Raw genomic sequence first — 42,589 nt, forward strand, 5'->3', positions numbered from 1 at the left:
GGGTAGGGGCAAACAGATCATATTGCCTGACCCGGTCGGGGGCATAGATATCGGCGCCATATTTGCTGTCGGCCAATTGCACCAGATAGTGGTAAAACACCCGTTGTTCTTTTTCTCTATGGCGAGCCTGTGTCAATAACAGGCAAAAAAAAGCCCCGAATCAACAGGGCCTTCTGGGAATGCGTTGCCGATCAGAACGGAAGGGCAGGAACATTTCAGTGTAACTGCCACTGTGTGTGTGAGTTGGTTGAGTGCAAGCCAAGTAATCACAGCTTCTATCCACCTTGCTATCTCACCCACATGTCCTTAAATCGCATTAAACCTATCATTAATGCAGTTCGTGTCAACATCTCATGCATTTACGATAAAAAAGTTTACACAATTTTTCGAACGTCTTTCTCTGCGTATAGAGGACATACTACACCAGTTCTGATGTCTCGGGGCTGTGATGTTGAAAATCGAAGGTGGTTTTTAGCTTCATTGTTCACTCATTTCCCTTCTCTCTATGTGGAGTTTCCTGAGCAAGGGTAATGGCTCTGATGTTGCCATCCTTAACGGCAACGACCCCGCCTTCAACTGCATGTCACTCGATCTCTTTGTCTGCTACCAGGCGCTGGTCGAAGACACCGAGCTGAACCGAATAGCAAGTGAACGCATGAGATAACGTCAGCGGATCGCGGAATGACCTATGATTGTGTGGGTTGGAAAGTAACAGACTGCTGCTTGGCTTAACCCTACCGCGCAACAACCGCTGTAATCACCCTACTACACGTCTTCACCATCAGGCTTACCTCAGAATGAAGTCATGGGCTACTGGATTGGTACATGCTATCAGAGCGTTGTCGCCCATGCGGTAAAACAGTGATAGTTAAAACAATAGTCAAGGGAAAAGATGAGTCCAACCATTGGTTCTAATTGAATCTTGATGAAGATCAAAACCTGCAAACAGAAATATATATTTTTTTACGAAAATATTGTAGTAGATCTTATTCTATTCAGCCTTGCGAGAGATTTGCTAATGCTAGAAGGAAATCAAGAGTCCATCGAATTGATAAGGGCCTTATACCCAAATTTCGAAATAACGGGTGTACCTAAGGCATCAGGTCAAAGGGCTGTATACTTTGGCATTTTTACTGGACGTTCAGATATTGAACCTGAAAATTGTGATAAGTGGGGAGAGGTTGTTCTTAAAATGTCGAGTGTGACATCAAGAACAACTATCTCATACATGGAAAAAGAAGTTGAGATTCTTAATCAAATCCGAAGTCAATCATTTCCTCGATTATTTTTTCATGAAGCAATCACTCTCCACCCAGAAACTGAGGAGCCACTGAATCCGATTAAGTTCGTGAGTATAGAGCAAAGAATGAATGCTCAGCCATTAACGAATTTAATGAGTGGCTATAATAATGAGTCGGCAGTTATCTCATTTTTAGAAAAGATACTTATTGCAATGGATTGCTTATGGGGCCATCCACAAAAATTAGTACATAGGGACTTAAAACCAGACAACATTTTAGTTAAAGATGATGGTTCTCTTGTCATTATAGATCTTGGTCTATTGCGGCAAGAAGGCTCTGCTGGCGTAACGTATAGCTTCTGTGATTTTGGGCCCTGTACGCCTGCCTATGCGAGCCCCGAGCAAGCTAAAAATGCAAAGAGAGAGATCTCATTCAAGAGTGATCTATTTTCTATCGGCATTATTTGTTACCAGATGCTAACCGGACAGCACCCATTTATGGTTTCTGATGGCACAAACTATAATGATGAAATATTAGAGCGAGTATGCAGCCACACACCTGATGCTTTACATACAAAGGGGGTTGATAGAGATTTATCGAATATAATTGAAAAAATGATGAGCAAGGAACCATATCTTAGATATCGTGTTCCAAGTAAAATCATTAATGAATTGAATGCAATTAAGGAGCGGGTATGAGTTTACGACTGTTTCATCAATCTGGGCACTGTGCTAACTGGAATAGAGATTCTTTCGAAAAGGATAAGATTGGTGATGGAATCATTTTTAGTCCGGTTCATGAGACATGTAAAAATGTGTCTGATTACAGTAAAAAATTAAAATCAGCATCATTGTTTGATCCACAATTTTACTTACCTAGCTCTCAAAAACAGAAGTTACAATCATATAGTTTCTTTCCCAATTCGATTATGGGAGAAAAAGGTTTTTCAACAATTGATTTTATGGCTGTATCTTATGAAGCAGCAAAAAGATGTATTGAGTTTCAGTTGGAAAATGATTTTTTGGAACTCATCATACCTGCAAGATTTTATGAATACTTTGATGACAAGTATATCGATGGTCAATCTCAACAATTTGTACATCCATTTCTTGAGCAGATCAAGAAGCAAGACCCACTTGGTAGTAAAAAGGTATTGCTGACTGTTCCCATGACTTCATCAATGGTGAACAGCAATGAGTATCGAAGTAAGGTTCTAAACTGGATTACAAGCTACCCTGAAATTGATGGCGTATATATGTTTTGCCAACATGATAGGGGTACAAAACAAATAAATGACCTGACATTTCTGACTCAGTACATGGATGTTATTAAGGCATCTTATGATGCAGACTTAGAGGTTCTTGTTGGGTATTCAAATACCGAGTCATTGCTATATACACTTGCTGGTGAAATTAGTTTAACTATAGGTGCATTCGAGAATACTAGAATGTTTTCTCTAGATAAATTCATCGTCACAGATGGGGATAGAAGAGGGCCAAAAGCTAGGATTTATCTTCCTAAACTGTTGAACTGGATCAACTTTGATGAGGCTAAAATTCTGAAGGATAGATACCCTCATATTTGGAATAAGATTTATACCGCATCAGATGAATCTGATGAGGCATTTGAGCTGACAAAAGACCCTGCATTTAATTCAGCAATATTGTATAAGCACTATTTTAAAGCGTTTAGTGATCAAATTGATGAGCTTTCATCCTTGAGCATTCAAGGGCGGTATAAAAAGCTGAATGAGTGGATTGATGAAGCTATAGACCTACATGATGAAATCAGTAAACATGCCTTGAGGCTTGATAAACACGGTAATGGCGATCATTTGAACACTTGGAGCAATGCAATTCGCATATTTGCACAATCCAATGGCTTAGTTTAATAAGGATTGCGCAATCATCGCATTGGCTTTCCAGTAGGCGATTTCAGAAAAGTGCGTTTCTTCAACAGGGGAGAAATGCACTAAGTAATCACCTTCTATAGATATGGTTGCCAATCCAACATTATAACGTTTAAATTCATCAATATTTTTTATTGCGGGATTTGCATGCTTTTTGTCGAGAACAACCCAACTTTCATTAGCAAAAGTTTTATAACGACTCGCTTGCCAAAGAGCTCGCTTCCAATCTTTCAGCTTTGCTTCTACGGCCTTTATTGTATCTACAATATTCTCAGGCTCTTTTACTTTTACATAAATACCATTTTCTTTTTGCTTGCAGTAACCTGCATCAACAAATTCCTTGATCGCTTTTTTTGATAATGAGAGAGATGCACCTGAAATTTTAGAAATGTGCCCGGCATCAAAGTTGGTTTTTAATGGCAACTGTTTGAGTGTGTATGCCCAAGAAGGTGTGATCTGCCCCAAATTTAAGGCTGCTTTCCTTCTCTTATACTCGAAGATGATTGCATCAGCTATGCCAAAACCACAGTCGAACTCTCTTTCAAAACCAATATTTTTCTTAAATTGCTTTCTCACAAGAGACTGCAAGCTGTTTACAAGAGCAAACTCTGAGTCGAAAGCATCTTGCGAACTATCAGTGTTCGCCAATGAAGCTGATTTCATTGTAATTAGTGGACTCATATTCAACTCTTTCTCATTATCATATACAATAAAACATTATAGGGTATTATGTTTAAGTATTCCATATTTTTTTGGTGGCTGCAATGAGCGGAATGAATATTACAACTCACAAGATACTCAAGAAAAATATGTTGGGAACAGATTACTTTATTGGCGACCTACATGGGCAAATTACTTCTTTGAAACGAATTTTGTCTGTGGTGAAATTTAACCCTGATATTGATAGGGTAATTTGCACGGGCGACTTAGTTGACCGTGGAGCATGTTCACTAGAGTGTTTGAGGTTAACTGAGCAAAGTTGGTTTTATTCTGTTGTCGGTAACCATGAGGAGTTCATTCTTGATGAAGATAATTCATCGCCATATAAACGCTCTATTTGGGAAAGGAATGGTGGTAAATGGTGGTTTTCCCTTACGCATGAGGAGCGCCAGGAGTGTAGAGACCTTATAGTTAAAAATTTGAGCTTTACTGTATCAGTAGAGCTTGAAGATTATCATATTGGGGTTATTCACTCTGAGGTTCCAATGAAAACATGGCCGATCTGTGACTCAGTTTTAAATGAATGTCGGCGTGAGATCCTGTGGGGGCGAAGTGTCATTTCATCTGAGGAAGAAAACACCATCTCAGGAGTTGATTATATCATTGCTGGACATACCCCTGTGGATTACCCCCGATTTGTCGGAAATCAACTATTTCTAGATACCGGTTCTGGTTACTCTCCAAGTGAACGCATTAATAACCCACATCTCACAGCTTGTAAAATTAAAAGAGGAGTATTTGATTTCATACATGCCACAGCGTTCACATGTACCACTTCACAAATGATTTTAACCGAAACATAATATCTTTTTTACGTGATAGGTCTCTTAATTCATAGTTTAATTGGTGGGTAGGTAGAGATGGCAAGAATCCTGATGACTCGCGCCCTTGATGACAATGGCCATATCGTTGATGTCAAAGACGTTGTTAGTGGCAAAGGATGCAATTGCACATGCATCGGTTGTCAGGGCGCTGTCTGGGCAATGAAAGGGCCAATTAAAGCCCATTATTTTGCTCATGAGCCTAATTCAATCGAACAGAACTCCTGTACCTGGAAGCCGGAAACGGAAATACATATCCTAGCTAAAGAGGTTTTAGCAACTGACAGGCAGTTGATACTGCCTATTGGAACTATAAACCCAATCCATAAAAACATAGTCTTTGATGAGATGGTATGTGAGGTTTATGAAGGTCGAGTTATACCTGATGTAATCGGATTCATCGATGGAGAGAAGGTTCTCATCGAAGTTGCAGTTACGCACTTTTGTGATAGAGGAAAAATTAAAGAACTAAAGAGGGTGAATGCAACCTGCATTGAACTTGACCTAAGTGGATTTCGTGTGAAAGGAGAGATAATCTCAAAAGAAGAGATAAGAGATTATCTAAAAAAATGCCCCAAAAAATGGGTATCTGTGGCCCCTGTTGGCAACTTCTCCGAAATGATGTATACGCACAATAGACAGCAGTTACTATCTTTACAGAATCAGTATTCATCTTTGAGTGCAAAGCATGATGCAGAGGTTAAAAGGCTTAATGCAGAATACAATGCGATAAAAAATACGAGTCAATCTGAGCTGAGTGATATGCAACGAGTCATTCAACAGTCTCGGCATGCAGAAGGCAAGGCTAACGCAATTCTGAGAAGATGGGAGAGAGTATTAAAAGAAAAAGAGTCGTCCATTTTAGAGGCACAGGAAAGATTAATCCTATTGGAAGATCAATACAGAAGCTTTGAAATGGAATTGAAAGACCGTCTCTATCATATACAAGATGAAGTTGATCAAAAACAAGACTTACTACGTGACCTTCTCAATTTAGATGAACTTAAGGCAGAGTTTTATTCACAGGTTGATGATATAAACAGAACAATTAAAGCCAAAGAGGCTCAGCTTGATGCTGGAGAAGTTGAGATACGCAGGCGTTCAGCTTCCTTAGATCTAATACAGAAAACTTTAAATGATAGCCTCATCTCACTACAAGAACGAGAAGATGCTCTAACAGAAAAATCCAAAGACTTGGTAAGTATCATTGATATTAAAGCAAGAGATCAGGCTCAAGTCATGCTTTCACAGTGGCTAAAAGAAAAATCTAATGAGATAAAAGCATTGGAGGAAAAAGAAAGAAAAGCAAATAAAGCCATTGATGATTTAAGGAGGAAATATAGTTCATTTATCAAAATCCCATGATTTTCACATATAAATTGTGAAGATATATTTCTCACCTGAAAACCACTTTCTATTCAAGTAGCTGCTGTTCAAACCAGTGTCTTGTTTACGCTACTTTCGTGCGCCCTTCCTTTGGTATCAAGTTGAAGCTGTTTGCAACATCGGAAATTACCATAATAATTTAAAGTGATTCCTCATCACACCTTGCTAATTTGTTACTTGTCCAAAATTTGGCAATGAATTAATATGCCTTTAGTTTTTAGGAAGTTTATTTTTTTTGCAATTTACAGCATGTATTCAAGGTATTGACTATGGAATTACAGACAAGGCTAGCTTTTATAGATACAAGTGCTTTTGAAAAGAAAAACTATCAATTTGGACAATATGCACTTGGTCGTCTTCAAGAACTAATTGAAGATGAGAAAATTCACTTGCTCATTACTGATGTGACAAGGAAAGAGATAGACTCTCATCTTAAAAGAAAATCTGAAGAAGCAGCTTCTATGATAACGAAGATGCAAAAAGATGGGATGTTCCTAAGAAACACTCCCAACCTTGACTGTCATGGAATCTTCACCAAGGTTAAAGTTGAGGATATTTATACTATTGCCAGTAAGAAATTTAATGATTTTGTCGAAAATGGCTACGTTGAAACAATAAATGTAAGCATTGTTAACCCTCAACTTGTATTTGATGCTTACTTCAACAACCGCCCACCTTTTGGCAAAGAGTCAAAAAAACATGAGTTTCCTGATGCATTTGCGCTAGAGGCTATTAAACAGGTGAGCTTGGCTAGAGGGTATGCAGTCTATATCGTTAGTGACGACGGCGATATGAAATCCTTCTGTGAGAAAGAAGATAACTTCATTCATCTTGAAAAAGTAGATGACCTAATTGACTTAATTGTTCGAAGCGACAAAGCGTACAAAGAGCCAGCCGAATTTGCTGATGAAGTTTTCGAACAACTCCTAGAAAAAATCAAAGCGGATGCCCTGCAAACTATAAAAGATGGAGAGTTTAACTATGAAAATGCAGACCCTTTCGATGATATTATCAATTCTATAGAAATCAACTCACTGAATGTTGAAAAGAAAAACTTGCAGAATGTCGATGCCGAGCGTGCTGAATACGAAGTAGAGTTTGAGGTGGTTGTTACGGCAGATTACCAATTTTCAGATTATGACCGTTCACCTTGGGATCCTGAAGACAAGCAATATGTATTCATCTTGAGTAATGAGTCAATCGTAAAACACAAAGAAACATATACTGCTCACCTAACACTTGCCTATCCAGATGGATTGAAAGCCAACGCGCACATTGAAGAACTTTACTTCCAAGACACATATTTTGAGCTGACTGATGGTGACTCAGAAGTCATTAGCTTCAAAGAACTAGATATTAATGGCGAATAACATGAAGTTGTATGTAATAGGTAATGGATTTGATGTTCATCATGGCCTTGACACTAGGTATACATCTTTTGGACTTTATCTCAAAAAAAACTACAGGGAAACTTATGAACTACTTCTCGACTATTACGGGTTTGCTGACTTAGACCCAGATTGTCCAACAATAATGTCAGACCCGTTATGGTCTGAGTTTGAAACAAGTATGTCACTACTTGATAAAGATTCTGTTTTGGAAGCAAACACGGATGCAATGCCAAACTATTCTTCAGATGACTTTAGAGACCGAGACAGATACACGTTTTTAATTGAAATGGAGAGAATACTTGGCCTTCTAACCACTGAACTGTATAAAGCATTCGAAGAGTTCATTTTGGCAGTGCAGTTTCCTATGTTTGATCATGGCCGTTCAGTAAATATTGATAGGGACGCTGTTTACCTCACATTCAACTACACAGATACACTTTCTCAATACTATGCAGTCCCCGATGAGAATATATTATTTATTCACGGGAAAGCCAATGCACATGTTGGTGAGTTAATTCTCGGTCATGGTGTTGACCCTGAAAATTTCAAAGAAAAACCTGCTGAACCACCATCAGGATTGAGTGATGAAGACTTAGAGCGTTGGATGGATTATCAATCTGAACAATATGACTACTCATTCGAGCTTGGTAAAAATGCTATTAATCAGTATTTCTCAGCCACTTTCAAGGGCACAGATCAGGTCATAAAAAACAATGAAACTTTCTTTGCAAAGCTCGGCAATATTGATGAAGTATATGTTCTCGGTCACTCATTAGCTGACGTAGATTTACCCTACTTCAAAAAATTGGTTCAATCAGTCAGACCTGATGCTAAATGGGTTGTGACTTTTTATGACCCTGATGATGAGAAAAAACACGATGACACTCTTAAAGAATTTGGAATAGCTAACGTTGCAGTTGTCAGAATGGAACAGATCTAAGAAAAAACCTGTAAATTATTAACAACTGCGCTGGATTTTAATATTTTCTGTACAGGTCTAGTCTAGTTATCACCTGACACCGGCCTCAAACCGGTGTCTTGTTTAGGCTACTTTCGTGTGCCCTTCCTTTAGTAGAAAAGGTATTAGTGCAAAAGAGCATTATAAATGCAGCAGACATTCAGGTTTGCAAAAATAAACACGATGGTAAGAATAGAATTTACGAGTACATGTCAATAACCACTATTGATTATGCCATATAATGTGAATCCCGTATGATTGATGTATGCACGAATGAAAGTATTTCAATTTTTCTATTCCGTGCCTTCGGCCATAATTCAACCAGATACTGTATAGGGATGTTTTTGTTATAGTTTACCATAGATTTTTTTTGATTTTGCAATAAACGGACTTATTGATGAGATAATGGCAGTGGATGTATAAATCTGGTTTATCTTCGCTGCGTAGCAGCGGAATAATAATGAGCAGCTTAAATTTGATTCAAGCTCTCATAATTAGTAAATGGACAGTTTTCCGAATTTTTCAAGTGGGTGGATGTGGAAAAATTCTGAAAATCATTCTGTTAGGTGGAAGTTTAACCAACTGAGCTGGTTTTATTCTCACAGTCCCCGACTTATTGTTTATATGCACACCCCATGCCGAATCCGTCCCACCAGATCGACAACAGCCTGAACCCCCATTGGTGTAGCCAACAACTTAGCTGGGGCTACGCCACCTAGGCCCCAGGCTGTGCGGTTTAACCACGAAAGTGTCTTGACGGTATCGTTCCTGTGAAAGGCGAGAACCGCATCGAGGGCCTGTGCAACTCCGTATACCCTGGCACCCTGAGATATTGATAGGGGGGCTGTAATCCGCAGCTTGCGGGCCAGTGTACTCCGGCTAATACCAGCCCACTGGCAAACCATCCCCACATCAGTCTTCATCAATTCAGCGAGCCGATAGAGTATGTCCGGTGCTACGCCAGCCACGATCCATTGATGTGCTCCTAGTGGGTCACGAGGAATACCAAGACCTTCTAGGAGACGGTTCGGAGTAACTGCGTCACTACTAGGATGATAGGTTGCATAGGGCATCATGTAGCACTCCTCATTGTACAAACACGACCTCTCATGAGCTATCCTACCCCAAACTGTCGTTTTGAGTGGAAAATTAACAACCAAATGCCCCTACATTGAGGAGGGCTGATGACCGAGTTGGTCTGTACTGAACCAGGTTTAGGCATTGAGCTGGGGACTACTTTTCAGGTTCTATCGGAGAACGGCTCTGAATGGGAAATCCTGTTGGGTAATGAATACCGCAGGATCAACAAACGCAGCGGGCGCGTTACAGGTTGGAAAACACCTCCAAAATTTGAGTGCAAAGACATCCAAAAATAACATATCAAATGAGTGCTCAATGCTGGTTATACCAGTAATAATGTTGACTAGCGGCTTCACCTTCTCATAAAATCAAGACATAGGGAGAGTCGCTACCCTAAGTGCGAAGTTGAAACAAGGGAGAGTCGCTACCCTGAGTGCGAAGTTGAAACAAGGGAGAGTCGCTACCCTGAGTGCGAAGTTGAAAAAATGCTAAAACCCTGCCTCGTTGCGGGGTTTTTTGCTTTCTGGAGACATGGATGTGTAGTGGCCTAGTCATCCAAGACTACCTCTTAAGTTAAGAGGGGCGAAGTGTCTGGATCCTCAAGGGCAAATCTAAAATTTCTTATCATCGACTCATTCTGTGAGCCAATGATATTGTCCTATCGGCTCATTTTGTGAGCCGATCAAGATCGTTCATCGGCTCATCTGGTGAGGTGGTCTCAACGCTCACTACCACCTAGATTTAATTTTCGGCTACATAGTTTCATAGCAGATTGGAGCTAGACCACTAAGCAGCCCCAAACGCAATTTAGCTCACGATTTTTAAATTATGCTATTTTTTCGAATCATCTTGGTGCCAAAAACAGTGGTGCTAATACTGGGGTTGAGAGATAATTTCACTGATATAAAAATGTGATACATGAGGATAAAAATGAACGATTTTTTGAAAACTCTGTTGAATATCCGTAGTCTGCGTGCTGCATTGCGCGAGCTTTCTTTTGAGCAGCTGGTCGAAATCAGAGAGAAATTCGAAGAGATTTTTGCTGAGCGTGAGCAGCAAGAGAGCAAATTGAGAGAAGAGTCCGCTGAACGCCTGCAAAAACTGGCTGAGTTTACCGAGCTGCTGAAAGAAGCTGGCATAGATCCGAGTGAGCTGGTTGGTACTGCAACCACTGCAAAAGCAGAGGGTACAGTAAAGAGCAAGCGCGCTCCTCGTCCTGCAAAGTATCGCTACACCGAGGATGGTCAGGAGAAGACCTGGACTGGCCAGGGGCGCATGCCCAAGGCCATCGCAGAAGCAGTGGCTAATGGTCGTGCATTGGAAGAGTTTTTGATCTAGTGCTGAGAGCCCATGCCAGCTCGGCGTGGGCCTTTAATTCTATCTGTAGTAGGAGCACCGTATGGGGAGGACATTAGAGGATATCATCGCGTCTGAATCACCCGAGGTTGTCCAGAGAGCCCAAGAGATCGCAGACGAGCAATTGGTTCATCTGAGTGTGACTAAATTGCTTTCAAATCTCGGGGCGGGTGATGTTCCTGAAATAGATCCCGATATTCTCGATAGTTTGTTGTCGCTCAAAAAATCAGTTGAGAGCCATGACTGTCGGTTGAGTTTATTCGTTCATATGCCTGACGGCACTCATCATGGCGTCAAAATTTAATTAAAGAGCTTCATTGGTACGTCAATCGCAGCTCTCATCTACCAAATGAAATCAACGCCCCATGGCGATGCTTTTTCAAACACCCTCGGTGTGCAAGCGGATCTGATAGCGTGTATTGCGTCCGCCACCAGGTAATTTCTCAATGCACCCCCTACCCACCAACTCAGCCAGATGCCGTGTAGCCGTGGGCTTACTGACTCCGGCGACTTTTTGATATTGACTGGCATTGATGCCATTTTCAAAACCCTGTTCGCCGCCATCCAGAAGGCGGTTAATTACTTTGGTTTGCTCTGGACTCAGACCGTCATGACAGTGCCGCTGCCAGAAGCATACCTTGGCAAGACTACGGGCGATACTTTGTAATGCCAGCTCTATGGAGAAATCCAGTGTGTCGAGAAACCAACAGATCCAGGAGGTAATATCCAGCGAGCCTTTCTGTGCGGATTCCAGTGCCCGATAGTAGTCTGCCCGCCGTCCAAGAATAGCAACTGACATGGCATACAGCCGGATGCTGTGGCTGTCAGCCTGTGACAACGCGAGATCGGTCAGTGCCCGTGTGAGCCGCCCATTGCCATCATCAACAGGATGAAGAGTTACAAACCAGAGATGACAGATCGCCGCACGAAGGAGGGGATCTATCGTGGGATCATGCTGAGTCTGGTTAAACCAGAGGATGAACGCAGCCAGTTGATCGTCAAGAGCGGCCCTTGGCGGTGCCTCAAAATGCACGGTGGGGCGCTCAACACGCCCAGAGACAACCTGCATCGGCTCATCTCCTCGCAACTGTCCTACGTTCACTGGTTGCACCGACCATTCGCTGACGGGGAACAACCAACGATGCCATTGGTAAAGCCGCTCAATCGTCAACGGCTGTCCATGATTGTCGATGGCATCCAGCATCATGGCCACGAGCCCCTCTGAGCGCTCTGATACTGGATAGGACTGAGTTTGTGACCCACCTAACCGCCGAGCAAGGGAGGAACGCACAGATTGGGCATTGAGACGCTCACCCTCAATAGCGGATGAGGAGATGATGTTAGCCAGTAACATATCCAACGTTTGGTCGAAATCCCCCAACCTGGAATGACTACCTAGTAAAATTCCCAACCTGCGTTGAACAAGCCGTAATCTGGGCAATATCTCGCTATTCTGCCAACGAAAATGGGGCCAGTCAGCTTGTTGCCAAATCCAAAATGGTTCCATTATTTCCTCATTCAACGTGCCAGGGTTTCAATAATGAGCCGAACCAGCCCATCATTCGGCTCAATATTTGAGCCGAATATAGCACATACTACTCACCACTAGAGCCGGTAATGAGGGACCGCTCCAGGCTGAAAATCTCAGACCGGAGCTAATGAAAAACTCGATTTATTGCTGCTGGAATACGCTACAGCAATTAGTAGATAGACTAGGCGGGAATTCATTTCCGTTTTGGATGGAGCTTGCAGCTTGCGCTGCATGAAGCCACGCCCAAGCAGATGCCGTCTGGTCTGCTCATTCATATGCCTGACGATACTCACTAATATTGGGATGCCAGTCTAAGCCACCAGAAGAGAAGGATCGAACCACCGAGTAGATTGCCTGCTAGGTATTTCCAAGAGCGATCTGACAAGAACAAAATCGCCCCCAGTATCGTTATCAAGCCCCAGAGATAAGGCATGAGCAGTACATATAGACCAGTCAGTGAGTATTCATCGTTAAACCAATCATAGACAGGCTGAATGAACAGAATCGATGCATTCAAGAGGTGATAGAGCATGAACAACACGAATACCCATGTTCTCTCTGTCTTCACTGCTGCGCTCACTTTAGTTCCCCTTGGAATGGATAGCTGAGTTCAATGACGGTCAAGAATGGTTTGTAGGCAAAGCGCTTGTAGTGTTGAAGAACAAACCAGCTTCTGAAACCGGACGCCAGGCCGTAGAACTTGACTCTTCCGGTCGTGGGGTCAGGGCCGATGTCAGGATAATCGAGACCGAAGTGGTCATATAGCGTTACTTTGATCGTGCCCTTGTAGAAGTCGCCAAACTTTTCATATGTCGTGATTTCCGCCTTACCTGCCCAGACATCGTTAACCGCAATTGTGAGGCCCTGCACCTTATCCGCCGCAGAGTTGAAGATGGGTAACCGAAAGCCGGAAGTCTTGCTGTATTGCTGCATCAAGTCACCCAGAACAAGCTTGTTCACATCCCCATCAAGTACGGCCAGCTTTGCCTTCATTTCCTTGATAAGGGTATCTGAGAACTTGATCGTGGTCGGGTGAGCTCGCGCTGCTCTCGTCAATGCTTGGTTCCGGTATTCACCACCCTCAGATTTCTCGAATTTGGCGATCATGGCCAGAATGTTCATCTTCAAGTCGCCAGTTGCAAACAATGTGGCCATGTTGCGGAAGCTACTAAAGAACACCTTGGGGTCAGTCTTTTCGAGATCACCAATAAAGCCGTCATCTCCCATCTTCCCCACGAACATAGGGATAGCCTTGATCTGCTGAGCCGTCATCGTGCCATAGGTCATATCTTCGGCAGGGCTACCATCAACGTTCTTACCTGGCTCACGCTTCGACTTGTAAATGAGCACAGGCACACGATAGGTTGTGGCTGACGTTGTATCGGTTTTTGGTTTGAGAGCAGGAGGAATGGTTTCTGTCTTCGGGCGCTCTTTCTCTGCCGAACCAAACCACATTGTCGGCTTGGCCTGGGCATATGCTGACTTGATGGCCTGCTCAAACCTGGGCGTCCCCCTCACCGAGATTTGATCTCCCTGGATAGTGCAGCAAGCAAACACATCAGATTGCATCCCCAATACGACCTCTGACCCGTCATCAAGGCTTCCAGCCACAGGGCCTAGAATGCGCTTGAACTCGTCCTTGGTAAGTTGGTGGATGTCTCTGAGGTCTGGTTTCTGCATGTATAGAGGGCTCGATGAAGAGTAGTGAAAGGGTCACTTTATCATCAATGCGCCAATAGAGACCATATAGGCATTTTCTGAAAACGGCAGCTTGTGACGCTTTCTATCGATGGACACGAGAGAAGGAAACAGCAATGACTGCGATGAAGCCCAAGGCGGAACCTAGTGATCGAGAGGTTCTATCTGGAGAGTTCAGGAGGTGGTGGTAGGTAAACAAGAGTGAGAAATCATCATCCTGATCCAAGCCTGTCGTCTCAGCATCTATGTATATCGTCTCGCTCTTCACCCAGCTGGCGGCAACCGCAGCACATTCACTAATTCTTTGTGTGTCAGAACATCGAGCACATAGATCGCATTCATCAGGTTGATACTTTGGCGCTTGCGTTAAGTTATTTTAAGTGACGTTGACATCTTAAAATATCCTGTTAGTTATCTAGCAGCATTTATATACCGACAATAATCGAATCTTATTCGATGTCATCGATGACTCACATGGCTGATTGATAATATTATCCTTCAATACTAACGCCACTATTTCATCTTGCGTTTAAAACTAAATAAATCCAAATGATATAATCCAACTTATAAAGTTGGAAATCTGTTGAGAGTTAATGGCGAGCAATATTTGAATGATTGTCAGGATAGCAACAAACCAAGTCATTCGCTTTTGATATGATAGATTGGCAGATTGAACCTTTTCATTAGACGCCTGCTTTTTTAATTCCAAGCTTTTTTTGACTTTACGGACGTTACCCAAGTAAACGCTAGCTTTTTCAAAAAAAATGTCATAGTTCAGACTGTCATCAGTTCTGAAGTGTATAAAATCATGTTTTGACTCGATAAAGGCTGTAAGTAATTCTTCTATTTTTAATATTTCCACGAATGAACTATAGATGTGGTTATAGCTTTTATCAGGAGATTCATTATAGCTGTCTATGATTGACAGACTGTAGTTTTTATCTAAACGCTCAAATCTTGCATCACAAACATGGAGAAATTGATAGATATGATGCGAGTTTATTGGTGAAAATAAACGAGTTGAAAAATCATTAAGTCGATGTTCATCTACCTCATCAGATGTTTGGGATGTAATATATATATGAGATATTTTAGGAGGGGTTGTTCTCGGCCTCAAATAGCGAAGGGGAAATAAGCACCTTTTAAAATCATCACTTTTAAAGGGTAAATTATATCCATGGAAATGTTGAATAAAATGTGCATTACAGTTATCATCATTTATCTCTTTTGGAGGGGCTGCTTTTTCAATAAAATATGGACTTATATCATCTATATGTATATCCATTGTATATACAGGTGCTTCGGTTTGACTTATACCAAAGAAATTGTATAGCTGGCTTTCTGCCAATTGTATTTCTCTATGTAAAAATTCAAGTCTTGATAACAAACGTTCTTCAGAAAAGTTTAACCGGCCTAATGTGCTTGAGGCTACAAATCGTGTGCTAAATGGGTTACAGCTTAAATATTGTATCTGCTCGGGTTCAATATCTGTCACATCAATATCTTTTAATAATTCTGTAGCTTTGTCAGATAATATCCAGTACAGAGCCAAAAAAGCTAAGCCTCCATCTATATGTATTATTTGTACCGAGCAACGTTCGATGTAATCACTTTTATAATGAATGTATCCATTAACATGGTACCCTTTTGATGAACTACCTATTTTAAAAAAGCCTACATTTAAAAAACCATTATTAAACATGGAGTTCTTGGCGTAGGAATCATCCAGATAACTATTTTTAATTTTCCAATTTTTTAATTTTATTGCGTTGTCTTGACTTATGGAACAAAAGCTACTGATGGCCTTTGCTTTCCATTTTAGTTGTGGGTTGAGCAGACTGTAATGAGTGATTGTATTATTGGTTTTCCGCCCTGAACTCTGTTCGTGCCATTCTTTAGTTTCGTAGTAGAACTTGCTGGCAAGATTCATTTTTTTGCTAAAAAATACAGGGGCAATTTTGACCATTCTGCATATCGTAGCTGTTGTGAAATTGGTATAACTCCCCACAAACCACCTCCTATTTTTACTGTAGAATATCACTGAGATAGGCTTTTGGCTATAATCCTAGCTTCCTAAAGATCATCTTCAATGCCGTGTAGGATAGTTGCTCTAAAAACCTTTTCAATAAGGTTCGCCTTTAGTTATTTGAGCATGTGAACTTTATAGATTTTTATAAGTATAAATATGTTATGCCGTTTTTTAGGCGACATATGTCTATCTGTAGGGTGAGATCCTATTTCTACTCTATATTAATAGCTAGCAGAAGTTCAGATTATGAATGGAAGTCTGATATGGAAAATATTTAAAAATTAACAGATAAATAGAATTTTATATTAAGGAGTTTTTTTGGGAAATTTATTTATGGCAATAAATCTCTAATATCACACCCAAGCACTCTAGCAAGGCGATAAGCCTTCTCTAGGGTGACATTGACCTCACCACGTTCAATCCGTCCTACATAGCTTCTATCAATCTCGGCCACATGTGCGAGTGCATCTTGTGATACTCCCAATTGAAGCCGTCTATCACGTACAGCATCACCAAATTTTTTTGCTAGATCTTGCATGTCTCGCCTCTCTCTGGCGAGCACTATCTCTGGTTGTCTGGCTAACAGCCACGGACTATAATCCGCAATCGAGTTTAGATTTCTACTAATTGTTTTCGTTTGAGACCTAGGATTGCTTATGAGCTCCCAGACTGTGTGGATACCAACCGCACTCTATACAGCACTTGTTCGATTGCAGCTTGATGATTTCACTGCGATAGGGTGTGTAAATGCCATTTTTGGTGACAAAGCAGAATCGCAGATACATAAGCGGCGTTATACCTTCATTTATCGGCATCTGATCAGGCTCGTAAATCTGGGACTTCTAAAAAGGAAGCATGTTGATGATGGGAAGCGCTTTTCTCATTTCATCAGGACTCCCAAGTTCGATGAAGTGCATTTCAAAGAGGAATTTATTGGGCCTTGTGCGCTTGTAACGGAATCGGGTAAGGAGCGTGAGCCAGAAACGTATGAATCTGTTCTGGTAGGGCTGAGCGCGAGAGCACAGCACTACCGTAAGGGGTTGCAGGAATGTGATTCAATGCTCGCTGAGTACCAGGAGTTAAGAGCGGACTTCTCCATATTGGATCCAGCGATTGAAAGGGCCATCAACAATACCGTTGCAGAGAGTCGCGATTTGCGGGGCAGGCTGGAAGCCGTGGAGAGGCTTTTGAGGGGGTTGATTGCGTTTAGAAGCGCCTCTTGATGAACGGCCAGAATCGATAGATGTGTCTCAGAATCAAAGGGCTAGTAATTTCAAGCCGTTATCTATCAGCAGCTAAAGAAGAATCAGCCATTGCTTGTATTAGCAACGCTTTAACCTTATGTCCAAGATCAACATTTCGTTTACTCGCTGACTCATGTGTTAGTGCTTGGCTCAGAATATTCAAGGGGCCGACCAAGTAGACCTTTTCTACGGCACGTGTAATCGCGGTATAACACATAGTCCGATCAATATTTGGGGCCTTATCCAGAACAATTATGACTTGCTTAAACTGTGAACCCTGACTCTTGTGAATCGTCATTGCATAAGCGTGGCTAAGGGCATTGATTATATCCAACGAGATCTCTCGCTCTATTCCGTCATCCCATAGGATCTTGCCAAAGCTAGACAAAGACTCATCGTTGTCATCATTCTTTAGTATTTTCATTACATTGTAAACTTGGCAAATGTATCCTGTGGAACCATTCATCAGATCATGATCGTAAAGGTTGGAGCAACACATTATTTTGTCATGTAGTTTAAACTCAGTATCTAAATACTGATTTGCTTCTTCTATAAATACTCTTAATGGTTTACTGTTATTCAATGCTACGCAGCGTTTATTTATATCATTAACCATTTTGGTTGTAGCGCAAATTATTTGTGTTTCATTAGGTTTTTCTAAATATATTGAGACTGCTCTCTTTTGAATTGCATTGGCTCCATTGATATCAATATGGACGACATCATCGTAGCTAAATGTTGGAAGAATACCATTACGGATAGAGGCTGAAACAGCAGGAATATTTGAGAGTTTATCTTGCCGACGAACCTCTGTTAATGTGATTTTTGAAATGTCGTGTATAGGCACCAGCTCATGGAACACAAGGCCAAAATCTACAGGTGGTAATTGCCCTATATCGCCTAGCATGATTATGTGCGCAGAGTTAGGAATACACCTAAATAGGCGATACATACTAGGTAAGTCCACCATTGAGCTTTCATCGACAACAATAACAAGCTGTCTACCTTCATAATTATTAGCATTGAAGTTTCTAATAAATCTTGCGATAGTATGAGCCTCTTGATTTGTTGCCTCAGCCATCCTTTTTGCTGCTTTGCCTGCAAGTGCGACTTGTATTGGTATTACATCTAACTTATGAAACACTGAATAAAGCGCATCTAATAATGTAGTTTTACCTACACCTGCACCACCATTAATAATTAGAAAACGATGTTTTATAGCCCCAAAGATAGCCTCTTTTTGAAGGGAACTGAAGTTAAAACACTTTTTACTTTCGTATTGATTGATATAGAAGTTTATCCTTTTTTCATCGAGAGATAATTTACTTGGGGTTGTGATGAGGTTCACCAATCGCTGAGCAACATATGCTTCCATGGTGAAAGCACCTGCGCTCTGTAATTCATTGTCACCAACCTCAAGGATATTTTCACACGATGTGGCGAGTGCGAATGCTTGATTAACATAGCACTCTGTTTTCTCTGGATTATTGGGGATATGTAAGAGCTGTTTCAGCCATATGTCTAGATCATATCGTGTTGCTAATGTACTCCCGCTAGAAAGGTGACAGTACAACGCCTCCTCGGCTGCTGCTGCGAGCCTAATAGGAGCATCCAATTGAAAGCCTAGAGTCAGTGAGATTCGATCACATTCATTAAAATCAACACCAAATGCTAATAATCGGTAAGGGTCTTCGCTTACCTTACTTATGGTTTCCTGTTGATAATAATCTGATACCAAAAATGAGGTGGATACTGATAATCCCAAATGTGCATTGCAGAAACGCATCGCATCAATATTTATATAGCTACGCCATGCATCGATAGTATTTTTTGCGGTGCTTTCACTTAATATCTTATGCAGCCTTACAACATCCCCATTATCCAATATTTCAAATAGGGACTCACCAAATGTAGACCATAATTTACGGGCTTTTACTGGGCCAACACCTTTAAATCTGGTATGACTGCCTAACATCAGTACGATCTGCTCCCCTGATGGCCTAATAAGGTCTAGGTATTGAGGGGTGATTACAGTGAGAATACCTCCGTGCTCTACTCGTCTACTATACTGCTTTTTGACAGCTAATTTAACCAATGCACCCTTTGCCAATATTAGTGACAGGCGCTCACTGTTATTTTCAATTATGTGAATGATGTAATTGCGCTTGTAATTGCAATTACGTAGAGTGTCAGGATCTATCTGCACAGCATGAAATGAGCGACCTTTTCTGGATGAATATGGTGGTCTCGTTATGCGAAAAAACTTCTCTTGCTCGAAGTCATTCATCTCGGCACCCGCTTAAATAGTTCTAACAATTCCATACGATGCTGATCGCGATGTGAATTTGATTGAAGTGATTTATATTCCTGCTTTAAGCCTTCTAGATGAGATTCTAGTTCTGCAACCCGTAGCTGTAATTGGCGAATCTTATTGTCCTTTTCTTGAATGCTCTTTTCTAGTGGGCTGTATCGCTTTGCGGGTGCTTTTGAAGTATCCCTAGCCTGGTAGGGAAGCTCCTGCAAGGTATTCTGCTCAGCTAGCCATTGCGCCTTACTTTTAAGGTACGAAACAATGTATTTATTTTGGTAATAGCTAGAGCGAGATATGCCAATCTCTTTTATTATTGCAGTTGCATTTAAACTGCCATTTTCTATGAAGTTTTGCCATTCAGCAAGGTCAAGTGGCCCGACCAAATTAGCCACCTTAACAAGATTTTCACGCGCCTTGGCATGCATTTTATCAAGATCGAAATCTTCCAGTTCATGGCTAATACTGAATGCTTTATTCATTTTTTAAGATCTTTCAATCTGGCTTTTGTCTTCATAGAGTGTGGGAGCGGTGCTTCCAACTCCTCAATGGACATACCTCGACTTGTAGCATTGGCGAACCAGCGAACAAAAGTCTCATCATAGTCAGCTAATAGTTTTTTTAACTTGATATTTTCTTCTTTTATTTTATCAAGCTTTGATTGGGTTTCTTCTGCACGCCTGCCGATATCTTCTAATATATTGCTACTTTGATTGGCTTCTTTATAAGCCTTAACAATAGCTTCTTTTTTGGACAATGCTTGCCGAGTAAACCCTGTCTCCTGTTCTAGTTCCTTCCAGGTGACCTTATTCTTCCCACTGCGGGCAGCTAGGATTACGATGAGTTTGCAGAAGTCTTGCTCTAGTGCAGCTGTAATTTGTTTCTGTTCTTTTTTCATATTGCAACGCACCCATTATTACCATTAGGGAAAACTTGCACTCGTTCACCATCTGAAATTGAATTATCTTGCTCAATGGCGAGGGCTATACGACAACCATTTAATAGTTCTTCATGAGAACGTAGCCAGTTATTGGAACCATGATATTCTGCGTCAACTGCTGCTTTAACATGTTGAATTCGAGTTTCTTGTTCATCTTGAAGTTTTTGTAAATGAATGATCTCTCCCTGGTTTCCTTTTATACGATAATACTCAGAGCATCCACGGACGCATGCATAGTATTTTCCACATGGAGAGTCACTATAGTCATGTTTACATAAGCCAATTGCAGTGATGAGTGTTGTGCCAATGTCTTCTATCGTTTCAAGAACCTCATCACGGTCAACCAGTGTAAAGATCACGGATGCCTCTTTTGCTTGCTCTGGTGTTATATTTGAGGCGGCAAAGAGTATGTCTGCGTTATCCATGACTCTTTTAGCTGGATTAGTGTGGTCATAGGCTACATTGTCTAGAGTATACTTTCGCCCAAAGTATCGAGCAATCTCTATAGGGGTTACTGAATCTGAGAGCTCTAGCATAGTGTCTAGAAAGTGACGGAATTGATGTGATGTCAGCCGGATCTGTTCACCTTGATAGCACAGATTTTTGCGTTCAAATACATTTTTTACACCATCTTCTGGACGACCAGAAATATAGTCTGATATCTGAGTATGCGATATCATTGTGAATTCCCAGGGCTCAGCTCTCTTAATAGAATGATGGCGCTGATGTTGGGTAACAAATATTAGTTTATCCAGAGAGTTCGCTACAGTTAATGCTGAAATCTGTTTCCATAACTGATCGACAGACTTCTGCGCTAATGAAAATGTTTTTTCCTTTAAGTCTGCTGAGTGGAATGCGACCGCATTTTTACCTGTATTTGGATTCCGTTTATTAGTCAGGTTGACATTTCTTGCCTTTAGATAGGATACGAGATTGGGACGTGATGACCAGTGTAATCTTTCCCAAACATCAGTGACAAACAGCTCACAATCTTCGGTGATAATTGGGAAGAAGTCGTATTTCCCATTAGCGACGAATTTAATCGTGTCACGTACAGGTGCTAATATTTCAAGGGCGCTAGTCAGACCTTTCTTTAGGATTGGTAACAGGCTTGAGGTGATAGGTTTGGTTTGATATCCAGCACCCTTTTTGGCTCGGTAGCGGATCTCATAAATGGATAATATGTCCATTTCACCAGTGAAGACGTTTTGCTCCTCAGCCTCCCTAACCTGTAAGCAGTCGACATCCAGGCAGATCACCTCATCAAATCGCAGACCCGTTGTAAACATGATTTCTACCATAGCCTGAAACAGTGCATCATCACCTTCTAGATTCGAGTTAGAAAGTGTTGCTACTGCGATGAGGCTTTCATGGGTAGGTAGCTTCTCATGCCGTTTGGTAGTTGACTCAAAATCGATTCTTGTATCACTAGCGGTATGGGTTTCTCCGCGTTTAGATGACTTTTTGAATCCAATCTTTTGGATGGATAGCCGCTTTTGGTTAATGAATTTCGCAATAGATTCAAGTCTCTGACCAATACGGTAAAAGGTAGAACTTTCTAGTTTATCGTGTGCTTCCGCCTCTGCGACTTTGAAGTCATAAGTAGTCAGAGTGCTTGCTGTAATATTTCTTTTTAGCATCGCATTATCTAAATACCGATATGCAACAATATAGAAATTGAGTGTTCCTACATCTTTTGACTTCTCAATTTGCAAGGCTGAAATATGACATTTAGCTATGTCAGATAAATCCAGATTGTGAAACGCCTTCATGGCATCACGTGATGACTTAACTTTTTTACCTAGATTGTTATCTCGACTAAAATTGACTGATATATTATTTCCAGATTTTCTAGCTTGAGTCTTACAAATACCCTTAGCATCCCAGCTAAAGGCATCCCATTCCCAACCTTCTAATATTGCAAAGGGAGTGTTTTTTTTGTAAAAGTGAACTAATTGTGCCAGATTGCTATCAGCATCTACACCAATTGATGGTAATAATTGTAGACTGGTATTCATAGTTCACCCCTGTCAAACAGGTCAGCAAACTTGCGAGCAGCTAAAAAGTTTTTATGTTGAAGAATATTTATGGCGTGTGCATCACCAAATGCTGTTTTTACTTCCTCTACCATCGTATCTACAATTGCCTTATGGTCAACGTCTTCAAAAGCCTCTAGAGAAGAGCAGTTGTAACAAGAAAGCGGGGGTTGCAGAGAGCATGGGGTCGCGCTACCGCAGCTACCAATTTGAACAAGATTTAAATTTTTCGATGGCGCGAAAATGCCTTGTCCTCGCTGAGAGGTATTACCAGATGTGACAATTTTACCTGCAAATGCATCGAGTATATCCATGGCTTCACTTCGCAGTACATCATCTAGTTTTTTAGCAACAGTATGCGATTGTCTATAATAAACTTCTAGTTGTTGTAAATCACTATGATCCATTAGTTCAGCAACAACAGACATAGGAGTGCCTTTGGCGATTAACCGTGAGCAGAAGGTTTTACGAAGTCTACGGTTGGTTACCTTGAAGTCCAATCCGACAGCCTTTCTGAACAGATTGGTGATGTATGTCATATTGGTTATCTTTACTTGCTGCTTAACTAATTCATTTCTAACGCTATAATAATTTGAGAGGACAGGCCAATTATCATTAATTTTTTTGCCAAGTATTTCCTCGTAACGTACTTTCATTAATAAAAGTAGTTTCGCAAGTGTTTTTGTTATGGGGCGAATTTTATATACATTATTATTGGCCTGCCCTCTTTGTTTTGCCCTTAAAACTTTTAGTGTATATACACCCTTGTCTGAAATCTGCAAGTCAGAGAACTTCAGCCTCATCACTTGGATATTTCTCATGCCAAGAACTTGGGCACATTTTAGTGATACCAATCCCTGTAACTCATGCGTGGTGAGCGTCTCTGGTAAAACTGAGTTTAATGTGGAGATGAAGATGCGTTCTTCCTTGATCGTGAGTGGACCACGGCCAGGGATCTCCATAATGACATCAAGACCTTTACCTTCGTCTGTACCAAACTTTATACTATCTAGGTAATAATCATAAAAGTCTTCGTCAAAGTATGGGTGGCCTTCTTCAACGCACCATTTATACATCATTCTTAAAATAGATTTAGTGCTTACACTACGCTCAGAACTCATAAGTTCTCTGTAGATTTCTTGGATTTTTTCAGCAACGTCTTCTGCTGCAATATCGTCAGGGATGTTTAGTAAGCGCCAGCAATGTTGATGTGAGAAAAGAGCATAGTTAGAGTAGATATGACAAGCATAAGAAATCCATGCACGGGCATGCTCTCTTAGTTGGGGAGAGATTTTGTCAAAGAATAGGGTCTCCCTCTCCGGTTCCAGAACTACTTTACCTTGTGTTAAATCCAGCTGTTGGCCTGACTGACTTACAGGATATGGGTCATAAGCAAATTGTGGATGCTGGTCTATTTGTACCAACATAATATCGTTTTTATCTAATTTTTTTGTCGGCATAGCCAGCACCTCGGAAATTTATTATGATAATTTTCTATGTGATTCCATTTCTGCATGGAGTTGGTTTAGGACTAGGTTGCATTGCTCCATTATTGAACCAGCTTCATATATTAGACTACTATCTGAGTTATACGTCCATCCCCCAACATTATTTTTTAGCTTTTTCTGTTGAGCGGCATCAATTCCCATTTTGGTGAGCATTCTGTCAAGATTTTCAAAAAGAGTATGTCTTAATTTATGAGGGTGGATATCTGACAACTCTAAAATCTTCTTCTTGATACTTGAGAAAACATCATCCAATGCAGCTATTGATAGCGGATTATGCGGTTTGGTTGTCGCTAAGAGTAAATAAGGGCTCTTCATGGCAGAGTCGCCAAGAGATTTTCTAGCCTGTTTATATTCATCAATCAGTGAAGCCAGAGGAAATGAAATAGGTATGATCCGGCCAACAGTTTTCTCGCGAGGTGATCTACCACGAGGATCTTCATGTTCGACATTCTGTTGTGTCAGGATAAATGGGTAAACACCATGAACCAGCTGACTCGTATAGCAGTTTGATGTTGTAAGTGATAGCAGCTCACCTTTCCTAATTCCTGTTTCTAAAAGTAACCTAAGAATTAGCTTGTTACGTAACTGAGTAGCTTTATTCCAGCCAAGCAAACTTGGCATTTCCATGACATCATACAGTGTTGCTTGTTGGACTAATGATAATCCAAGGATGCGGCCTTGAGCTGTCTTTGGTCTTCTCAGCTTGGCTAGTTTTACTTGAAGTTTTTCCATCATCTTGGGTATTTGATGGAATAGAGGATCTGTATTACGGCGCTTGGAAATTGCTTTATCGGCTAAAAATTGAAAGTAAACCAATACTAGGTCAAGGCGTTGATTGAAATAATCAGGACTAACAATATCTGGCCGGAGGGGTCTTGCTCCGTTGATATCGTATGAGTGATGCTCAAGGTGTTTGAGAAAACTCTGGTATAAGCCAGTATCAGCAAACCCTGTGTCAGCAACAATTTCCGCTAGATCTACTTTTAGCATTGCTGCCCATCGTTCGATATGGATTAGGTGGTTTGCATTATTCTCCTGTGTTTTTTCCGCACCATACAGGTGTGTCAGTGTGAACTCACATAGCCTCGGGATGGGGAGTCCTCTCTCATCAACGATTAGATACTTACGTTCATTGTACTGCTTCATGTTGACGGTTCTGAGCTTCACTGCATCATTCCTTTACACTTTTAGACACCTATTCCTAATGTATACTCCGAGCTTTCAGAATGAGCAATCTTTACATGTTTATAAATGAAAAAACCCCGAAATATCGGGGTTTTTAGGCATTTTGCTTTACAAAGTGCTTTACATTTTAAAAAATCCGGCCCTAAAAAGGGATGTCGTCGTCGAAATCCATCGGCGGCTCGTTATATACCGGCGGTGCAGACTGGGGCTGCTGGGCCGGACGGCTGTATCCACCTTGCGGCGGCTGCATGTTCTGCTGCGGCGCGGCGGCAGGACGGGCCTGGTTCATTGGCTGCTGGGCGGGCATGCCTTGTTGTGGCTGACCCCAGTTGCCTTGGGGTTGGCCACCCATGTTCTGACCGGCGCCACCTTGCGGACGGCCACCCAGCATCTGCATCACGCCGCTGAAGCTGTCTACCAGCACCTCGGTGGTGTAGCGCTCTTGGCCGCTCTGATCCTGCCACTTGCGGGTCTGCAGTTTCCCTTCGACATAGACCTGGGAGCCCTTCTTCAGGTACTCGCCTGCCACTTCGGCCAGCTTGCCCATGAACACCACGCGGTGCCACTCGGTACGCTCTTTCTGTTCGCCGGTCTGCTTGTCGCGCCAGGTTTCAGAGGTGGCCAGGGTGATGTTGGTCACGGCACCGCCACTCGGCATGTAGCGCACTTCCGGGTCTTGTCCCAGGTTACCGATCAGAATGACTTTATTGATGCCTCGACTGGCCATAATCTCTCTTCCACCCTTTATATACCGGCCAGGCCATATGCCCGGACCAATTCAACATATCGTTTGTTTTCTGTCAGATAGGCAACATCGCTGGACGATACTGTCACTCAAGTGATGATTGCACCCGGTTCAGTCGGCCTGCTGGCCACAGCCCCGCTTTCAGATTTTGCCCGCAATAGTAACAGTTGGCGCGAACGAGCGCACATCTTCCTGTCCGTTCAGCCTTCAGCCAAGGCATAGACCGAAGGATTAACTTACACGAGGCCGACCTTGACCAGCAAGCGGGCAGGGACAGCGGGGTGTCCCTGCCCATGGCGCGATCGCCGCAGGAATGCGGGTTTGCTTTGATGCGACACCCTGTGTCAGGCGTTGAGCCAGCATTTCACCCAAATGGGGGGAGGTAGCTAGTCCTTTGTATTGCTTAGGAAATTGGTGAGTTTCAAAGGAGGCACACTTGTGTCTAATACTTTTTTAATACTGCACCGTTCGAGGGGCTTGGTACTCTCTGCTGCCAAAAAAACCATGGCCTGAATGTTCAAGGACGTGATCTTCATGACCACCCTATATCCCATCGTACTGGTGACCGAAAATAATGTGCAGGCGGTCAGTTTTCAGAGCTATCTGACCGAGCAGCTGGCACTTCCCATCCTGCTGGTGAGCATACTGGAAACCCTGCCCCTACAGGACGAACTCGAGCCGCGACCCTTGTTTCTGGTTGATCTGGATTACCTCAAGTCGAGCCAGCAGTCGGGTTGGCCACGGGAGATCGCCAGCCGCTTTGGTGAGGCCAATACGGTGTTGCTTAACGCTCCGACCAGCACGGATCGGGAGTTGCTGCTGATGTGGCCCCATACCAGCGGGCTTTTTTTCCGTCAGGATCCGCTGGATCGGCTGGTGCTCGGCATTCGCAAGGTGCTGCAGGGGGAGTACTGGATCCCTCGCCACTTGCTGTGTGATCTGGTCAACTACTACCGCAAGGGGGGGGAGCATCATGTGCGCAACCAGACGCTGCTGACCGTGCGTGAGCAGGAGATCATCCGTTATCTGATGACGGGAGCCTCCAATACCGAGATTGCCGACAGCCTGTTTGTGAGCGAGCACACCATCAAGTCCCACCTCTACAACGTGTTCAAGAAGTTGAACGTAAAGAACCGGTTGCAGGCAGTGAGCTGGGCCAAGGAGTATCTCTGAAAGCGATGGGGATGATGGATAAAACCTGTCTATTCATCCAGTAGTCTCTATGCCATACTGATTCGCTCTGGTTTGTGTATCGAGCGTGCAAAAGATGGAAAAAATCGTGATTCGGGGTGCCCGCACCCACAATCTCAAGAACATCAATCTGACCCTGCCCCGCGACAAGCTGATCGTGGTCACTGGTCTATCCGGCTCCGGCAAGTCTTCCCTGGCGTTCGATACCCTCTATGCCGAGGGGCAGCGCCGCTACGTGGAGTCGCTCTCCGCTTATGCTCGCCAGTTCCTCTCCCTGATGGAAAAACCGGATGTGGATCATATCGAGGGGCTTTCCCCTGCCATCTCCATCGAGCAGAAGTCCACCTCCCACAACCCGCGTTCGACCGTCGGCACCATTACCGAAATCTATGACTATCTGCGCCTGCTGTTTGCGCGGGTAGGTGAACCTCGCTGCCCGACTCATGCCATTCCGCTCGCCGCCCAGACCATCAGTCAGATGGTGGATCAGGTGCTGGCCCAGCCCGAGGGCAGCAAGCTGATGCTGCTGGCACCCGTGGTGCGGGATCGCAAAGGGGAGCACAGCAAGCTGCTGGAAAACCTGGCAGCGCAGGGTTATATCCGTGCCCGTATCGATGGCGAGGTGTGCGACCTCTCCGATCCCCCCACCCTGGAGCTGCACAAGAAGCACACCATCGAGGTGGTGGTGGACAGGTTCAAGGTGCGCGATGACCTGGCGCTACGCCTGGCCGAATCGTTCGAGACTGCGCTGACCCTCTCCGGCGGCATCGTATTGGTGGTGCCCATGGACGGGGAGGAGGGGGTTGCCCCCATGACCTTCTCCGCCAACTTCGCCTGCCCGGAGTGTGGCTACTCCATGTCGGAGCTGGAGCCGCGCATCTTCTCCTTCAACAACCCGGCCGGTGCCTGCCCCACCTGTGATGGTCTGGGCGTACAGCAGTATTTCGATCCGGCCAAGGTGATTGGCGATCCGGCCATCAGTCTGGCCAACGGTGCCATCCGTGGTTGGGACAAGCGCAGCTTCTATTACTTCCAGATGCTCAAGTCTCTCTCCGAGCACTACAAGTTCGATCTGGAGGCGGCGTGGGAGGATCTGCCCCTCAAGACCCAGGAGGTGATCCTGCGCGGCTCGGGGCGTACCGAGGTCGAGTTCCGCTACATGAACGATCGCGGCGACGTGGTCGTGCGCAAGCACCCGTTCGAGGGGATCTTGCACAATATGGAGCGACGCTACCGCGAAACCGAATCCAACTCGGTGCGCGAAGAGCTCTCTAAATACATCGCCAACAAATCCTGCGCCAGCTGCGGTGGCAGCCGGTTACGGGAAGAGGCGCGCCATGTGTTTGTGGACAACCGCAACCTGCCCGCCATCGCGGAACAGTCCATTGGCGATGCGCTCGCCTTCTTCGAGGGGCTGGGCCTGACCGGCCAGCGTGGGCAGATTGCCGAGAAGATCTTGAAAGAGATCATCGAGCGGCTCGGCTTCCTGGTGAACGTGGGCCTCAACTATCTGAGCCTGTCGCGCAGTGCCGAGACCCTCTCCGGCGGTGAAGCTCAGCGCATCCGGCTTGCGAGCCAGATCGGCGCCGGTCTGGTTGGGGTGATGTACGTACTTGATGAGCCCTCCATCGGCCTGCACCAGCGCGACAACGAGCGGCTGCTCAAGACCCTCACTCACCTGCGCGATTTGGGTAATACGGTCATCGTGGTGGAGCATGACGAGGACGCCATCCGCCTCGCCGACCATGTGCTCGACATCGGCCCGGGGGCTGGCGTGCACGGTGGCGAGATTGTTGCACAGGGCACCCCCCAGCAGATCATCGACAATCCGGCTTCCCTGACCGGTGACTATCTCTCTGGCCGCAAGCAGATCGCCATTCCTGCCGAGCGTACCCCGCTCACCGGCAAGTGGTTAAAACTCAAGGGGGCGAGCGGCAACAACCTGCACAACGTTAATCTGGATCTGCCCATAGGGGTGATGACCTGCGTCACCGGCGTCTCTGGCTCCGGCAAGTCGACCCTGATCAACGATACCCTGTTCCGCATCGCTCACCGGGAGCTCAACAAGGCGACCGAGTCCACGCCTGCTCCCTATCGCAGCATCGAGGGGTTGGAGCATCTGGACAAGGTGGTGGATATCGATCAGAGCCCCATCGGTCGCACCCCGCGCTCCAACCCGGCCACCTATACCGGCCTGTTCACCCCGATCCGCGAGCTGCTCTCCGGCACCCAGGAGGCGCGTTCGCGCGGCTACCAGCCGGGCCGTTTCTCCTTCAACGTCAAAGGGGGCCGCTGCGAGGCGTGTCAGGGGGATGGGGTCATCAAGGTGGAGATGCACTTCCTGCCGGATGTCTATGTGCCGTGCGATGTCTGCAAGGGCAAGCGCTACAACCGCGAGACCCTGGAGGTGAAGTACAAGGGCAAGAACATCCACGAGATCCTCGATATGACGGTGGAAGATGCCCGGGCTTTCTTCGACCCGGTGCCGGCGGTGGCGCGCAAGCTGCAAACCTTGATGGATGTGGGCCTCTCCTACATCCGCCTCGGCCAGTCGGCCACCACGCTGTCCGGAGGGGAGGCGCAGCGGGTCAAGCTGGCGCGCGAGCTCTCCAAGCGCGACACGGGTCAGACCCTCTATATCCTGGATGAGCCGACCACAGGTCTGCACTTCCACGACATACAGCAACTGCTCAAGGTACTTCACCAGCTGCGGGATCGGGGCAATACCATCGTCATCATCGAGCACAACCTGGATGTCATCAAAACCGCTGACTGGATCGTCGATCTGGGGCCCGAGGGCGGTGCCGGTGGCGGCCGTATCCTGGTGACAGGTACGCCAGAGCAGATCAGCCGCTGTGAGGATTCTCATACGGCGCGCTTCTTGGCCCCGCTGTTGGTAAGATCATCGCGGCTGTAATGAGACAAGGGGCCCTGTGCCCCTTGTTTTGTATCAACGTGATTCAGTTGCCGCCCCAGGAGACGGATACTCCATACTTGGTACAAGACAGTTTCCGCTCCCTGGTTTGCCGTCCAAAGGATATTGGCGCTCATGGCTCAACCTTCCCGCTCCATCGATCATTTGCTGGCCTACTCCATGTTTCCCATCTGGGCCGGAGCCATCCTGATGTTGCTCATCGTGATCGCCCTGGCTCAGGTGCCAGCGGCCCAGCGGATCGAGGAGCGGCGGATGAAGGATCACCTGCAGCGGGTGATCAAGGCGGTACAGGGTGATATCAACGCCATCAATGCCTTCACCCGGGATTGGGGTATCTGGGATGAGAGCTATCATTTTCTGGTGATGCCTCCAATCGGTTGAGCATCGTGTATGATGGCGGCTTTTGATACTCAGCATTCCTTATGGTCACCATCATCGTTCATTGCCCACGCTGCCAATCAGACCGCGTATACCGTCATGGTAAGACCCCAGCGGGTCATGTCCGCTATCGCTGCCCCGCTAGTCCTCATATTTTCCAGCTCACCTACACCTACGAGGCGCGTAAACCCGGCGTTAAAGACAAAATTGTTGAGATGGCCTTCAATGGTTCCGGGGTCCGTGATACTGCTCGCGTGCTCAACATCGGCATCAACACCGTCTTGCGCACGCTAAAAAACTCACCCCGAGGCAAGTAACCTCCCAGCAAGTCGTATTGGATGATGTCGCGCTTATCTGCGAGCTCGATGAGCAATGGTCCTTTGTGGGCAACAAGAGCAATCGCCATTGGCTCTGGTATGCCTTCGATACCAAGCGAAAGCGGGTTGTGGCCTACACCTTTGGTCCCCGAACCGATGCAACATGTCGGCAACTGTTGGCCTTGCTCTCACCATTTCAGATAGGTTTCATCACCAGCGATGACTGGGGGAGTTATGCCAGGGAAGTCCCAGCCGAGAAGCATCTGGCCGGGAAGATTTTCACTCAGCGGATTGAACGTAACAATCTAACGCTCAGAACTCGCCTCAAACGATTGGCCCGCAAAACCATCTGTTTCTCTCGGTCTGTTCTTCTACATGAGAAAGTTATCGGGGCCTTTATCGAGATGTATCACTTCAACTGATTGGAGGCATCACCAGCTCCTGGTCTCATCCCGCTAAGCGGTAATCCTCAAGTCAGCGTGCTCCCCTGTCGATAACCTGTACTGACAGTAGATATCTCTGTCATCAGATGAACCAGGGAGGTTGCAATGAACATATCTAGAGGTATTGGTTTGACATTATGGCTTGCGGTGTCATCGTTGACAGCACAGGCTGAACCGGTAACCGTGACGGGAACCCTGACTCTGTCTGGTCGGTTGGAGGCTGAACCCTGCCGCATCGAGCTAGACGACCGCCAGTTATCGTGGACTTGTACGGTTGCAGAGCGAACCAACCATGAGCAAGTTTCGCTCTCTATCTTGCAACAAGGAGAGCCTGGCATGTTGACTGCGGCCCTAGTGGATTACCGCTGGGTCGATCCGGCCCATACCATGGCCATCATCACAATCAGCCACGACTAGGCGGCATTCTTAAAATGTAGTGGTCAACTAAATCCGGACACTTGGTTAGGCCGAGCTCCGGTTTTTGCTGGCGGTATCCCGTCATTGTGTTGATGTGGCCGCCGCCAGTTGTAGTAATCCATCAGGTAGTAACTGATATCCCGTTTTTCCTCCCGCAGGCTCATGTATCCCATAGCCGGAACCCACTCCGTTTTAAGACTTCTGAACAACCGCTCCATCGGGGTGTTGGCGCTCCTATGTCAACAGGCTCGCGCTGAGTCAGCTAAATCAGCCAAGATCAAAGGGTAGAGTTCCCTGACGATATAGCGTTTCAAACAACGCTGGATCTCTTTCGAAGATAAGCCCTGGGCGCTACGTCGTGCGACGTAAGATTGGGTTTGTGGATCTCCCCGCATCCGGACCATTGCAATCGTCCATAACGCATTATTTGCTGCACGGTTACCACCTCGGTTTAAGCGATGTCGTACGGTCTTTCCCGAGGATACGGGTAAAGGGTTAACTCCACAAAGTGCCGCGAGCGATGCTTCATTTGTTAACCGTTCCGGGTTATCGCCAGCCGTTGAAAGCAGCACAGCTGCGGTTTGAGGGCCGACGCCAAATTGCTCGCGTAGACGGCTAGCATGTTGACGAGTCAGGGGAGTCGAGATCTGGACTCGTACCCTGCTGCCTGAGACGCCAGACACAGACACGACCCTGCTTCCATTTTTCCTGGACGACCTCAAGTTGCAGTTGCTGCATGGATCCCGTCAGGAGGGGATGCGCAGTCTGAGCGGGGTGAGGCGAGCCCAGTGGGGACCCCTCATCTACGCGTTCCAGCCGGTCACCAACGCTCTGGAAAACGCCACACCCAATGGCTATCTGCTGGTGACTCGCTGGCTGGATGCTCGCTATCTGCATGATCTGGCTGAGCGCACAGCCCTCTCTTTGACCCTCTCCCAGCCCAAGCCTTCCGATAACGTCCTCTTCTTCAAGCCACTCAAACCACAGATGAGCTATCGCCTGGTGGATCTGGGGCTGCCGCGGGTCAGGGGTGAGGGGTGGCTGCTCGACAGCTATGGCGACCCCGTGTTGATCCTGCGAGTCGGGTCGAGCGCTTGCGCCGCAAGATTGCCGAGTACAGGTTCGGGCGTGAGGAGGTGCCGCTCAAGATGACGGCGTCGCTGGGATATTGCAGGTATCCTCTGCACCGGGAACTGGAAGATTCGTTCTGGAATCTCAGCTTCAAACTGGCAGATATGGCGTTATACAGAGCCAAGCAGGAGGGACGGGATCGCTGGCGAGGCTACAGTGGGGAGCTGGCCCGGGAGCAATGGGTACTAAGCCCGGAGCAGATAGCGGCGGGAGGGTGGCTGTTGTGCCAGACGTCCCACGTCGGCCAGCGGGTTGAATGGGTCAGCATTAATAGCGCCATGCCGAGAATGAATCCCAATAAAATAAACAGAGAGGATCCTCTGCCCTAAATGGCCGCCAGAATGGCGATGATCTTTTCCCGTCTTGTTTGTTCTTTCATGCATTTTCGCTTACAGCATGCGCTACATGGGTGGCAAAAATACGCTTGTTACCAGGTTGAACCCACCATCCCTCGCCGTTTAAATCTGCAATAAGATATATTTGCATTGTTTCTTAGTGAGTGCCATGGCAGAGTTTTATTACTCAATGCATTGTTTTTATTGTGTTTTTTATTTATTTTTTTCAGTTTGATGGGACCGAAAAGCTGCCGAACACATCTATCTATTTCTTGGTAACGTTTGAGCTAAATCAATAACTCTGCGTTCACATCCCTTTATAGTTTTCGGGCTTGCAACATAGAACGAAAACTAAAAGGAAAAATATGATGAAAAAGATCCTTCCGCTGATGATCGCAGCCGCACTTGCCTCTCCCGTTGCCATGGCCCACCAGGCTGGCGATATTCTGGTCCGTGGTGGCCTGGCGTTTGTATCCCCTCAAACGAGCAGTGACGATGTGCTGGGTACCGGTGAGCTGCAAATTGACAGCAACATGCAGCTGGGTCTGACCCTCTCTTACCTGATCACGGATAACTGGGGTGTCGAGCTGTTGGCCGCCACGCCGTTCTCCCACTCCGTCTCGACCGCGGGTCTGGGCGAGGTCGCCAAGGTCAAGCATCTGCCGCCGACCTTGATGGCGCAGTACTATTTCGGCGATGCCAAGAGTAAGGTGCGCCCCTATATCGGTGCCGGTGTGAACTACACCACCTTCTTCGATGAGCAGGGACGTGGCGCACTGGCAGGCACAGAAATCAACGTGGACTCTTCCTGGGGCTTGGCGGGTCAGGTCGGCCTGGACATGGCGATCACTGATCGCTGGTTCGTCAACGCTTCCGCCTGGATCATGGATATCGACACCGATGTGCACACTGCCGTGGGCACCATCAATACCTCCATCGATCCCATGGCCTTCATGTTCGGTGTCGGCTATCGCTTCTGACAAGATGCAGGACTGGCCTCCTCACGGCCATTACCGCTAAGCACGTCTCTTTGGCCCGGCATTGTCCGGGCCCTTTTATACTTGCGCCAGATCCCCGCAATTGTGTTACAACTCTATATAGATCAATAAAATAACGTACCCTCCCCTCCATAATTTGCCGCTTGTGCCGATAGTATCTAGGTTCACGTTACCTTCCCCCAATGAGTGAGGATGTCTCCATGGGTTTATCTATTGTGCAGCGGATCATCGCCGGATTTGTGTTGATGCTGATGCTGTTGATCCTGCTTGGGGTGATCAGCATCCTGAAGATCAGGGGTATCAACGATGGCTTGTCGCAGGTATCAGACCGGGCAACACCGCTGGTGATTGCGGTGGCGGGCCTGAAAGGTGCCCTGCAAGACAGTAACCGCTGGGTGCTGGTCTACCGGACCAGTAAGGAGGCGAGCCAGCTGCCGCAACTTGCCAGCCAGTTCAAGGAGCAGCAGGCCCGTTTCAGCCAGCTGAGCCAAGAGATGGACAAGTTCACCGGAGTGGGAGAGGCCAATAGCCGCTTCCAGCAGGTGGATGGCGCGACCAAACAGTTTTATGGGCTGGCGGAGCAGGTGCTCTCCCAGCACAGCCAATGGGTCAACGCCCTCGATCAGCGCCACCAGCTGGAGATCGCCTTCATCCGGCTGGAAGACACCTACCAATGGGCGGCCGATCTGCTGTTGCAGCAGACCGCCAGCAAGCGTTCCATGCGCAACAAGGCCGAGCTCATCACTTCGGGCATAGCGCGGGATCTGAAAAACATTCGCCGGGCTGATGCCAACACAGATCTCAATGAACTGGAAAAGGTGCTTAGCAAGGATATCGAGATGGCTCGCAAACGCCTCGATCGGGTGCTGGTCCCCGACGATGTGAAGCAGCGTTTCGTCTCCAACCTGGACCGGATGCAGGAGCTGGCGCTTGGCCAGCAGGGCTTGCTTGCCACCATGCGCAATGCCCAGCAACTGGCAGCATCGTTGCAAACCTTGAATCAGCAGCTAGACGCCAGCCTGGCAAACAGCCTGAGCCTGCTCGACGAGATGGGTCAGTCGGCCGGGACCATCGCCAGTCAGAGCCGGACCGCGGCAGATGATGCGGTCAGCAGTGCCAGCTTCTGGATCCTGATCGTTGCCGCCATCTCGGCCGCGGCGGCGCTCATCATTGGCTACACCACGGCGCGCAGTATTCAGCGTCCGCTGCAGATGATCAACAAGGAGCTGAACCACATGGCGGCCGGGGACATGACCCGCCGCATCAACTACCGCAGCAGCTGCGAGTTCGGCACCCTCTCCCACTCCATCGATACCCTGGCCAGCAAGACGGGGGAACTGCTCTCCAAGATCAACGTGGGCTCCCGCCATCTGGTGGATGAGGCGAGCCGTGCCGCCGAGATCAGCGAGCGGGCCATGTCCCGGGTACAGGATCAGAAGAGCCAGACCGATCAGGTGGCTGCTGCCATCACCGAGTTGGAGGTGAGTGCTACCGAGGTGGCCCGCTCCACCGATGGCACCAAGCGGGAGGTGGATCTGGCCGATGACGAGGCCCGCAGCGGTCGCCAGAAGGTGGCGACTACTCGTCGTATCACGGAGCAGCTGGCTGGCGCCATGGAAGAGGCCGTCGGCATTACCTACAAGCTGGGTGAGTTCAGCAACAATATCGGCAGCATTCTGGACGTGATCCGCAGCATCGCCGAGCAGACCAATTTACTGGCCCTGAATGCGGCTATCGAAGCGGCCCGGGCCGGTGATGCCGGTCGCGGCTTCGCCGTGGTGGCCGATGAGGTGCGAGCGCTCGCCAACCGTACCCAGACCTCGACCGAAGAGATCCAGGCGATGATCGAGAACCTGCAAAACTCGAGCAAGCAGGTGGTGGAAGTGATGGGCCGCAGTCAGGAGCAGACCCAAACCTGCGTCGAGCAGACCCGCGAGATGGATCTGGCATTGCAGTCCATCGCCGAACGGATGACTTCCATCAAGTCGATGGCGGATCAGGTTGCCCATGCCGCTCAGGAGCAGATCTCGGTCAGTCAGGGCGTCGCTCGCCATATCGCGGGCATTGCCGACGTGGCCTACGAGACCGAGCGGGAGGCGAGAGAATCGGCCAGCAGCAGTGAAGTGCTGGCGGATCTGGTCGCCAAGCAGCAGCAATTGATCGCACATTTCAAGGTCTAGGAGGGCTTATGTCTAAAAAGTGGATTGGGGCCCTGGGTCTCCTGTTGTGTGGACAGCTGATGGCCAGCGAGCTGGTGATCGAGAGCTGGCGGATCGATGACAAGGCCTTGTGGGAACAGAAGATCATTCCCGCCTTCAAGGCGGCCCACCCGGGTATTGAGGTGAAATTCAACGGTGTGCAGAACGTCGACTATATACCGACCTTGTGGGCCAGCCTGAAGGATGGCAAGGCTGGGGATCTTATCACCTGTCGCCCGTTTGATGACTCTTTGGCTCTGTTCAAAGCGGGTCATCTGGCGGAACTGACCGAGATGTCGGGGATGGAAAACTTCCCGAGTTTTGCCCAGTCGCCCTGGCAGACCGACTCCGGCGCCCAGACCTTCTGCGTGCCCATGGCCTCGGTCATTCATGGTTTTTTCTATAACAAGAAGATATTCAGTGAGCTGGGTTTGGCAGTGCCGCAAAGCCGTGATGCCTTCTTCGCCGCGCTCGACAAGGTGAAGGCAGATGGCCGTTATGTGCCGCTGGCCATGAGTGGCTCTGAAAGCTGGGTATCGTCCGAACTCGGTTTTCAGAACATAGGCCCCAACTACTGGAAGGGTGAAGATGGGCGTTTGGCGCTGATCGGGGGGCAGGAGCGGCTCGACAACCCGCAATACGTCAAGGTATTTGAGGAGCTGGCCCGTTGGCGCCCCTATCTGGGTGAGGGGGGAGAGCGTCGGGACTATGCCGCCACCAATGAGCTGTTTACCTCCGACAAGGCCGCCTTCTATGTGGCGGGTTCCTGGGAAATTGCCCCCTTCACCGGCAAGGTCGACTTTGGCGTCATGCGTCCGCCTGTGGCGAAACAGGGGGAGGGTTGTTTCTTTACCGATCACACCGATATCGGCATGGGGCTGAACCCGGCCAGCAAGAACAAGGAGGCAGCCATGGCCTTCCTGCAGTGGCTGACCACCTCCCAGTTTGCCGAGCTCTATACCAACTCGCTGCCGGGGTTCTTCTCCCTCTCCAACCACTTCTTTGATGTCACCAACCCGGCGGCCAAAGAGATGATGGAGTGGCGCGATCAGTGTGACTCCACCATTCGGGTGGCGACCCAGATCCTCTCCCGCGGCACGCCAAAACTGGGAGACGAGCTGGCTGAAGTGAGTCAGGCAGTGCTGCTCGGCAAGATGGAGCCCAGGGCGGCCGCCGACCGGCTGGAGCAGGGGCTGAAAGGCTGGTATCCCGCTCATCAGGGCAACAAGGCCAAGGGGCAGGATTGCCAATGTGATGTCGCTGCGACCGCCGTATCGGCTGCCGCTATAACCACAGAGCCCCCTGCCGTTGTCGCCCCATCCGCTGCGATGCCGGCTGTGACAGAGGCTCCTGCCGTGCCCGTGCCATCGGTGACGCCCGCCACGCCCGCATCTGCCGCACCCTTGCCGGTGCCGTCGGCCGAGGTGGAACAGGCGCTCTCCAACGAGCTGGAAACGCCGCAGCAATAATCTGTCACACCATAAACAACGGGAGGCATCAGCCTCCCGTTTTCATTGCTGTCCGCAGCCGGGCTATTGCGTCTCGCGGGGCCAGCGACAGAGACTGCCGATGCGGGCCACTGGGGTAAAACCCAATGAGCGGTAGACCCGTTGGGCGTGATAGTGCTCGTCGGCCACTATGATGAGCTGGCTGACGCGATCCAGCCCCTGACGGACGACCTGGCTCAGCAGTTGGCGGCAAAGTCCCCGGTTGCGCCAATCCTGATGAGTGCGAACCAGCTGAAAGCGGCCCAGGGTGTCGGTGAAGAAGAGACCGCAACTGGCGACCAGCTGACCCTCCCGCCAGATCCCCCACCACTGCCCGAGCCCATCCGCGATCATGGCTTCGTACAGGTGACGGCGCGACTGCAGATAAGGCCGATAGCTCTCCACCGAGTGGCCCGGGTCGCGTTCATTGAGCTCAAACGTCAGCCACTCATCCCAGTCGGCGGACTTGAAGGGACGTGCATCCGCCGCCAGATCGCCCACCGTCGGTTGATGCCAGCTGAGGGCATCCAGCGCCAGCACCACGCACTCCATGTATTGATAGCCTGCCGCCACAAAACCGGCGACCCGGCTGTTCTGGCCAGCGGCCAGCGGCCATTGGAAAGTACGGTGCCGTACCATGGGATCCTGCCCGATCAGCTTGTCGAAGCTGGCCTCGAGCCAGCCCTTGTCACGATCGCTGGGCGGGGTGGGGAGCAGCAGATAGTTGCCAAAATAGTAGTCGGGGACATCAGGCGTGCGCACAGTCCAGAATTGCTCATGAGCTACCACGTTGCCCTGATAGCGATCGAACAGCAAGTCGGTGGCAAAGCCGGGGTGGGTATCCATGATGAGGCTCCTGCGAATGGCTCAATTGGTTATCGGCAGGGAGGGGAAGAGATTGAAAAAGGGGCCGGAGCAACCTCCGGCCAAACAATCACACGCAGATTCAGAACGTCCAGGACGATCTGGGCTCATGATAACGCGACTCCGCTGATTTTGGGATGGGGTTCCAATCGTTACTTCAAGTTAATTGCGAAATAAACACCGGCTCTCGCCTCGATCCGTAAATCAGTGTTGACTTTGATCCATTTTCTCATAAAGATAGAAAGACGTTTAGACGTCCAAACTTCCGTTTTGACGTAGAGGAATGGGTTGCGGGACAGGGAGAGAGCAGATGGGATTTCACAGTGCACGTCAGGTTGAGGCACTCAACCAGAGTTTGGCCGATTTAAGCGGTGACATAGGGGTTAGTTTTGAGTTTTTTCCACCCAACAGTGAAGGGATGGAAAACACCCTTTGGCAATCCATCGAACGGCTGAAAGTGCTGGAACCCAAGTTCGTCTCCGTGACTTATGGCGCCAACTCCGGTACCCGGGATCGCACCCACAAGGTGATCAAGGATATCAAGGAGCGTACCGGGCTTATCGCGGCCCCCCACCTGACCTGTATCGATGCCAGTCGTGATGAGCTGCGCACCATAGCCCGCGATTACTGGAACAGCGGCATTCGCCATATCGTGGCCCTGCGCGGCGACTTGCCGCAGGGGCTGGACAAGCCGGACATGTATGCCACCGATCTGGTTGCCCTGCTCAAGTCAGAAGCTGATTTCGATATTTCGGTGGCCGCCTATCCAGAGGGGCATCCCGAGGCCAGGAGTGCGCAGTCCGATCTGCTCAACCTCAAGCGCAAGATTGATGCCGGAGCCAACCGCGCCATCACCCAGTTTTTCTTTGATGTGGAAACCTACCTGCGCTTTCGGGATCGCTGTGCCGCCATCGGCATAGATGCTGAAATTGTGCCTGGGATACTGCCTGTCTCCAACTACCAGACCCTGGCCAAGTTCGCCGGTTTTACCAATGTGAAGATCCCACGCTGGATGCATCAGCGTTTCGAGGGGCTGGACAACGATCAGATGACCCGCAACCTGGTGGGCGCCAGCATTGCCATCGATCAGGTGCGCGTGCTGAGCCAGGAGGGGGTGAAAGATTTCCACTTTTATACCCTGAACCGTTCCGAGCTGACCTACGCCATCTGCCATACCTTGGGAGTCAGACCGAAGGACCCGGCCTGATATCGGTTGCCACAGGCACAAAAAAAAGCCAATGAGTTGCTCATTGGCTTTTTTGTCATAGTGGCGTATTAAGGCTTGGTTGGGGCTATCTCTTTCGGTTCGAGATCGATGACCGCATTGCCGGCAGAACCCGGATACTGGTGATAGCTCTGGTCCTGCTCCAGGGTGTAGAAGGTATCCAGATAGTCATCGTTGTTGGTCATCCAGGAGTCGGGCAGCGCCTTGACGATACGGCCGCCGAGATCCAGGAAGGGCAGGGCCTCCGGCACGCCGCCAGCGGTAAAGGCGAGCTTGAGGGCATCAATGAACAAGGCACTCAGTTCCTTGTAGTTGACGTTGTCGTCCTGCTCCATCATGACGATGTCGACGGCACCCCAGCGGTAGCGATCCCAGTACACCAGGATCTGGTTGGGGGTGTATTCGGTGTTGTCATAGTCGAGGTAGGGCATATCGACGATGTCGACCACGGGCTCAGCCCGGCTGGGATTGACCCCGGCGACCACCGCATAGACTTCGGCCGCGCCGAGCAGCCAGGGCTCTTTATCATCCTTCAGACTTATCTTCTTCAGGATGCTGGTCTTGAGCGGTGCAGTGCTGGCGGTGGTCGCCGGGGCAGCCTGCAGATCGGCTGCGGCCAGCGCTTTGCGCATCACCTTCAGGCCGGCGTTCTTGGCCTTGATAGGGTCTGCTTCCACCACCAGGACAGGTCGTGCCGGTGCCTTGTCCACATCCAGATAGACGGGGTTGCCGGCGCTGTCGAAAGCCTCGATCGCGCTCCAGCTCTTCTCATCTCCGCTTGGCACATAGGCAACCAGGGGTTCGACCCCTTGTTGCAGTGCTGCGGCCTGCTCCGGGTTGGCCAGTCGCAGTTGCATCAATTGCTTGACCTCGCCATCCAGCCCTTGCCGGCTGATGGCGGCCTGGTTGGCATCGCTTGCCTGCCGCTGCAGCTGTGGACTAGCTTTTTGCAGCAGGTTGGGCAGTGGACTCTGGTACTCCTGATTGCTCAGCAGTGGCAGCAGATTTTTCTGCTGCAGCGCGAGCTGGCGTGCCAGCTCCCGATCCGAGTCGGCAGCATGGGCGGTGGTGACGCCCAGCAGTGCCAGTAACAAAATGACAGCCTGATTCCTCATTTTTATTCTCCAGTTTATGAGTCTGACAGAGGCACACATCGGGGAAGAAGAAGTGCCTCGGCACTACTTAATGGCAATTCGTTTAAGCTGTGAACCAGTTTCTCTGAATTATGTGCTGTGTCTCACTGGAGGCTCCCCAGATGGTCAGGTCAGCTTCTTCGTTGATTGACTTGATGCAAGATGACACCGACGAGCATCCCCCAACAGGCTGCGCCGACACCCAGCAGGCTGATCCCGGAGGCCGTGATGATGAAGGTGAGCAGGGCGGCTTCTCGCGCTTCGTCTTGCTGCAATGCGGTGTGCAGGCTGCTGCCTATGGTGCCGAGCAGGGCCAACCCGGCCACGCAAGTGACCAGTGTCGCAGGGAAGGCGGTGAACAGAGCGGCCACGCTTGCCCCGAAGCAACCAGTCAATAGATAGAAGCTGCCAGCCCAGACGGCGGCCGGCCAGCGACGGCTGGCATCGGGATCCACGTCCTTGCCCATGCAGATGGCGGCCGTGATAGCGGCCAGGTTGAAGGCATAGCCACCGCAGGGGGCCAGCAACAGGCCGATCAGTCCGGTCCAGCCGATCAGGGAGGAGGTGGCCGGTTGATAACCGTGGGCTCGCAGTATGGTGATCCCCGGCATGTTCTGGGAGGTCATGGTGACGATGAACAGTGGCAGGGCTATGCCGAACAGGGCATCGAGGGAGAAGCTTGGCCAGGTCCAGACCGGACTGGTTAGCTGCCAATGCAGGGTTTCGAGTTGCAGGTCCCCCCTCAGGGCACAGATCACTATCCCCATCGTCAGCACCGGCACCATGGTGTAGCGGGGCCAGATATGACGGCCCAGCAGGAAGGTCAGCAGCAGTGTGCCAAGCAGCAAGGGATCTTGTGGCGCGACCTTGAACAGATCCAGCCCGAATTTGAGCAATACGCCGGCCAGCATGGCGGCGGCCAGCGGAGCCGGGATATGCCGCATCAGTCGATCGAACCAACCGCTGATGCCGCACAAAGTGATCAGCAGGGAAGAGATAACGAAGGCGCCAATGGCCTCAGCCAGGGTGACGTTGCCCAGGCTGGTGATCAGCAGGGCGGCCCCCGGGGTCGACCAGGCGGTCAGCACGGGTATGCGGTAATAGAGGGAGAGGCCGATGGAGCTCACTCCCATGCCGATACCCAGTGTCCATAGCCAGGAGGCAAGCTGGGCGGCATCGGCACCCGCTGCCGTGGCAGCCTGAATAATCAGAATGACGGAGCTGGTGTAGCCGACCATCACGGCGATGAAACCTGCTACCAGGTGGGGAGGGGCGAAGGGCATAGTGACGTCCTTGTCGGATTGTGACGGCTGTGCGTTATTACGTACAATGTGTATCCTGACTATATCGACGTGCGCTATAGCGCACAATGCGGTTCATGCAAGCGCAATGAAGAGGCAGTCATGCAAGAGATGAATCAGCATCTGGCCCTACGTCTGAAGGGATTACGC

At 47.9% G+C, this 42,589-nt stretch carries 37 protein-coding genes and 4 pseudogenes (2 of these 41 running past the window's edge); 21 read left to right on the plus strand and 20 right to left on the minus strand.

What is annotated here, in order from left to right; translation table 11 throughout:
- A protein-coding gene (locus tag WJM78_RS02570) for a hypothetical protein (RefSeq protein WP_339013313.1) crosses the window boundary here: on the minus strand, window positions 1-100 show its 5' portion. Its footprint begins 41 nt before the window's first position; 100 of the gene's 141 nt are visible here — the first part of the coding sequence; it begins with the start codon at window positions 98-100; its stop codon lies beyond the left edge, outside the window.
- 825 nt (window positions 101-925) lie between these two features.
- Between WJM78_RS02570 and WJM78_RS02575 the strand changes: the two genes are divergently transcribed.
- Together WJM78_RS02575 and WJM78_RS02580 are read left to right on the plus strand one after the other, a co-directional pair.
- On the plus strand, window positions 926-1,939 hold the full coding sequence (locus tag WJM78_RS02575; protein ID WP_339013316.1) for a serine/threonine protein kinase: 1,014 nt from the start codon (window positions 926-928) through the stop codon (window positions 1,937-1,939).
- On the plus strand, window positions 1,936-3,132 hold the full coding sequence (locus WJM78_RS02580) for a hypothetical protein (RefSeq protein ID WP_339013319.1): 1,197 nt from the start codon (window positions 1,936-1,938) through the stop codon (window positions 3,130-3,132). Before WJM78_RS02575 ends, WJM78_RS02580 begins: the two co-directional genes overlap by 4 nt.
- Here WJM78_RS02580 and WJM78_RS02585 read toward each other — a convergent pair.
- Window positions 3,124-3,831 carry a hypothetical protein gene (locus WJM78_RS02585; protein WP_339013322.1) on the minus strand — a complete coding sequence of 236 codons (708 nt, stop codon included), beginning with the start codon at window positions 3,829-3,831 and terminating at the stop codon, window positions 3,124-3,126. The two genes, WJM78_RS02580 and WJM78_RS02585, sit on opposite strands and share 9 nt — an antisense overlap.
- Before the next feature lie 92 nt (window positions 3,832-3,923).
- On the opposite strand from WJM78_RS02585, the gene WJM78_RS02590 reads away from it, so the two are divergent.
- The 4 genes from WJM78_RS02590 (at window position 3,924) to WJM78_RS02605 (ending at window position 8,408) form a co-directional block, all read left to right on the plus strand.
- Window positions 3,924-4,673, plus strand: coding sequence for a metallophosphoesterase (locus WJM78_RS02590; protein WP_339013325.1), 750 nt, complete (start codon window positions 3,924-3,926; stop codon window positions 4,671-4,673).
- A 57-nt stretch (window positions 4,674-4,730) separates the two neighbouring features.
- A complete protein-coding gene (locus WJM78_RS02595) occupies window positions 4,731-6,056 on the plus strand; it encodes a hypothetical protein (RefSeq protein ID WP_339013327.1) in 1,326 nt (441 codons plus the stop codon).
- Window positions 6,057-6,346: 290 nt separating this feature from the next.
- The gene (locus WJM78_RS02600) at window positions 6,347-7,447 is read left to right on the plus strand and encodes a PIN domain-containing protein (protein WP_339013330.1); all 1,101 of its coding nucleotides are present in this window, start codon (window positions 6,347-6,349) and stop codon (window positions 7,445-7,447) included.
- Window position 7,448: 1 nt separating this feature from the next.
- Window positions 7,449-8,408, plus strand: coding sequence for a bacteriophage abortive infection AbiH family protein (locus WJM78_RS02605; protein ID WP_339013332.1), 960 nt, complete (start codon window positions 7,449-7,451; stop codon window positions 8,406-8,408).
- 638 nt (window positions 8,409-9,046) lie between these two features.
- Here the strand turns inward: WJM78_RS02605 and WJM78_RS02610 are convergent.
- Window positions 9,047-9,502 (minus strand): antitoxin Xre/MbcA/ParS toxin-binding domain-containing protein, encoded by a 456-nt coding sequence (locus tag WJM78_RS02610; RefSeq protein WP_339013335.1) that lies wholly within the window; start codon window positions 9,500-9,502, stop codon window positions 9,047-9,049.
- Between the two features lie 108 nt (window positions 9,503-9,610).
- Between WJM78_RS02610 and WJM78_RS02615 the strand changes: the two genes are divergently transcribed.
- The 3 genes from WJM78_RS02615 (at window position 9,611) to WJM78_RS02625 (ending at window position 11,166) form a co-directional block, all read left to right on the plus strand.
- Window positions 9,611-9,802: a hypothetical protein gene (locus tag WJM78_RS02615; RefSeq protein WP_042032933.1), complete on the plus strand. Its 192-nt coding sequence runs from the start codon at window positions 9,611-9,613 to the stop codon at window positions 9,800-9,802.
- Between the two features lie 634 nt (window positions 9,803-10,436).
- Window positions 10,437-10,844 carry an H-NS family nucleoid-associated regulatory protein gene (locus WJM78_RS02620; RefSeq protein ID WP_339013339.1) on the plus strand — a complete coding sequence of 136 codons (408 nt, stop codon included), beginning with the start codon at window positions 10,437-10,439 and terminating at the stop codon, window positions 10,842-10,844.
- A 61-nt stretch (window positions 10,845-10,905) separates the two neighbouring features.
- The gene (locus WJM78_RS02625) at window positions 10,906-11,166 is read left to right on the plus strand and encodes a hypothetical protein (protein ID WP_339013342.1); all 261 of its coding nucleotides are present in this window, start codon (window positions 10,906-10,908) and stop codon (window positions 11,164-11,166) included.
- Between the two features lie 75 nt (window positions 11,167-11,241).
- Here WJM78_RS02625 and WJM78_RS02630 read toward each other — a convergent pair whose 3' ends face one another.
- The 5 genes and pseudogenes from WJM78_RS02630 to WJM78_RS02650 form a co-directional block, all read right to left on the minus strand.
- Window positions 11,242-12,069 (minus strand): Fic family protein, encoded by an 828-nt coding sequence (locus WJM78_RS02630; RefSeq protein WP_339015723.1) that lies wholly within the window; start codon window positions 12,067-12,069, stop codon window positions 11,242-11,244.
- A gap of 66 nt (window positions 12,070-12,135) precedes the next feature.
- Window positions 12,136-12,369 (minus strand): annotated as a pseudogene (locus WJM78_RS02635) (DUF4172 domain-containing protein); the annotation flags it as partial.
- A gap of 600 nt (window positions 12,370-12,969) precedes the next feature.
- Complete coding sequence (locus tag WJM78_RS02640; RefSeq protein WP_339013345.1) at window positions 12,970-14,073, minus strand: DUF3289 family protein; 1,104 nt, start codon at window positions 14,071-14,073, stop codon at window positions 12,970-12,972.
- A gap of 553 nt (window positions 14,074-14,626) precedes the next feature.
- Window positions 14,627-16,057, minus strand: coding sequence for a hypothetical protein (locus WJM78_RS02645; protein ID WP_339013347.1), 1,431 nt, complete (start codon window positions 16,055-16,057; stop codon window positions 14,627-14,629).
- A gap of 394 nt (window positions 16,058-16,451) precedes the next feature.
- A complete protein-coding gene (locus WJM78_RS02650; protein ID WP_260750597.1) occupies window positions 16,452-16,658 on the minus strand; it encodes a helix-turn-helix domain-containing protein in 207 nt (68 codons plus the stop codon).
- A 118-nt stretch (window positions 16,659-16,776) separates the two neighbouring features.
- On the opposite strand from WJM78_RS02650, the gene WJM78_RS02655 reads away from it, so the two are divergent.
- On the plus strand, window positions 16,777-17,343 hold the full coding sequence (locus WJM78_RS02655) for a hypothetical protein (RefSeq protein ID WP_339013353.1): 567 nt from the start codon (window positions 16,777-16,779) through the stop codon (window positions 17,341-17,343).
- Window positions 17,344-17,401: 58 nt separating this feature from the next.
- Here WJM78_RS02655 and WJM78_RS02660 read toward each other — a convergent pair whose 3' ends face one another.
- From WJM78_RS02660 to WJM78_RS02690, 7 genes are all read right to left on the minus strand, one after another.
- The gene (locus WJM78_RS02660; RefSeq protein ID WP_339013356.1) at window positions 17,402-19,651 is read right to left on the minus strand and encodes an AAA family ATPase; all 2,250 of its coding nucleotides are present in this window, start codon (window positions 19,649-19,651) and stop codon (window positions 17,402-17,404) included.
- Window positions 19,648-20,154 (minus strand): hypothetical protein, encoded by a 507-nt coding sequence (locus WJM78_RS02665; RefSeq protein ID WP_125602535.1) that lies wholly within the window; start codon window positions 20,152-20,154, stop codon window positions 19,648-19,650. The genes WJM78_RS02660 and WJM78_RS02665 overlap by 4 nt, the downstream gene beginning before the upstream one ends.
- Entirely contained in the window at window positions 20,151-20,570 is a 420-nt protein-coding gene (locus WJM78_RS02670) for a hypothetical protein (RefSeq protein WP_005895563.1), read from the minus strand. The genes WJM78_RS02665 and WJM78_RS02670 overlap by 4 nt, the downstream gene beginning before the upstream one ends.
- On the minus strand, window positions 20,567-22,630 hold the full coding sequence (locus WJM78_RS02675) for an integrase (RefSeq protein WP_339013361.1): 2,064 nt from the start codon (window positions 22,628-22,630) through the stop codon (window positions 20,567-20,569). Before WJM78_RS02675 ends, WJM78_RS02670 begins: the two co-directional genes overlap by 4 nt.
- Window positions 22,627-24,108 carry a site-specific integrase gene (locus tag WJM78_RS02680; protein ID WP_265458671.1) on the minus strand — a complete coding sequence of 494 codons (1,482 nt, stop codon included), beginning with the start codon at window positions 24,106-24,108 and terminating at the stop codon, window positions 22,627-22,629. The genes WJM78_RS02675 and WJM78_RS02680 overlap by 4 nt, the downstream gene beginning before the upstream one ends.
- 21 nt (window positions 24,109-24,129) lie before the next feature.
- Window positions 24,130-25,302, minus strand: coding sequence for a site-specific integrase (locus WJM78_RS02685; RefSeq protein WP_339013365.1), 1,173 nt, complete (start codon window positions 25,300-25,302; stop codon window positions 24,130-24,132).
- Window positions 25,303-25,483: 181 nt separating this feature from the next.
- Window positions 25,484-26,068, minus strand: coding sequence for a single-stranded DNA-binding protein (locus WJM78_RS02690; protein WP_212513964.1), 585 nt, complete (start codon window positions 26,066-26,068; stop codon window positions 25,484-25,486).
- Window positions 26,069-26,599: 531 nt separating this feature from the next.
- On the opposite strand from WJM78_RS02690, the gene WJM78_RS02695 reads away from it, so the two are divergent.
- The 5 genes and pseudogenes from WJM78_RS02695 (at window position 26,600) to WJM78_RS02715 (ending at window position 31,767) form a co-directional block, all read left to right on the plus strand.
- The gene (locus WJM78_RS02695; RefSeq protein ID WP_042039303.1) at window positions 26,600-27,259 is read left to right on the plus strand and encodes a LuxR C-terminal-related transcriptional regulator; all 660 of its coding nucleotides are present in this window, start codon (window positions 26,600-26,602) and stop codon (window positions 27,257-27,259) included.
- A 94-nt stretch (window positions 27,260-27,353) separates the two neighbouring features.
- Complete coding sequence (gene uvrA, locus WJM78_RS02700; protein ID WP_275931176.1) at window positions 27,354-30,194, plus strand: excinuclease ABC subunit UvrA; 2,841 nt, start codon at window positions 27,354-27,356, stop codon at window positions 30,192-30,194.
- Between the two features lie 132 nt (window positions 30,195-30,326).
- Window positions 30,327-30,581, plus strand: a pseudogene (locus tag WJM78_RS02705) (diguanylate cyclase); the annotation flags it as partial.
- 53 nt (window positions 30,582-30,634) lie between these two features.
- A protein-coding gene (locus tag WJM78_RS02710; protein WP_339013369.1) for an IS1 family transposase occupies window positions 30,635-31,329 on the plus strand; the annotation gives its coding sequence in 2 pieces (ribosomal slippage) (window positions 30,635-30,881 and window positions 30,881-31,329; 696 coding nt in all).
- A gap of 126 nt (window positions 31,330-31,455) precedes the next feature.
- Window positions 31,456-31,767, plus strand: a complete 312-nt coding sequence (locus WJM78_RS02715) for a hypothetical protein (protein ID WP_339013373.1) — start codon at window positions 31,456-31,458, stop codon at window positions 31,765-31,767.
- Window positions 31,768-31,790: 23 nt separating this feature from the next.
- Here the strand turns inward: WJM78_RS02715 and WJM78_RS02720 are convergent.
- Window positions 31,791-31,994, minus strand: a pseudogene (locus WJM78_RS02720) (integrase core domain-containing protein); the annotation flags it as partial.
- Window positions 31,995-32,006: 12 nt separating this feature from the next.
- Window positions 32,007-32,408, minus strand: a pseudogene (locus WJM78_RS02725) (transposase); the annotation flags it as partial.
- Between the two features lie 82 nt (window positions 32,409-32,490).
- Here WJM78_RS02725 and WJM78_RS02730 point away from each other — a divergent pair.
- The 4 genes from WJM78_RS02730 to WJM78_RS02745 all read left to right on the plus strand — a co-directional run bounded on the left by WJM78_RS02730 (window position 32,491) and on the right by WJM78_RS02745 (window position 37,898).
- Window positions 32,491-32,919: a CHASE4 domain-containing protein gene (locus tag WJM78_RS02730; protein WP_339013379.1), complete on the plus strand. Its 429-nt coding sequence runs from the start codon at window positions 32,491-32,493 to the stop codon at window positions 32,917-32,919.
- Between the two features lie 682 nt (window positions 32,920-33,601).
- Entirely contained in the window at window positions 33,602-34,213 is a 612-nt protein-coding gene (locus tag WJM78_RS02735) for an OmpW family outer membrane protein (protein WP_042038477.1), read from the plus strand.
- A gap of 218 nt (window positions 34,214-34,431) precedes the next feature.
- The gene (locus WJM78_RS02740; RefSeq protein WP_339013382.1) at window positions 34,432-36,411 is read left to right on the plus strand and encodes a methyl-accepting chemotaxis protein; all 1,980 of its coding nucleotides are present in this window, start codon (window positions 34,432-34,434) and stop codon (window positions 36,409-36,411) included.
- An 8-nt stretch (window positions 36,412-36,419) separates the two neighbouring features.
- Entirely contained in the window at window positions 36,420-37,898 is a 1,479-nt protein-coding gene (locus WJM78_RS02745) for an ABC transporter substrate-binding protein (RefSeq protein ID WP_339013385.1), read from the plus strand.
- Between the two features lie 63 nt (window positions 37,899-37,961).
- Here the strand turns inward: WJM78_RS02745 and WJM78_RS02750 are convergent, their stop codons facing one another.
- Complete coding sequence (locus WJM78_RS02750; protein WP_339013388.1) at window positions 37,962-38,762, minus strand: GNAT family N-acetyltransferase; 801 nt, start codon at window positions 38,760-38,762, stop codon at window positions 37,962-37,964.
- A gap of 328 nt (window positions 38,763-39,090) precedes the next feature.
- Between WJM78_RS02750 and metF the strand changes: the two genes are divergently transcribed.
- The gene (metF, locus tag WJM78_RS02755; RefSeq protein WP_042038481.1) at window positions 39,091-39,987 is read left to right on the plus strand and encodes a methylenetetrahydrofolate reductase; all 897 of its coding nucleotides are present in this window, start codon (window positions 39,091-39,093) and stop codon (window positions 39,985-39,987) included.
- 68 nt (window positions 39,988-40,055) lie between these two features.
- On the opposite strand, the gene WJM78_RS02760 is transcribed toward metF, so the two are convergent.
- Both WJM78_RS02760 and WJM78_RS02765 read right to left on the minus strand, forming a co-directional pair.
- Window positions 40,056-41,120 carry a DUF3103 family protein gene (locus tag WJM78_RS02760; RefSeq protein WP_042038483.1) on the minus strand — a complete coding sequence of 355 codons (1,065 nt, stop codon included), beginning with the start codon at window positions 41,118-41,120 and terminating at the stop codon, window positions 40,056-40,058.
- A gap of 149 nt (window positions 41,121-41,269) precedes the next feature.
- Complete coding sequence (locus WJM78_RS02765; RefSeq protein ID WP_339013393.1) at window positions 41,270-42,421, minus strand: benzoate/H(+) symporter BenE family transporter; 1,152 nt, start codon at window positions 42,419-42,421, stop codon at window positions 41,270-41,272.
- Between the two features lie 120 nt (window positions 42,422-42,541).
- Here WJM78_RS02765 and WJM78_RS02770 point away from each other — a divergent pair, with 120 nt between their 5' ends.
- A protein-coding gene (locus WJM78_RS02770) for an XRE family transcriptional regulator (protein WP_339013395.1) crosses the window boundary here: on the plus strand, window positions 42,542-42,589 show its start. The gene runs 522 nt beyond the window's last position; 48 of the gene's 570 nt are visible here — the first part of the coding sequence; its start codon is at window positions 42,542-42,544; its stop codon lies off the right edge, out of view.

It is taken from the genome of Aeromonas popoffii, assembly GCF_037818705.1.
In the GTDB taxonomy this organism is placed as follows: domain Bacteria; phylum Pseudomonadota; class Gammaproteobacteria; order Enterobacterales; family Aeromonadaceae; genus Aeromonas; species Aeromonas popoffii.

Excerpts from the sequence above, each read along its gene's own strand:
- WJM78_RS02575 (WP_339013316.1), top strand. The coding sequence starts at position 926 with ATGAAGATCAAAACCTGCAAACAGAAATATATATTTTTTTACGAAAAT.
- WJM78_RS02580 (WP_339013319.1), top strand. The coding sequence starts at position 1,936 with ATGAGTTTACGACTGTTTCATCAATCTGGGCACTGTGCTAACTGGAAT.
- WJM78_RS02585 (WP_339013322.1), bottom strand. The coding sequence starts at position 3,831 with ATGAGTCCACTAATTACAATGAAATCAGCTTCATTGGCGAACACTGAT.
- WJM78_RS02590 (WP_339013325.1), top strand. The coding sequence starts at position 3,924 with ATGAATATTACAACTCACAAGATACTCAAGAAAAATATGTTGGGAACA.
- WJM78_RS02595 (WP_339013327.1), top strand. The coding sequence starts at position 4,731 with ATGGCAAGAATCCTGATGACTCGCGCCCTTGATGACAATGGCCATATC.
- WJM78_RS02600 (WP_339013330.1), top strand. The coding sequence starts at position 6,347 with ATGGAATTACAGACAAGGCTAGCTTTTATAGATACAAGTGCTTTTGAA.
- WJM78_RS02605 (WP_339013332.1), top strand. The coding sequence starts at position 7,449 with ATGAAGTTGTATGTAATAGGTAATGGATTTGATGTTCATCATGGCCTT.
- WJM78_RS02610 (WP_339013335.1), bottom strand. The coding sequence starts at position 9,502 with ATGATGCCCTATGCAACCTATCATCCTAGTAGTGACGCAGTTACTCCG.
- WJM78_RS02615 (WP_042032933.1), top strand. The coding sequence starts at position 9,611 with ATGACCGAGTTGGTCTGTACTGAACCAGGTTTAGGCATTGAGCTGGGG.
- WJM78_RS02620 (WP_339013339.1), top strand. The coding sequence starts at position 10,437 with ATGAACGATTTTTTGAAAACTCTGTTGAATATCCGTAGTCTGCGTGCT.
- WJM78_RS02625 (WP_339013342.1), top strand. The coding sequence starts at position 10,906 with ATGGGGAGGACATTAGAGGATATCATCGCGTCTGAATCACCCGAGGTT.
- WJM78_RS02630 (WP_339015723.1), bottom strand. The coding sequence starts at position 12,069 with ATGATGCTGGATGCCATCGACAATCATGGACAGCCGTTGACGATTGAG.
- WJM78_RS02640 (WP_339013345.1), bottom strand. The coding sequence starts at position 14,073 with ATGCAGAAACCAGACCTCAGAGACATCCACCAACTTACCAAGGACGAG.
- WJM78_RS02645 (WP_339013347.1), bottom strand. The coding sequence starts at position 16,057 with ATGGTCAAAATTGCCCCTGTATTTTTTAGCAAAAAAATGAATCTTGCC.
- WJM78_RS02650 (WP_260750597.1), bottom strand. The coding sequence starts at position 16,658 with ATGCAAGATCTAGCAAAAAAATTTGGTGATGCTGTACGTGATAGACGG.
- WJM78_RS02655 (WP_339013353.1), top strand. The coding sequence starts at position 16,777 with ATGAGCTCCCAGACTGTGTGGATACCAACCGCACTCTATACAGCACTT.
- WJM78_RS02660 (WP_339013356.1), bottom strand. The coding sequence starts at position 19,651 with ATGAATGACTTCGAGCAAGAGAAGTTTTTTCGCATAACGAGACCACCA.
- WJM78_RS02665 (WP_125602535.1), bottom strand. The coding sequence starts at position 20,154 with ATGAATAAAGCATTCAGTATTAGCCATGAACTGGAAGATTTCGATCTT.
- WJM78_RS02670 (WP_005895563.1), bottom strand. The coding sequence starts at position 20,570 with ATGAAAAAAGAACAGAAACAAATTACAGCTGCACTAGAGCAAGACTTC.
- WJM78_RS02675 (WP_339013361.1), bottom strand. The coding sequence starts at position 22,630 with ATGAATACCAGTCTACAATTATTACCATCAATTGGTGTAGATGCTGAT.
- WJM78_RS02680 (WP_265458671.1), bottom strand. The coding sequence starts at position 24,108 with ATGCCGACAAAAAAATTAGATAAAAACGATATTATGTTGGTACAAATA.
- WJM78_RS02685 (WP_339013365.1), bottom strand. The coding sequence starts at position 25,302 with ATGAAGCAGTACAATGAACGTAAGTATCTAATCGTTGATGAGAGAGGA.
- WJM78_RS02690 (WP_212513964.1), bottom strand. The coding sequence starts at position 26,068 with ATGGCCAGTCGAGGCATCAATAAAGTCATTCTGATCGGTAACCTGGGA.
- WJM78_RS02695 (WP_042039303.1), top strand. The coding sequence starts at position 26,600 with ATGTTCAAGGACGTGATCTTCATGACCACCCTATATCCCATCGTACTG.
- uvrA (WP_275931176.1), top strand. The coding sequence starts at position 27,354 with ATGGAAAAAATCGTGATTCGGGGTGCCCGCACCCACAATCTCAAGAAC.
- WJM78_RS02715 (WP_339013373.1), top strand. The coding sequence starts at position 31,456 with ATGAACATATCTAGAGGTATTGGTTTGACATTATGGCTTGCGGTGTCA.
- WJM78_RS02735 (WP_042038477.1), top strand. The coding sequence starts at position 33,602 with ATGAAAAAGATCCTTCCGCTGATGATCGCAGCCGCACTTGCCTCTCCC.
- WJM78_RS02740 (WP_339013382.1), top strand. The coding sequence starts at position 34,432 with ATGGGTTTATCTATTGTGCAGCGGATCATCGCCGGATTTGTGTTGATG.
- WJM78_RS02745 (WP_339013385.1), top strand. The coding sequence starts at position 36,420 with ATGTCTAAAAAGTGGATTGGGGCCCTGGGTCTCCTGTTGTGTGGACAG.
- WJM78_RS02750 (WP_339013388.1), bottom strand. The coding sequence starts at position 38,762 with ATGGATACCCACCCCGGCTTTGCCACCGACTTGCTGTTCGATCGCTAT.
- metF (WP_042038481.1), top strand. The coding sequence starts at position 39,091 with ATGGGATTTCACAGTGCACGTCAGGTTGAGGCACTCAACCAGAGTTTG.
- WJM78_RS02760 (WP_042038483.1), bottom strand. The coding sequence starts at position 41,120 with ATGAGGAATCAGGCTGTCATTTTGTTACTGGCACTGCTGGGCGTCACC.
- WJM78_RS02765 (WP_339013393.1), bottom strand. The coding sequence starts at position 42,421 with ATGCCCTTCGCCCCTCCCCACCTGGTAGCAGGTTTCATCGCCGTGATG.